Genomic DNA, 57,671 nt, shown 5'->3' on the forward strand with positions numbered 1-57,671 from the left:
CATTCCTCTCATGAAGCGCCTGCGATTTACCCAAAGATGCCTCATTGTTTCCTCCACGCCCCGCGGGAATTTTCCCCGCTCTGGCCATATTAGCGGGAGCAAGGTCAGAATTTCCACATTTTTGGCGTTAGGGAGCCGAAATTCCGCGCTTCATGGGGGCGACGCGAAGGTTTAAAGCCATTCAGGGATTGGGCTGCTACATGCACAAGCGCGCCTAGTAAAAATACACCTGCTCTCCGGCGCGCTCAGACTCGAGCGGAAGGAGAGACTGCCTTTTCCTCGGTCTCATAGGCCGAAAAGGCGGATACGCTCCAGTGTCTTGGCAAAGTGCTCGTCTGGCGGTCAACTCGGCGCGGCCGCTTACACGATGAAGCCGATCGAGTCCCATATTTAGACCGTGGGTGTTCTGCCGGGACGTCGACGGAACGTGCCGCCAGTGTAGACTGCGGGCGCGCCGGAATTGCTGTGCATCGGTACGAGCAAGAGTTCACCGTCACGGTACTCGGCTTGACGCAACGAACGCCAGTCCTGCGCGGCAGCCGCAGTTCCAACCACACGCATAAAGCCGTCTGCCGAGATGCCCATGAGCGATGGAGCTCCTCGACGGAAGGATATGCAGGCTACAATGCTGGCCAGAAGGGGAACGGGACAAGTGCGGATAAATAACCTTGGGCCGAGTAGCTCTTTGCGCCCTCACCAAGCATTGCGCGCGGGGCCTTCAGGCTGCGCCACAGCCGCTGCATGGAGGGCCTCGACGAAGGCAGCCTGGGCCTGGCCATACTCGGGCAGGTTGGGTTCAGGCCACGCAGAGTTGATCGCGATGACGATCTTGTCCTTCGGATAGACAAAGATCGCCTGGCCGGCGTGGCCCAGCGCCGCGTAGGCGTCCTTGTAAATCCACCAGTGATAACCATAACCCGTCGCTCCCGTACTCGTGGGTGAGAAGGTCAAATGAGCGCGGGTTGCCTCCGCCAACCAACCGGGCGACAGCACCTGGATGGCGCCGGCCCTACCACCGTCCAGCATGAATTGCCCGATGCGAGCGTAATCGCGCAGCGTCGTGATGAAACCGCCGCCGCCGTACTCTTGGCCTGCTGGATCTACCACCCAGAATGCGTCCTGTTCCATCCCAAAGGGCCGCCAGAGCTTGTCTGAGAGGTACTCTGACATCGACTTCCCGGCCGCCTTGGAAACTAAGACCCCGGCCAGATGGGAATCGCCGGTCTTGTAGTCGAACTTGGCCCCGGGCCGGTGGATTCTGGGCAGACGGCGCATGTAAGCGACGCCGGGGTTGACGCCGTCTATGAAAGGGGCCGTCATCAGCAGGGCGTCGTCCGAGTTCGGGTCCGTGTAATCCTCACTCCACTTGACCCCCGAAGTCATGGTCAAGAGTTGTCGGACGGTTACGCCGTCGTAGGCGCTGCCTTTTAGCTCATGGATATAGTCGATGAGGGGCGCATCCATGCCGTTGATGTAACCATCCTGGATAGCCGCGCCAATCAGGATAGAAGTTACTGATTTCCCAACGGAGTAGGAGGTCCAACGGTCCTTCGCTGTACGCCCGAGACCATAGCGCTCGAGAAGCACCTGTCGGTTCTTCAGCACAATGACGCCAGAGACGCGCTCCGCCTTAATGTGGCGATCGACATCCAGGTCTTGTCCCCTCCAAGTCCAGCGTGGCGAGATCTGATGGAGGGCTGTAGGCAGGACGTAAACGTGCGGGCCGCGGCTTATCCCACGGACCGGATCGATCTTCTCTCTACTACGGCAGCCGACGATCTGTTGATCTCGGGTCCATCGCAGCATAGCCGCGCCGCCCGGCGGAAGCGACGCGTCCTCGGATGTGCATGCCGCTGTATTCACAGTCTCCATCCCATTCATCGTCACTCCTTGCGGACTTCTCTTGCCTGTTGTTTTCCATCTAAAGTTTCAAGAATTTATCTTACCACAAAGCCGCATTTCCGTAATGTAGCTCCGTTCGCGCCGAAATCCTGCGCTGGATCCGGCGATGTGCTAAGTTTTCCGCGCCTTGGAATTGACGAGCAAGTGACCGAACTTTGGTGATCGAGTGGGCACAACTTGCCAATAATACAGAAGATGGACGGTCGTTCGCGCGCGCTCAGATTGCGCGGGATGATCATGTGCGCCAGTTAGCGTCCTGAGCCAACCAGTGCGCGCCCGAGCCAACGAGCGGCCAGTCGCACGGACTATCAACTCGGGTCTTCGCGCATGTGTGGCGACCCGCGTATCCGATGTCGATCTTGCCCGCTGCGTCGAAATTGAAGGTGACCCTCGAGTTTCCAGGCTTGGTCGGGGTCGCGAACTGCCACCGATTGGCTCTCGCTCCTCCTAAGATCGCGATTGGTAGCGATGCACAGCAGACCGAATTTGATCGCTACCTTAAGGCCAGCCCCTTCCCGACGGCTGTTGAAATAGGAGGAGCGGCGTTGCCCCCGTTGAGCTGTTAGGCTCGGTTCGCCAAAACCAGGAAAGAAAGCATCGCCATGAAGAAGACTATCACGACAAGGGCCGGCGATGCGACCAGGATGGTGGAAGCAGCGTGGCAAAAGGTTGGGAAGCTTAGACCTTTTCTGCCTGACGGCCGGGATCGCGAGACTTACGCAGATGATCGAAGAGGATAGCGAGCGGCTGTGCGGGCCACGCCTTGGGCGATTGGACCAGAGGGCCGGCCAACACTGGGGGCGGAGCACTGGGCGGCAGCGCTTCCACGGCGGGAGGATCGAGGTAGAGCGGCCGCGCGCATCGACGCGTTCGTCGTCCAGCCCCGGCGCGCGCGCAGAGCATGGCTCGGCAAATGAGCGATGAACCTGATGTTGCTGAACGTCTCGACCGCGGGTTCGGCCGCGGTCCGCCTGCCGGAGGGCGACATTCCCGCAAAAAATGGGCGACGGGCGATCCAAGTCGGCCGTCTCGCGCCGGTCGTCGAGTTGTGGGCGGAGCGGATGGCCGCATGGACGTGGTCGGATCGATCTGCTCGCCATCCAGATCGATGGGTTGCATATCCGCGATGAGCTGACGCTGGTCGCCGCCGTTGCTATCGACAGCGAAGGCAACAACCATCCGCTGGCGGTTGTCGAAGACGCCACCGAGAATACTGCGATTGTGTAGGCGGTGGTGGACAACCTGACTGGCCTTGGGCTCGATCCTGGAATCTGCCGCCTCTTCATTATCGATGGTGCGAAGGCGCTGCCGAAGGCGATCCGCCAAACCTTCGGCGGTCACACGGCGATCCAACGGTGTCAGATCCACAAGAGCCGCATCGTCGAGCGCCTGTCGGGACATCTGCATGCGACGATCCGCAAGGCTGCGTGAAGCCTGGGAGATCGACGATGCGGCAAGGTCGGAGGAGCTGATGAAGAATCTGGCGCGCGGCTGGAGCGAGACGCCCGGCGTATCCGATCACTTGCGAAGCAATCGCCCGGCGCCCGAAGATACCTATCCTGGCCGACAACGACACAGCCTGTAGCAACGCGATCGATGTCATGATTGGAATTGGCGAGTACTAAAGGGCCAGCGCCAGCGCCCTTGTCATCGACGACAAGACATTCCCTAAGGTTACGAGCCTTGCTGCGGACGCCGCCAGCAACTGCTGAGCGAAGGAATTCCAGGGCTGGATCGAGGCTGCTCTCGGGATCCAAATTTTCTTGTGATCGCGAGAACCAAAGCGCTCATCGCTGGCTTGGCGAAGCTGAAGCCTTAGCCCCGCCGCAAGCGCATGTGAAAGGCTGGTGCCGACATGATCCTGATCCATTTCAAAGAAGAAGGATCCTGGCGAGATCGAAAGCTATTCCCGAGCAAGAACGTCCCCAAGGATATTGTACCGGGAGAGGAAATCTTCAGACCAGAGAATGGACGAGATTACGGCAGCTGAAACGCGCTTTCTGCACTGATCCACGGCTGAAGGCCAACTCTAACCTGCGTGAACGGCTGTCGCTGTAATCTCGATGCTTTGCGCCGGCTCATTTGATCGGGGCTGCAACTCCATTTCATGGAGGACCATCGGCTCCCTCTCAGTCAACATCTTGCCTTTGGCTTGAGGCAGTTGGCGCAAATTGGGCAGCGGAATCGAACGGCTGCCGTGCCAGCAGAACGGCTGAGCTCCGGATTGCAGCCGTTCAAACAGTCTTTGGCTGGGATAGCGCTGCAGGCCGACGAAGTTGTTCACGGAACGACCGAGCGATAGCATGCGTTCGCCGGTCTCGGGATGAAGACGAACAATCGGATGTGTCGTTTCGTAGATCGTTCCACTGGATACGCCGCACCAAGGCCGCTTGTTGGCTTCGGTGGCCCTCTCTGTCGCAGTGAGATCAGATGCGACGAAGCTCACAGCCCAGAGGTTATCTGCGAGCATCCGCAGGGGATCGGGAACCCATTGTGTTTGTGGGATTCGGTAGGCCGGAGCACAAAACGCTGCTGCTGTGCATCGTCGAGATGTCCCTGATCGCGGAAGAAGATGACCTTATGCTCTAGCAGAAGCCGGTTGAACGCTACGATGATATCGTCAGGCAAATCGTCCGACAGCGCAATGTTCTTGATTTCGGCACCAAGCCGGTCCGTGTGCTTGACGATGTCGGCTCGCGGAATGACATTTTCAACAGCCATTGTTTCACTCATGACGGCGCCTCTTTCTGTGGATGTCTAAACAAGCTCAGTGGTCTCGCGTCTGGCGACAAACCCGGCACAACAATCTTGATGTTACACACCCGAATTGTCTGAGCGTGGATCACCGCGTCGCTCAATTAAGCGGCTGAGTTCCGATACACACACCACCAGCATCTTAGAATCCGATCTCCCTCTACGCATCGACACGGCTAGCGCCGTTCTCATCGAACGACACTCGCATATGAGGCCCCCAGATCGATTTGCAGCCTGATCAGCAGTGCAGATCATAGACGCAATCCATGTCCAGTCTATGAAACGAAAACAGCTTTCTTTTCGAGCTCGCGCAACGTTCTCCTCGTCTCAGAACTCATGCTTGGAAAATCCTCGAACAACGACTGCGTCGTACCTCATTCATTCCACAAGGCCTCATGCGCACGACCTCAAGATGTATACTACGCTATAAACTACTTTAACGGGTCAATTATCATATTTTTGCGACTTTTGGAGTTGTTCTATGCGCGACTTTTTTCATCAGCTGATCACTTCCTGTCTGCCTTGGACGAGCGGGAGAAGCGCAAAATAAGGAGGCTGCAACTTCCGATGCAGCTTAACAACGGACTTAATCCCTCGATTTTCGAAATTTGCACTCGGGACGAATGCAGCGCTCGTGCCTGTGATGCCGTGTCTTTCGTTTCACCCGGAGAGACGTAGATTTTCCTTACGGCGTGCATGCCGCTTGGCTTCGCGGTAGTTGACCACACACAATCGAAACAGAGCGGCCATGGCCGGAATATCGCTCCGAAGGCGTCTTTGCGTTCTCAGACTGCAAGCCTGCCGCGCGGCGAACAGGATGGAAGTGGAGCGTCGACCATGATGAGAGGGCTACGCCGGGCTCGTGACGCAGGGAGGGCGTAGCCCGACCGGAGTTACGAGCCCGGCGTCGGCGCGATCCACAGCGGACCGCGCCGACTGGTGATCGCGGCCGGCTGGTTATGCAAGTGGTTCTTCCGCCAAGAGGAATCACTCGCGTGCCAGGCCGACACATTACCGATCACCAAATGAGGCTCTACATGAAGTACCGTCAGACCGATAGCCCACCCGTGGCCGCCGCCAAGGCTTCGTTCAGCACCTCGACCGCTTACCGGATCGAGAAGGATCGACGCCTTCCGTCGCAGAAGAAGGCTCCCCGCGGCCGTCGCCGGCCAGATCCCTTGGCCCGCGTATTTGAGACAGATATCGCGCCGATGCTGAAGGCCGCCCCCGGTGTGCGGCCGGTCACGATCTTCGAGGAGTTGCTCCGACGCCATCCCGAGCTCGGCGCCGGCATCCGTCGCACGCTGGAGCGCCGGATCCGGGCCTGGCGGGCGATCCACGGCGAGGAGCAGGAGGTCATCTTCCGCCAGACCCACGAACCCGGTCAGCGCGGCCTGTCCGACTTCACCGACATGGGCGAATTGGGTGTCACGATCGCGGGCGTACCGCTCGACCATCGTCTCTATCACTTCCGGCTGGCCTATTCCGGGTTTGAGCACGCCCATGTCGTGCTCGGCGGTGAGAGCTTCGTCGCTCTGGCCGAAGGCCTGCAGAATGCCTTGTGGTCACTCGGTGGGGCGCCACGGGAGCATCGCACCGACAGCCTGTCGGCCGCCTTTTGCAATCTCGACCGCGACGCCAAAGACGATCTGACGCGGCGATACGAAGACCTCTGTGCCCATTACGGCATGCGGCCTTCCCGCAACAATCGTGGCATCGCCCACGAGAACGGGGCGATCGAGAGTTCGCATGGTCATCTCAAGCGAGCGATCGGCGACGCGCTGTTGCTGCGTGGCACCGCCGACTTCGACGATCTAGCTGCCTATCGTGGCTTCATCGATGAGATCGCCAGCCGCCGCAATGCCCGCAACGCCAAGCGGATCGACAGTGAACGTAGCGCACTTCAGGATCTGCCGGACCGCCGCACGTCGGACTATGAAGAGGTGATCGTCCACGTGACGTCGTCCGGCGGCTTCACCTTGCGCAAGGTGTTCTACACGGTGCCGTCGCGCTTGATCGGCCATCGGCTGCGGGTGCGCCTGTATGACGATCACCTCGACGTGTTTGTCGGCGGCACGCATCTCCTCACCTTGCCGCGCGGGCGGCCGCATCCCAATGGCAAGCACGATCAGGTCGTCGATTATCGGCACGTGATCCATTCCTTGCGGCGCAAGCCGATGGCGCTCCTCAACCTGGTCTACCGCGACCAGCTGTTCCCCCGGGAAGCTTACCGCCGAGCCTTCGACGTCTTGCGCAAACGCTTACCGGACAAGAAGGCCTGCCGGATCATGGTCGATCTCCTCGCACTCGCCCATGAGCGCGGTTGCGAGGCCGAACTCGCCAATCAGCTCACGGCTGACCTGAACGACGGCCGGCTGCCCGACCTCAACCGGCTACGTACTCACTTCGCCCCGGATCCCGCCCAGGTGCCGAACGTCGTGGTACGCCTCGCACCGCTCGCCACCTATGAATGCCTCATCGGTACCGCCGAGATCGGAGGCGCCGCATGAGCACAACCAACGTAGTCGACACCGCGCGCCTCAATCTGTTGCTCAACGAGCTGCGGCTGCCCGCCATCAAGGCGCTGTGGCCGCAATTTGCCGAGCAATCCGATAAAGAAGGCTGGCCGGCGGCGCGCTTCCTCGCCACCATTGCCGAGCACGAGATCGCTGAGCGCGGCCGCCGCCGCATCGAGCGCCATCTCGTCGAGGCGCGGCTGCCTACCGGAAAGACCTTTGACAGCTTCGACTTCGAGGCCGTGCCGATGATCTCCAAGGCGCAAATGACCGCACTCGCCGCCGGCGACGGCTGGCTCGGCAAGGGCGCCAATCTGCTGCTGTTTGGTCCGCCCGGTGGAGGCAAGAGCCACTTGGCGGCAGCAATCGGCTTGGCCCTCATCGAGAACGGATGGCGCGTCCTGTTCACCCGCACCACCGATCTCGTGCAGAAGCTCCAGGTGGCTCGCCGCGAGCTCAACCTCGAGGGCGCCATCAACCGCCTCGATCGCTTCGATCTCGTCATCTTGGACGATCTTGCCTATGTCACCAAGGACCAGGCCGAGACCAGTGTGCTGTTCGAGCTCATCAGCGCACGCTACGAGCGACGCTCTTTGCTGATCACCGCCAATCAGCCCTTTGGAGAATGGAACAAGGTCTTTCCGGACCCAGCTATGACCCTCGCGGCGATCGATCGCCTTGTTCACCACGCCACCATCGTCGAGATGAACGTCGAGAGCTATCGCAGGCGGACTGCCCTCGAGCGAAAGCGTGGTCCAGGGCGGCCACCGGAGCACGCGACACAAAAAACGCTCGCTTGATTGACGCTCCGCGACAATCAAAGCAAACAAAACTCTTGCGCGCGACAATCATCGCGGCGATCATCATCGCGCCGCGACACTGACTCGCCATCCTGATCGCCGCGCTCTTCCGACCCAGATCGTCGCGCTATAGCAAGCCGCAAATTCCGGCTGGCTATCTTGCCTCAGTATGAGCAACACGACACCGAAGGGCGGTCGGATTTCAGATCACAAGCCACGGATGTAGCTTCCTCATGATCGCTCTCTCTGATTCCTTAGCTTGAGATCGAGTGCTCGCCAAGACCAGGCGCGACGTCGACCTCGCCGCGCTGCGCCACCCGCGCACATCGTTCGCCAAGAACTGGCCAGCCGACTCCGCTGCAGCAAGTGCGCCGCCGCCCTTCGGCGACCCTGCTACAGCTTGCGCAGCGGTCACGTCACGCTGCTCGAGAAAGGTGAAGATGTGCCTCATCACCGAAACGAGGCGGCGATCAGTGCCTTTAATCCGCGTGGTCAACCGCTAGGCCGGCAATCTCGTACCGATGCCCGGAGTCTTTCCGGACTACAAAGCGCCGATTGTCCGGACCGGCGCCGACGGTCGCGAGCTCGCAACCGCGCGCTGGGTATGCCGTTCTCGCAGCATGCGCAAATGGAGGCGACCAAAAAGCGCGCTGCGAAGCTGGAAGCCAAGGTACGTCGGTCGACTTCAAGGAACTTCTCCAGATAGAGCCGGATGGCGACACGACGAATATCCGTAACTTGAAAAGCAAACATTGGGCGCGTTGGCTGGGTCCGGCACATCGGTGCGTGGTGCCGTTCAACTCGTTCAGCGAGCTGCGCAGCTTTTCTGGGATGCTGTCGCGTGAAATGCCGCTGCGGCTACCGCCTTGATGCAAGCGTACGTAAGTGACTACGAATGCTGTCGTAAGCATCTCAAGTTCGAGGAAAGCCTCCATTTGCAATTCGAATACACGACCTACGCTGGGGCGGTGGGCATCGGAGCTCGATAGACTGCTGGCGGCGAACGCGGCCAAACCGGCGGCACCTGCAGCCGCGCCATCTACGACAACATGAAGACCGCGGTGGAGACGATCTTTGTCGGCAAGGATCGTCGCTGCAATCGCCACTTTCTGCAGATGTGCAGCCACTATCTGTTCGACCCGGTTGCCTGCACGCCGGCGTCGGGCTGGGAGAAGGGCCAGGTCGAGAACCAGGTCGGGCTGGTCCGAGAACGCTTCTTCACGCCGCGGCTGCGGTTCAAAAACCTGCACGAGCTAAACGCCTGGCTGCTGGACAAATGCATCGTCTACGCCAAAGCTCATCGCCATGCGGTGACGGCATCGGTCTCGAAGACCAGCCTGGTGCGCTTCGACAACAACAAGTACTCAGTCGCAGGCAGCGCAGTCGGACGCCCGGTCGAGGTCCAGGCTATACCGATCGCATCGTGATCCGCCAGGATGGAAGGATCCTTGCGGAGCGTCCACGATCCTTCGGACGCGGCGAGAGGATCTCCGATCCCTGGCACTATGTGCCGGTGCTGGCTCGCAAACCCGGCGCTTTGCGCAATGGCGCTCCCTTCAAGGACTGGGAGCTGCCGGCCGTACTTGAGCGGATCCGGCGCAGGCTTGCCGGCACTGACGACGGCAATCGGCAGATGGTCGACATCCTCAACGCCGTGCTGACTGACGGTCTGCCCGCGGGTCCGATCGTCATGCGTCAGGGATGGCTCGAGTTCGAAGCCATGAAGCGCGGCACCAACCTCATGATGCATCACTGAAAGACCGAAGCGATGCGTGAATCGAGTAAACCACAACAGAGAGGGAGCGCAGCGTGCCGTGTGTTAGCGAAGAGCGCTATCGCTACTCGGCAGTTCAGTTCGACTTCGGCGCCGTGGCCGCCGGTTGCGCGGCGGCCTGCGGGGCGCGGCCGACGACGACCGTCAGCAGGCCCTGGCCCCAGAGCCGCTTGGCGGCGACCTTGGCATCATCCAGCGTCACCGCATCGACGAGGGCATTGCGCTTCTCGATATAGTCGATCGGCAGCTTGTCCTGCTGGTACTGCAGCAGCGCCTGGGCGAGCTTGGAGGAGGTGTCGAGCGCCAGCATCTGCGAGCCCTTGAGGTAGGACTTGGCTTCGCCGAGCTCCTTCTGCGTCGGGCCCTCCTCGGCGATGCGGCGCACTTCCTTGTCGATGGCGTCGATGGTGTCGCCGGCCCGGTCGGCGCGGGTGCCGGTGTTGCCGATGAAGACCGCCGAATGCTCCATCCAGAGCAGCGATTCGAACACGGAATAAGCCAGCCCGCGCTTCTCGCGCACCTCGTGATAGAGCCGCGAGGACAACCCGCCGCCGCCCAGGATGTGGTTGACGACATAGGCGGCCATGAAGTTCGGATCGCTGCGCTTCACGCCGGGTCCGCCGAAGGTGATGACGGTCTGCGGCACGTCGAGCGGCACGAAGGCGCGCTGCGGCGGTTTTGCCGCCTCGACGTCGGCGACTGGCGTGAGATTGGCCTTCGCGGGCAGGCTACCAAAAGTGTGGTCGAGCAGCTTGCCAAGCGTCGCCGGATCGACGTCGCCGACCACCGCGATCTTCAGCCCGTCCTTCGCAATCACGCGGCCGACATAATCCTTCATGTCGGCGACCGTGATGGTCGGCACGCTGTCCAGCGTGCCATTGGTCTGCCGGCCATAGGGATGGTCGCCGAACGCGACCTCCAGGAATTTTCGGCTCGCCAGCGAGGACGGATTGGTGGTTTCGCGGCGCAGGCCCGAGATGACCTGTGAGCGGATGCGCTCGACGTCGGCGGTGTCGAAATGCGGCGAGGTCAGCGCGCTCCTGAGCAGGTCGAAGGCCTCGTCCTTGTTGTCGCGCAGCATGCGCAGGCTGCCGCGGAACGTATCGCGGGTGGCGCTGAAGGAGAGCTCGATGGCGCGGCGGTCGAGCCGCTCATGGAAGGTCTTGGAGTCGAGATCGCCGGAGCCTTCGTCGAGGAGGTCGCCGACCAGATTGGCGACGCCGGACTTGTCCTTGGGATCCTGCGCCGAGCCGCCGGCAAAGGAATATTCCATCGCGATCAGCGGCACCGTCGCGTCCTGTACGAACCAGGCTTCGATTCCGCCCGGCGAAGTCAGGTGCTGGATTTTTGCGGCCGCCTGTGACGGCGAGACCGTAGCCAGCGCGAGCGCCGCGCCGGTGGCAAGCGAGAATGCAACGCGTCGAAGGAAGGGATAGGTCACGAACGCTTCTCCTCGCGCTTGGCGGCACTGGTGTCCTTGATCAGATAGCCCGTCACCGAACGCTTCTTCTCGAGCCATTTCTGCGCGACGGCGCGCACCTGTTCGGCGGTGACCGCGCGGATGCGGTCCGGCCAACTCCTGATGTCCTCGATCGACAGGCCTGTGGTCAGGGCGCCGCCATACCAGCTCGCCAGCACGGCCTGATCGTCCTGGGCGTAGATCGCTTCCGCAATGAGCTGGGTCTTCACCCGCTCCAGGTCCTCGGCGCGGATCGGGTTCTGCGCGATGTCTGCGATGACGCCGTCGATCACCTGCTCCACCTCGGCAAAGCTGACGCCGGGCTTCGGCGCGGCCGAGATCGAGAACTGGGTCGGGTCGAGCGAGATGCTCGAATAGCTGGCGCTGGCGGAGACCGCGAGCGGCTTGTCGACCACGAGGGCGCGGTAGAGATAGGAATTGCTGCCGCTGCCCATCAGCTGCGCCAGCACGTCGAGGGCTGCGCTCTCGCCGGCTGCGGCCGTCGTTGCGGAAGGTGCCAGATAGTAGCGGCGCAGGCTCGGCTGCTCCACGAGCGGGTCGGCCAGCGTGACGGTGCGCGGGGCGGCGGGCTCGGGCTCCTGCGGGCGCACGCGGCGCGCCGGTATCGCGGGCTGGGCCGGAATGGCGCCGAAATTGCGCTCGACCAGCGGACGGATGTCGGCGGCTTCCACGTCGCCGGCGATCACCAGGATCGCGTTGTTCGGCGCGTAGAAGCGGCGGTAGAAGGCCAGCGCGTCCTCGCGATCGAGCTTCTCGATCTCTTGCCGCCAACCGATGATCGGCCGTCCATAGGGGTGATTGAGATAGAGCGCTCTCTCGATCTGTTCGTTCAACCGCGCTCCGGGGCTGTTGGCGACCCGCATGTTGTACTCTTCGAGCACGACGTCGCGTTCCGGCAGCACGTCCTCATTCTTGAGGATCAGGCCGGTCATGCGATCGGCCTCGAACTCCATCATGGTCGGCAACTGCTCCTTCGGCACGCGCTGGTAGTAGTTGGTGCCGTCGACCGAGGTCGAGGCGTTATCGTTGCCGCCGACCCGAAACACGTTTTGGGAGAATTCGCCGCGCGGGTGCTTCTCCGTGCCCTTAAACATCAGGTGTTCGAGAAAATGGGCGAGCCCGGATTTGCCCGGCTCCTCATCTGCGGACCCCACTTTGTACCAGATCATCTGCGTCACCACCGGTGTCCGATGGTCAGGGATTACGACCACCTGCAGGCCGTTGCCAAGCGTAAAGCTGGTGAGGGGCATGGACTTCGCAAGAGTCTCGGCTGAGGCGCCATCTATTAAGAAGGCGCGCATCAGCACCAGTGCTAGAACGCAAACGACCGTTCGAGGTGAGGACGTCGGCAGCATTGACAGCAGTCGCTGTCGAATTTTCGAAGCGAAAGACCGGTCGTGCGGCCGATTGGACGCGGCATCATTATCGATATCGTTCGTCAGCTGCGGGATCGGGACGGCTTTTTGCAAGCTACATTGCAGTTGGGTCTGGATGAGGAATGAGGTCATCATCGAAGTCATCTACAGGATGCTCCATGCTTTTGGCTATCAATCGACAGATCGCGCTTGCTCCAGGGGAATACCATCGGCCGGCCCGTCGGCGGCTAACCCAAAAGCATCAGTCGTGCCAAAGAAGAAACTGTTTAAATTACAGCGTGGTCACCCGAAGCACTCTGTCCGTATCTTTACACATCGTCGTACATCAGACACGGTGTGGCTATCTAGGGACCCCTCTTTTGCTAACCCGCTTGGCGTTACTGGTGCCGACCACCATGTGTAGCAGGAGACTCTGGAATGGCATGATCGAGTGCATGGGTGGCCGCGATCAGCGCCAGTCCGAGAGCTTGTGCAAGGTCCCCGTGCAGTGCCACAAGCGCGCGAGTTTTCATGCGCTAGACTAAACATGCGATGGCAATTCCTCGTGACGTCGAGGGGACAGTTTTGCACCGCGCGCGACATCAAGCATTCACGTGTCGAAAATCGTCGCGATGTTTCTTTTTCTGTTAAAAGCGGCGGCATTTGTGAATGCGGTCGGTCAGGCGCCCATGCTCTCGCGTAATTCTGGATTTAATCCCGCTGAGACAATCGATTGGCGCCGGCGCTTCGAGATTCTTGGTGTGCGATCGTTCTTAGTCCGCCTGCCGAAGAGGATGCAGCTGTCCCCACCAGATGTTCGACATGGATTTGAAAACTCACTCGAATGAGCAAAGCGCGTAAGGCTTTCCTCCGGCCGCGGCGGTTCTCTGCCATAGACAAAACCCGCCGACGTTCGACTTCTAGCGCCCCCCTTACCTGTTCTGACCACGTTGGGCGGAAGTCGTTAGGGTCCTCTGCGCCTCGGCAGAAATCAGATGCGAACTTGACTGAAGAACTCCTAGTGCCAGTGAGGCATGCTCATGCGCGACCAGCTCGGGCAGGCGAGTATGTCTGATCTGCAGGCTTGCCTCGACGGCGGTGCGGTCAAGATCGAGCCGCAGCGGCATAATGTTGATGAACAGGCCCATCGTGCGGCGGCACCGGCGCCGCCATGCATGCGGCCGAACAGCACCGTGCGAACACCACCTGCTCACGGCCGCTGCTGCCCGCCACCACCTCCCCCACACCAGGTGGCAGAGGCTAGCCAGGGTTACATCAAGCCGCCGCGCCTGGCCGCGCACCCGCGCATCCTGCGGCAGCGTCCGCCGTCCCTCCGTGGTCCCGCTGCCGTCGCCGTCGGACCTCGCTTAAGCCGAACAGCCTGCCCGGCTCAACCATATCTGCGAGCCACGTCCGGAAGAACTCCTCATGGGCCTTTGCATCAACTGACCTGCCACTGCGTATTTCCTCCAGAAGGAGTTAGAGTCCGGCCCGAAGAAGGACGGACAGATGAAGCGAGCAAGGTTCACGGAAGAGCAGATTATCGCGGTATTGAAGGAGCATGAGGCTGGGGCGAAGACAGCCGACCTGGCTCGCAAGCACGGTGTTTCCGAGGCGACGATCTACAATTGGAAGGCCAAATTCGGCGGCATGGACGTTTCCGAGGCGAAGCGGCTGAGGGCCCTGGAGGAGGAGAACGGGAAGCTGAAGAAGCTTCTGGCCGAGCAGATGCTCGATGCGGCCGCACTTCGCGAGCTCCTTTCAAAAAAATGGTAGGGCCCGCCGCCAAGCGCGCTGCGATCGCGCATCTGCAGGCCGTCATGAGCCTGTCGGAACGGCGGGCCTGCTCGATTGTGGGGGCGGATCGGAAGATGATCCGCTATCGCTCCAGCCGCCCGCCGGAGGCAGTTCTGCGTGGCCGATTGCGCGATCTCGCCAACGAGCGGCGGCGTTTCGGCTATCGCCGGTTGTTCGTCTTGCTGCGGCGGGAGGGCGAGCCATCGGGGATCAACCGGATCTACCGGCTTTACCGCGAGGAAGGGCTCACCGTCCGCAAGCGGCGGGCTCGCCGCAAGGCGGTGGGGACCCGGGCCCCGATCCTGGTCGAGGCGAGGCCGAACGCGCGCTGGTCGCTGGATTTCGTCCACGACCAGTTCGCCAATGGCCGACGCTTCCGCATCCTCAACATCGTCGACGACGTCACCAAGGAATGCCTGGGCGCCATTCCGGAGACGTCGATCTCGGGGCGGCGCGTGGCCCGCGAACTGACGGCAATCGTCCAGCGACGCGGCAAGCCAGGAATGATCGTGTCCGACCATGGCACCGAATTCACCTGCAACGCCATGCTCGCTTGGTGCAAGGACGCAGCCATCGATTGGCACTTCATTGCGCCGGGAAAGCCGATGCAGAACGGCTTCGTCGAGAGCTTCAATGGCCGGATGCGCGATGAGCTACTCAACGAGACCCTGTTCTTCGATCTCGATGACGCCCGCACCAAGATCGCCAACTGGGTCGCCGACTACAATCTCCAGCGTCCCCACTCGTCGCTGAAATACCTGCCCCCCGCGGCCTACGCCGCCCACCTCACCGCAACGGACGATCGGCTGCGCAACCCCGACCAGCTCCGCCGATCGTCCGTTGCTCCATCCGCGCCACTTGGCGTACAAAACCTCAAGACTCTAACTGCCGCTGGATGAAAATGCAGTGGCAGGTCACAACGCTCACGCGCGCCTCCGTCACCACATCGCAAAAGGGATGTGGGATTATCAGGCTATGCTCATGTCCCTCCAGCACGGCCAAATAGCACTAGGCCTACGGAGATGCGGCCAGCGGTGTATTAGGCTCCCCTTCCGCCGAGAGCGGACCGAACTCGATGGCCTGCCGCTCGAACAAACTGCGATAGATGCCACCGGGTTGCACGATGAGTGCCGGATGCGTGCCCTGCTCGACGATCTCGCCGCGATCGAACACCAGGATGCGGTCGAGGCCGCGCACAGTCGACAGGCGGTGCGCGATTACGATCGAGGTGCGGTCCTTCATCAGCCGTTCCATCGCCTCTTGGATCAGCGCTTCCGATTCCGAATCCAGGCTCGACGTCGCCTCGTCCAGGATCAACACTGGCGCATCGGCAAGGAACGCGCGCGCCAGCGCAACGCGCTGCCGCTCGCCGCCCGACAGATTTACGCCGCGCTCACCCACCAGTGTGCCGTAGCCCTTCGGCGATCGTATGATGAAGTCATGCGCATTGGCGAGCCTCGCCGCCTGTTTGATCGCCGCCATGCTGGCGCCGGGTCGGCCATAGGCGATGTTTTCAGCCAGCGAGCGGTGAAACAGGATCGGCTCCTGCTCCACGATCGCGATCTGGCTGCGCAACGATCGTTGCGTGGCCAGCGCGATGTCCTGCCCGTCGATCAGGATCCGGCCGCCGGAGACGTCGTAGAGCCGCTGAAGCAGCTTGACGAACGTGGTCTTGCCGGAGCCGGAGCGGCCGACCAGACCGATCCGCTCGCCGGCGCAGATGTTGATCGACAATCCGTCGTAGAGCGGCACGCGATCGCTGTCATAACGGAAGGTGACGTCCTCGAACGTGATCATCCCACCGTGAATGTCGATCGGCTTGGCGTCGGGGGCATCGACAATTCCGATCGGCTCGCCATAGATGGCAACCAGTTCCTCCATATCGTTCACCGAGCGCTGCAGATTGTTGATGTGCATCCCTACTTCGCGCAAATAGGCGTGGATGATGTAATAGCTTGTCAACACATAGGTGACGTCGCCCGGAGAGGCGCGCCCCGCTATCCACAGCAGGATGGCGCCGCCGATCACCGAAGCACGAAAGCACAAGAGCATCACGAGCTGCACCGTACTCGTGCCGTTGGACCGCAGCCAGGTGCGCTGCACCCTCGCCCGCCAGCGTCTGACGACACCGTCAAGCCGCGCATCCTCACGCGCCTCAGCACCGAAAGATTTCGCCACAGTATTGCAAGTGAGCGCGTCCGCTAGCGTGCCGCTGAGTTTGCTGTCCCAGGCGTTGGAGACCCGCGCCGCCGGCGCGATGTAGCCGATCGTCAATGCCGTCGTGATGGCAACATAGATCGCTGCGCCGAGGCCGATCACGGCGCCGAGCTCGGGCCAATGCAGGCCGAGCAGGATCGTCGAGCCCACGAGCACCGCGAGCGACGGCAACAACGCCATCAGGATCGAATTGTTAAGCAGGTCGAGCGCCCACATGCCGCGGGTGATCTTGCGCACGGTCGAGCCGGCGAACGAGTTAGCGTGCCAGTCGGTTGAGAAGCGCTGCACGCGCATGAAGGCCCCACGGGCCACATCCGACATTGTCTTCAGCGTGAACGGCACGATCGCCTGCAAGCCCGTAAACCGCAACATAATCGAGAGCAGACCAAGGGCGAGGATACCAGCGAACGCAATCAGTGCCGCATGTCGCGCCGCTTGGTCGGAGGGGCCCGACGTCAATGCATCCACCAGACGGCCGGAATAGACCGGCATGAACAGGTCAGCGACCGTCGCCCCTAAGAAGCCAACGAGGATGATCGCGGCACGGACTGGCTGCTTCAGCCAGTGCTCCAACGCAAACGGGAGAACCAAGCCGATTGCGGCGGGTCGTTTGTCATCTTGACTGGTCATGGCGCTAGGGGTTTGTGGCGCACGCGGTGTAAAAAACGGTCGATCCAGACCCGATGTGCCCAATGCTTGGCGCGCCGTACGCGGGATGCGATAAATGCCCGGAGTCTGGGGGCTGCGGCCGAAAGCTTCTACCCATTTCACCCACTCTTCGCGTGAGCGCTTAGCCGAAGCGCCTCACGCTTTGCGAGCTCCTCGGGATGAGAGCATCGATCTGAGACATCGGCCAGCCTTGTGCGATCCGAGCTCGTGTGAGCCACGTAGGCGGGGTCGGCGTCACGCTTTGCCCATCTGCAGAAGCGTGGGGATGTCCAGCTAGCTCCGGCCTCGGCCATGGCTGTACGCAAAGGTGCATTTTGATGAAGGAAGTGTTCAGCATAACTTCACCTGGAAGATCACCTCCGCGTCGATCCGGATGGAGGTCATAGCAATCCGAACCTCCAACGCGCCACAAACGATCCACCGCCCTGCTCGCTGATCGTTAATTGCCGATGGCCCACCGGATAAATGGACGAATTAACCAGTGAGCAGCTCAGATCGTCACCCTTTTTCATCTTCTCTCCTCGGGCGCTTGCGCTTTGGTACTTTGCGAGACTCCGGGTTGCGGAGTCGCACAAACAGACCCATAGCAAGCCTTCTGACCCTTGTAGTTGGCGAGCGTTTGGACCGATTCCGACATAACCTCCTGTTTCAGGTTGTCCGGGATAGGTGCGGGGCCGTCCAGCGACTTCAGCGTCACCTCGATCAACTCGCTCGCGCGATCCTTGTTGCCGCTCTCGTAATAGTACTGAGCGACCGCCGGATAGGACAGGAACTTAGGGGCGTCGCCGCGTTGCGGAGCATTTATTGCCAGAATGTGTCCGGATAACTCATTGCCCATCGCAAAGCGCTCGGCCTGCGGCAAATGAGAGTTGTCATTCGCCGGATCAAAGAGTTGGCGCCTCGCCCCGGCCATCCACAGCGCGGATTTTTTGTTGATCGCGTCACGAACCAATTGGCGCATCACCGGCAGGCCGGCCTGCAAGTCGCGCATTTTGTGAAGCAACAGATCCGCCTGGAGCACGCGGAAGTTCACGTCATCCGGCAGAACAGCGACGGCTTCTTCGACCACCGAAAGCGCCTTCGCCCAATCCTGCGCCTTCATCGCCGGCGTCAGTTTGACGAAGATCGGCATTGTGCGTTCGCCCTTGGCGATCCGCTCAGCATCGGCGGCTTTCGCTTCATCGCTGATGCGCCAGCTGCCAGTCAGAATCTTCGGCAAAACCTCTTCGAGTTGCGTCGGGGAACCGATAAAGGCGATGTGGCCATCACGGTCGACGACGAACGAAGTGGGAATCCCGATAGAAAAGCTGGAATCCATCCAAAGCTCGTCCATTTCGCGTGTGTAGTCGAGCCCGACCCGATAGTTGAGATTCGGCAACTTTTCGGTCAACCATGCGTCCAACTTGCTTCGGGCCTTTTCCGCTGTTTGAGCGCGCTCACCAGCTGCTATTCCGAGGACCTCAACTCCGCTATCTCTGTATTTCTCTTGCAGCTGTACCAGATCGGACAGCGCCGCCACACACGGTGCGCACCAAGTTGCCCAAAATTCGACGATGTACACTTTCCCGGGCTGGAAGCTCGTGAGGGGTTGACCACGCAGCCAGTTCTCCACCTTGATCGGGGGAGCTGGGGATTCTAAGCCCAGCGTCATGTTACGCTCCAAAGTTATTGTCAGGGACTGCGCGACGTTTTGTGCTCGCTGATCTCCGATCGCGACCGCGACCGAGAAGTGGGGTGCCGTGGTGTAGACGGGCTGCCGAACGAGAGCCGTAGCGAATGTCGGTGTCGCAGCGCTAAGCACGCCGACACACAAAGTTACAAGGAACAAGCTCGTCCTCTCACGAGCAGGCCACGTCGATTCAAGGAAGGAGAGCATCGCTCGACTCGCATCTGGGTGGGCTCAGCACTTTCAGTACTGCTGCACCCTTAGTAGCAACGTCCGTGCCAGCATCGTCTGCGCGCATTAAGCGCCTAATTGCGCATGAACAGCTCAACGGCAGTTCACGGCGACCAGTGTTTTGAACCCGACGGGCTTTGTGCCGGTGTCGGAATTTGGACAAGAATTGCGCACTTCGCGCCGCCAGATAACTGATTTGATGTTGTGAGCCGCCGAACGGAAACTTGGTAATCCCTGTCCCCTAGCAAACAGGATTAGAGGCGAGCGACGATTTAGATTCGACTCGAACGAGCCGAAGCCCGTTGACCGGGACACGTGTTCTGGGCGATGACGATGGAACCATTCGCCTGAACCTGCGGACGGTGCCGCGGATCAGGGAGGCTCTGAAACTGTGAGTGCTCGCCATCGCTCCAAGCGGTTCCTGCACCAAAAACTGGTACTTCGATTAGTTTGCTGTCCAGCCGCGTGTACCAGGCGTCCATGATGCCCCCTTCAATTCGAAAACCGTTTCCCTCGTATCGAAACAGACGCCGCCGATCGCCTCGATGGAGCTAAGGCTTATACAGGCGTTCACCTCCAGGTTGCTGACCGGGAGGCCGGCTGGCACCACCCGCTGGCGGCACGCATCACTTCCTTGCCGGCTTGAAAATCTTTGGCAAGCTGCGGGCCTTCAAGACCCATCGTGTCACAGCCGGATGACAGGTATCGAAATAAGTAGACGGAAAACCCTGCACTATGCGATGTGGCCGACATCGACACAGGCTATGGCAATGCGATCAATGTCATCCATGCCATTGGCGAGTATGAAAGGACCGGCGCCAGCTCCGTTGTCATCGAGGACAAGACATTTCCCAAGGTTACGAGCCTTGCTGCGGAACGTCCAGATGATGAGTTATGGCAATTTCGGATCCGGGCCTCAAGCACAGCCTTGAGGGACACCTTCCGCCGTATCATCGCTGATGGCGGCGTCCAGAACGTCCACAAGGATATTGTAACGATAGAGGAACTCTTCAGACTGCAGAGAATGGACGAGATTGAGGCAGCTGAAACGCGATTCCTGCGCTGATGCAGTGCTGCAGGCCGACTCTAATCTCGCCTGAACGGCTGTCGCTGCAATCTCGACGGGTTGGGGCGGCACGTTCGTCGGGCTACGACTCCATTTCGTTGAATGGAAGACTATCGTGCCCTGTCAGTCAGCATCTTTTGCGTTTGGCTCGAGGCTGTTAGCGCAAATGGGCAGCGGAATCGAACGGCTGTCGAGCCAGCGGAACGACGGCGCTCGGGTCAGCGCCGGCAAAACCCGCGCAGTTTTGTGATGTTTTTATGTCGGTTATAGCCAGTGGTTTGATGACCATCGAAATGGCTGCCTTCGCGCATGAAAGCTCGTGCGCTTGTGGCATACAATGTGCGCCGGATCCGCGTCGAGCGCGGTATTCCGCAAGAGCAATTGGCCTACGATGCAGGTATTGATCGCTCCTATATGAGCGGACTTGAGCGCCAACAGGCAAACCCCACAATTGATCTTCTCGATCGCCTTGCCAGGACGCTCGGCGTTGCTGTCTCCGAGCTGTTTGTTCGGCCATCCAAGGGGGCGCTGCCACCTGCTACCTTACGTAAAGGTCGCAAGCCGAAGCCGGCACGCCGCAAAAGGACCTAGCCCCCCTGACAACACCGAGCCATTGACGCCGATCTTGTGCGGTGGCCAAGCATCAATGCGCTCGGAGGCGGATTTTGTGCGCGGCCGCCCCCTGATTCGCGGCAATCCCGCGATGGACATCGAATAATGTGATGAAACGTTCAATCTGGCGCCGGAGCGGGCAAATGGCGGCTCAAGACGACGAAGTTCCTTTAAATGCCATCCGCGCTTTTGTGACCGTCGCACGCGAAGGCAGCGTCACGCGCGCCGCCAGCAGCTTGGGAACGACGCAGAGCTCGGTCAGCCGCTATTTATCCGTCCTGCGGGACTATCTCGGTGCGGACCTCATCGCGCGGCGCGGCCGGCGCAGTGATTTGACTGAGTTCGGAAGACTATTTGCTAACGCAGTCTCTGAGCCGCTCGAGACAGTGGGCTTCACCGCCAAGAGAATGCGGCGGCGGACGGCCGCCGGCACCAATCGGATCGTCGTCCGCACATCACTATCGACTTTTGCTTCCTCGCTTCTGATTCCAAATCTGCAAGCGTTCTCTGCTGAAGCTGGCGGCGTTATCGTGGACGTCATCAGCTCGCTATCGCTGCCTTCATCTTCGGATGACTTCGACATATTGATTACACGTGACCTTTCCGTCATCGAACCCGCTGACAGTTGGGAGATCTACAATGAGGAGCTGGTATGCGTCGGACCGCCAAACCTGGTCGCGGGCAGAGAGCTCTCGATCGTTCGCTCAATCCCGATACTGAACATCACATCACGACCCGACATCCTGCCAACATGGCTGAGGGCCATGAACCTGTCCTCAAACGACATACGAGCGGGCGCGCGGTACGATCATAATTATCTTGCTCTGCCGGCAGTCATGACAGGAAAATGCCTTCTTGTCGCACCGGAAATCATCGTCAGTGATCTAGTGCGAGGGGGCGCCTTGCAAATCATCCCCGGCTCACGCGCTCCAAGTGGCATGCAATATCGCGCCTTTGCGGTGGATCGCAGCGAGCACCCCGAAATCGCTCGTTCTTTTTGCCGGTGGGTCGCTCGTCTTTGCAAGAGGGCGACGCTAGCGCAGGCTACCTGAAATGCCTCTCGCGGTCTCTTCAATGACTCTGCGGGAGATCGATGTACCGCCCCATTCACGTCCAGGGCACTCAACTTCAGAGACAATCCGAACAAGATCGCCGGTGTCTTCGTCCGACGAAGATTACGTTTCTTTTGCAGCAGTCCTGAAAACAAAGGACGGCGCGAGAGATCGGAACGCAAAGACCTCATCTTATCGCCGATCGAGCGACGCCAGCAAATGAATTGGTTGCACGGAATCGAGGCCATGCCATTTAACGCCCGAGAGCTCATGAATTGTCATCCTTGCCTTTGTCGAGCAATGCGCGGCAGCGAAGGCGCATCAGACGCCGCCCCAGCTTAACAAGCCGAATGGTTCGGCTGCGCAAGTCGTCTGTTTTCCAGCCCCGCTCGTCAATACGATGGCTTCCAAACAGACCTTGCGCGATTTGGTGATAGCTATTTCCTTGCTGCCATCCATCCAGTGCGCGCAGCGCGAGGATAAGCCGACGCCGCTTCAAAGCTGGCAAAGCAAGAGGAGGCGTTCCGAGCGGCCGATGCTCAAGGGCGAGCCAAAATCGACGTGCGGCCTGCAAGCGAAGCTCGAAATTAGCGTCGAGCGGCAGGTCGAGCACGACAGTAGACCCGCTCGCCGGAAGGCTCTTCAGCCAAAGGCGATGCTTCGCGCCTCCGAGCGGCACGATGGCATGCCAGCCATCCGGCGCGCGACGAACCTCGCTGCCAGGCAGATTGGTGAAATCGAGCTGGTAGCTTTTGGGCGCCACGCAATTGGCCGCCCGCATAGGCAGTACGGTCGACAGCACTTCGGGTGCCCAGAAGACTGCTTGCTTGTCGAATGTCTTTTGCGGATCAGCTGGAAAACGAAAGCCCCCACTTCCGTCGCAAGTGGCTCGTTGTTGCGCTGGATCGTTGGCGGCGAGACAACCGCCTATAATCCTCTTGGTAATCGGGATCCCGGCGCAGCCACTCCCAGGCCACGTCGGCAGCTTCTGCCTTCTTCAGGTCGCTGTATGCTTCCTCAGATCTCCAGTCAGTACCCGGCATCGCACCATTTTCCCGCGGGATTTCACACGCGGCGCAATGCAGCTGAAGATTGTGGCTCTTTCCGGTTACGTGCGTTCCGCGTGAGAGCCCCGCGCGCACTTAATCGATGGAATAATCATCTTTTGCGATTGCTAGGAATTCCGCGGATCCTGACATCCGCCGCGTTCATTGCTTTGGCCAACCGCCCCGCAGCAGATCACGATAGCCGCGGCCCGCTAGCCACTTGGCCCGCGTCAGATGACTTTCGAACGTGCGTCGCGCACGATCGGGTTCAACTGTCGGGTCAAGCCCAAGCACAACGCGTGCGATTTCGCGCCAATCTGCCTTGTCAGCGTCGGCATCGAGAAGTCGCATGTAGGTGACGGCGTGCTCCTTGTCATATGACGTGACCTCGTGCGCGCTGGGCGCCAATTCTGCGATTTTCGGGTCGGCCGGCACTGACTGAACTCCTACCGAACTGAAAATTCTATCGAAATCCGAGCAACGATAACTAACTTGGGGGCGCTGTGGTACCGCCCGAATCGTCGCAGCGCCAAACTCATTTTCGCACCAAGACCGCGATCGCATATCCGCTCACAATGACCTGGTGGCTCCATCCTGCGCATTTCCTCTTTCATCGCGGTACATACCGGAACTGACCGCAGATTTCCCATGTGGCTAGGCTGTTCTTGCTCTTCCCTGCCTAAGAAGAGGGTTGCCCGTGGTGACCGGCCCGCGCGCACTGGTGAAAGGCCGCCGTGGCCGGAGCCCAGCCCCTAGAGAGAATTCTTTTCTCTTTTCGAGCTCCACTTGAACGGTTGTCCTATCTGGTCGCGGTGCCCGGAAAAGCCGCAGTACCTCTGAGCGGCCATTACTGCTCTCCGGCGAGTAGCGGGCTATCGCACCGCGAGAACACTTGCGATGATCGACGACATTCGCAGACGACAATCATTACGGCGTCTACATCTCACCGTGACCTTCTTCCTTGAAGCAATTGGACGAGGACAGCCAACGGCGTAGGTGTGAGCTTATCGTAATACTCTGGCTATAACCAGTGGTTTCATAATCGTCGGAATGGCTGCCTTTGCGCATGAACGCTCGTGCGCTTGTGGCCTGGAATGTGCGCCGTATCCGCGTAGAGCGCGGCATTCCGCAAGAGCAATTGGCCTATGATGCCGGGATCGACCGCTCGTATATGGGGCGCATTGAGCAGAAGAAAGAGAACCCGACCATTGATCTCCTGGATCGTATCGCCGCGACCCTGGGTATTCACTTGTCCGAATTGTTCGCTGAGCCGGCGAAGGGTGCGGTGCCACCCAAGCCAATGTCCAGAGGACGCAAGCCGGCACGCCCGTGTCGGAACAGGACGTAATTATGGAGAGAGCCATGTTTGCAGCTAACCACGGGAGCGAAACGCGCCGGAGCGGCGCCCGTGCTCCCTTCGAATCTGTGGCGGCCGAATCCGATCTCCTGCTCCATCGGATGTTGCGCCAGCACGATTCGGCTTAACGAACGCCCAGAGCGGCCCCGTTAAAAAAGACGAGCACCTTCGGTGATCCTCACAGGCCAGAAGAACGAACAGGCCGTCTGCCTCATCGGAGGCGCAGGCGCGCGCCTACTATTCCTGCCGCCTACAGCCCGATCTCAAGCCGATCGAGATGAATTCGCCAAGCCAAAGAACTGTTGCGGCGAGCCCCCGAACCGTCGACGCCTCTCGGATCTCATGGGACGCACACTGAACATGTTCACCCCTGAAGAATGTGCCAACTACGTCAGTCATCGTGGATAGAAACCGCTTTGATCGCGACCGGCTCCAGCGAACCGCCCAGCATGCCCAAGGTATGCGACAAGCGCGTCCACGCCTTTCTGTCCGAACAAACACGCGACCCCGCCTCCTCACAAGCGAGCGTGAGCGCCATCCCCAATTGCGAAGGACACTCTTGAAAGGCCTTCATCGATGATCAGGACCCTGACGTGCCTGGGCCCACATTCATGATTTATTTCTGCAGTGAGCATGCCCGCTTTTTAGGCTGGATAGCGCTTCGCCGAGCTCGATCCGCTCCAGCTTTTCAATGCCCGGCCCCGATAGCCAAGAGCCGGCTCGCATTCTACCCGGCTCTCACCCGAGAATGACACCGCCTGCTCGCGCTTCTCAGCAATTCTTATGGACAAGAAAAGATGCAGGTTGCCGGCGCCGGTTAGCCGGTCCTGGAGGGATAAGCTCGAAGGCCCGGCTCCGCTCGACATCGCAGAGCCACAACTTAGCCTTGAACCGCCAGCGTCTTACGAAAACCCGACGTGCCGACACTGCTAGGCAGCCTCAGCGGCCCGTGATTTCAGCCTCCTCATGTGCGGTACGCCGGCGTCATCGCACGCTGGTCCATGGCCAAATGAGGACTGCCAATTTTGTTCATGGGGTACGCCTCAGTCGCGCGATTGTCCCAGATTGCGACGTCGCCTGATTTCCAGTTCCAGCACAGGGTGTTCTGCGGCGCGGTGAGATAGGATTGCAGCAGTCCGAACAGTTTTTGGCTGGGATAGCGCTGCAGGCCGACAAAGTTCTGCACAGAACGGCCAAGCGAGAGCATCCGTTCGCCAGTCTCGGGATGAACACGAACGATCGGATGTGTCGTTTCGTAGATCGTTCCAGTGGATACGTCGTCCAATGCTCTCTTGTCGGCTTCCGTGGCCCCCTCCGTCGCAATGTGATCGAATGCGGCGCAGCGCACAGCCCAGAGGTTATCGGCGAGCATGCGCAGGGGATCGGGAAGATCAAGATAAGCGGCCGCCGTGTTCGACCAAGCGATGTCCGCGCCAAAACGCGGGAGCGCCGCCTCCCGCAGCAGTGAAATTGTTGGGCGGCGGGCACTGAAGACGTCATCATCGTTCATCTGGTCGACATGGCCGCAGGCGCGATCAGGGAGCGTCTTCCGGTTTGTTAGGTCCCCCCTTGCGTCCAGCATTGTGGGATTCGGTATCAGCGAGCCGAGCCGGAGCACCAAACGCTGTTGCTGGGCATCATCGAGATGTCCCTGATCACGGAAGAGGATGACCTTACGCTCTAGCAGCAGCCGGTTAATGGCTATGATGACCTCGTCAGACAAATCGTCCGACAGCGTAATGTTCTTGATTTCGGCACCAAGCCGGTCCGCATGTTCGACGATGTCTGCTCGTGGGATGACGTTATCAATGGTCATTGTGCCATTCATGACGGTGCCTCTCTCTGTGAATGTCTAAACAAAGCTCCGCGATTGGTGGTGACGCGTGGCAACGAACGCGACAAGGCCGTCTTGATGACACGCATCCGAATTGTCTGAGGGGTTTCCCACATCGCACAATTCGCCGGCTGATTTACCACCATCATCTTAGGATCTGCCCCCCTACGGTGCGGACACAGCCAGTGCGGTTTGAATCAACTCGCGTACAACGCGAACAGATCGATTTGCAGCCTGATCATCATTACAAATTATAGAGCCCGTCTATGTCCAGTCCATGAAACGAAACCAGCTTTCTTTTCGATCTCGAGTAACGTTCCCCTCGTCTGCGAACTCGTTCTTGGAAAATCCTCGAACAACGATTGCATCGTCACCGCATGCGACTGGCGTGGCCTCATCCGCACGACAAGAAACGAACTCGTTAGCGGCCTGCGCTCGCGAAGCGGATGTGACAGGACGCCTCGCTTCGGTAAGCTTACTCTATCTTAAGATGTATATTATATCTAGAGCTACCTGCACGATTTGCAATCACTTCCTCGCGACTTGGAGTTGTCCAATGCGGGTCGTGTCGTCGGCTGGTTTATTGTGTTGTTCTTCTTGCCGAGCAGGAAAGCCGCGCAAAATTTGGACGCTGCAACTCGCATTGCAGCTAAACAACGGACTCAATCCCTCGATTTGCGAATCTGCGCTCGTCGCCGAATGCAGGTCTTCAGGGCTGTGACCTACGTTCTTGGCTCTGTCCGGAGGCGTAGATTTTCCTTACGGAGCTCGGCTTGTTTTTTGCGCAGTTGACCGCAAAAATAGAGACAGAGCGCAGCCCCGCAGGAATACCGTGTGACCCCGAGGCAATGCACCGACTTCGCGCTCTTGCTAGCCGAAAATTCTGGCAGGTTATTTTCGCCTCCTATTGGCAGCACGAGGCTGAAGGCAGCGTCCGATCTAAGATCATGAGCCAGGATCCATCTTCCTGAGATCGCCCTGTTCCTTGCCTAATAACCTTAAGGCGCGTGAACATGATCACACACGCACCAAAAGTGCGGGATTTCAGAGAAGACGATGAAAGAATGCACCAGCTGCGCAACAACGCGCCCACGCGACCGAGCCATCATGTAAGATGCGCATCGCCGCAACAAAGATCCCTTTCAAAAACCTGAGATAGCGGGCGGCCCGCAACAAATTGACGAGAGATCCCCTATCGGGTACCGCGTTGAAAATTGAGAACGTAACCTACCTCCATCCGCAACCTTGCGCACTTTTTCTTCACTCATTCGCTTAGAGCGCAATAAAGCCGTGCCCGCAGCTCGCTTTGCGACTCACGCCGGTCGAGCTCGCCGATCTGCAACCTGCTTATCCAGCCACTGGCGACATGTGATCTCGGCTCGTCTCGTTCGTGGCGGCGCCATCAGCACACCAGCAGTGCCAGATGTCGGATATGTCTCGGCAACTGCGCGACTGAACGTTCGAGACTGTTCTTGACGTGCCGGTCGTAGGCTGCCGAGTCGTCGATCCAGCTCTCCTGCGAAACGAGATTGCGGCCGGACGAAGTCGGCTGGCCTCAGCGCACGATAGTGTCGATTCGCCCGATGCCGGGGACCACATCGCCCCGTGCTGCCATTCGGAATCCCACCGGGCCCTTCGAGCACAGCCGTTCCGCCGCGAACTTCGAGGACTGCCCCACCCAGACTAGTCGTCAGCCCTGTTTCGGGGACCGACAGGAGCTGCCCCGCAGGCTGGACCGAGCCCGTCTCACAAAGATGTCCGCCTCGACAGCCGAAGAAGCGTTCGAAGCTTCAGCCGAATGCACCCCACTCGACGCTTTGGCTGGAGGCTTCGGAGCGAGGCTCGCGCTGACTGTGAAGGGTTGACCTAAAGCAGGCGGGATTTGCGAGCCTGATGCTGATGCTATCTTTCGCGCCTTACCCCTAACTTTGTGTCCGGCATGCGGCACGAAGCCGTGTCTACCTGAGCAATTGGGCTCAGGGACTGAACGGTTAGATCTGTGAGTCCAAGAATTGGCAGCAGGCAGGCGATCGGATCAACGTCCTTGAACACCGGCCTTTTTCGCTCTTAGGCACCGGCTAATTGCGCCATGTCTGCTTCGTAAGCCTATCGAACTATAGCGCGACGATCTGGGTCGGAAGAGCGCGGCGATCAGGATGGCGAGTCAGTGTCGCGGCGCGATGATGATCGCCGCGATGATTGTCGCGCGCAAGAGTTTTGTTTGCTTTGATTGTCGCGGAGCGTCAATCAAGCGAGCGTTTTTTGTGTCGCGTGCTCCGGTGGCCGCCCTGGACCACGCTTTCGCTCGAGGGCAGTCCGCCTGCGATAGCTCTCGACGTTCATCTCGACGATGGTGGCGTGGTGAACAAGGCGATCGATCGCCGCGAGGGTCATAGCTGGGTCCGGAAAGACCTTGTTCCATTCTCCAAAGGGCTGATTGGCGGTGATCAGCAAAGAGCGTCGCTCGTAGCGTGCGCTGATGAGCTCGAACAGCACACTGGTCTCGGCCTGGTCCTTGGTGACATAGGCAAGATCGTCCAAGATGACGAGATCGAAGCGATCGAGGCGGTTGATGGCGCCCTCGAGGTTGAGCTCGCGGCGAGCCACCTGGAGCTTCTGCACGAGATCGGTGGTGCGGGTGAACAGGACGCGCCATCCGTTCTCGATGAGGGCCAAGCCGATTGCTGCCGCCAAGTGGCTCTTGCCTCCACCGGGCGGACCAAACAGCAGCAGATTGGCGCCCTTGCCGAGCCAGCCGTCGCCGGCGGCGAGTGCGGTCATTTGCGCCTTGGAGATCATCGGCACGGCCTCGAAGTCGAAGCTGTCAAAGGTCTTTCCGGTAGGCAGCCGCGCCTCGACGAGATGGCGCTCGATGCGGCGGCGGCCGCGCTCAGCGATCTCGTGCTCGGCAATGGTGGCGAGGAAGCGCGCCGCCGGCCAGCCTTCTTTATCGGATTGCTCGGCAAATTGCGGCCACAGCGCCTTGATGGCGGGCAGCCGCAGCTCGTTGAGCAACAGATTGAGGCGCGCGGTGTCGACTACGTTGGTTGTGCTCATGCGGCGCCTCCGATCTCGGCGGTACCGATGAGGCATTCATAGGTGGCGAGCGGTGCGAGGCGTACCACGACGTTCGGCACCTGGGCGGGATCCGGGGCGAAGTGAGTACGTAGCCGGTTGAGGTCGGGCAGCCGGCCGTCGTTCAGGTCAGCCGTGAGCTGATTGGCGAGTTCGGCCTCGCAACCGCGCTCATGGGCGAGTGCGAGGAGATCGACCATGATCCGGCAGGCCTTCTTGTCCGGTAAGCGTTTGCGCAAGACGTCGAAGGCTCGGCGGTAAGCTTCCCGGGGGAACAGCTGGTCGCGGTAGACCAGGTTGAGGAGCGCCATCGGCTTGCGCCGCAAGGAATGGATCACGTGCCGATAATCGACGACCTGATCGTGCTTGCCATTGGGATGCGGCCGCCCGCGCGGCAAGGTGAGGAGATGCGTGCCGCCGACAAACACGTCGAGGTGATCGTCATACAGGCGCACCCGCAGCCGATGGCCGATCAAGCGCGACGGCACCGTGTAGAACACCTTGCGCAAGGTGAAGCCGCCGGACGACGTCACGTGGACGATCACCTCTTCATAGTCCGACGTGCGGCGGTCCGGCAGATCCTGAAGTGCGCTACGTTCACTGTCGATCCGCTTGGCGTTGCGGGCATTGCGGCGGCTGGCGATCTCATCGATGAAGCCACGATAGGCAGCTAGATCGTCGAAGTCGGCGGTGCCACGCAGCAACAGCGCGTCGCCGATCGCTCGCTTGAGATGACCATGCGAACTCTCGATCGCCCCGTTCTCGTGGGCGATGCCACGATTGTTGCGGGAAGGCCGCATGCCGTAATGGGCACAGAGGTCTTCGTATCGCCGCGTCAGATCGTCTTTGGCGTCGCGGTCGAGATTGCAAAAGGCGGCCGACAGGCTGTCGGTGCGATGCTCCCGTGGCGCCCCACCGAGTGACCACAAGGCATTCTGCAGGCCTTCGGCCAGAGCGACGAAGCTCTCACCGCCGAGCACGACATGGGCGTGCTCAAACCCGGAATAGGCCAGCCGGAAGTGATAGAGACGATGGTCGAGCGGTACGCCCGCGATCGTGACACCCAATTCGCCCATGTCGGTGAAGTCGGACAGGCCGCGCTGACCGGGTTCGTGGGTCTGGCGGAAGATGACCTCCTGCTCCTCGCCGTGGATCGCCCGCCAGGCCCGGATCCGGCGCTCCAGCGTGCGACGGATGCCGGCGCCGAGCTCGGGATGGCGTCGGAGCAACTCCTCGAAGATCGTGACCGGCCGCACACCGGGGGCGGCCTTCAGCATCGGCGCGATATCTGTCTCAAATACGCGGGCCAAGGGATCTGGCCGGCGACGGCCGCGGGGAGCCTTCTTCTGCGACGGAAGGCGTCGATCCTTCTCGATCCGGTAAGCGGTCGAGGTGCTGAACGAAGCCTTGGCGGCGGCCACGGGTGGGCTATCGGTCTGACGGTACTTCATGTAGAGCCTCATTTGGTGATCGGTAATGTGTCGGCCTGGCACGCGAGTGATTCCTCTTGGCGGAAGAACCACTTGCATAACCAGCCGGCCGCGATCACCAGTCGGCGCGGTCCGCTGTGGATCGCGCCGACGCCGGGCTCGTAACTCCGGTCGGGCTACGCCCTCCCTGCGTCACGAGCCCGGCGTAGCCCTCTCATCATGGTCGACGCTCCACTTCCATCCTGTTCGCCGCGCGGCAATCGAACCACATCTCTGCGACATAGCGAGCGTTCGGTACGGCCCGAAATTTCGTATACTGATGGTAGTTGTCTTGGAGCCAAGTCCAGAACGTGCCGAAGCTGTAGTGATGCAGGCCATCGGGCGGCCACGGCTCCTTTGCCTGCTCCACCCACTTATCAACCAAGTGCGAAATGGCCGCTTCCGCTTCACCCTTCTTCACGATTACCTTCCTAAGGTCTGGTTGGTTTCTCACTCCACGCCCGCGCCCTGTCCACTTCCTTCAGCGTCGGCATGCTTTCCGGTCGATCGCGATGTGACAACTCCTCACCCCGGCCCACCGGCCCTGAAAGGCGATCCCACACCATCAGGCGCCGAGCAGTTGCTCAAATTCGTGGACACATCACAAACCATCATGCAGGATCTTCTCGCCCGTCCAATCGAGAGAATACCGTTAAGCTCGCACAGTCCGTTGATGAGCGCCAGTGCGCCTCGGATAGCCGACGAGCTTCGGGCGCGACGCGCCGAGCTTTCCATGATGAAGCCAGCGGAGGCTACCTCGCTGGTGACCGAAATCGAGGACGCCCTCGCCTCCCCATTGCCCAGCAAGGGACAAGAACTCGTCAAGCGCGCAGACCTGCTCATCGAGGAAGAATTCAAGGCGATGGCGGCCGAGGAGCGCAGGCGTGCGGTGCTCGAAGGTCTTGCGGGCCTGGGATACGAGGTATCGAAGGGAATGGCGATTGCCTGGGTCCAGAACGGCCAGATCGTCATTCGTAAGGCGGCCAATCCTGGCTACGGAGTAGAGCTCTTGGGCGGACCCAGATCGGATCTCCTTCAGGTGCGTGCCGTAGGTATCGGCAGCTCGGCCGAAGCTCGCGATGCAAGTCGTGACCACGACATGGAAACGATCTGGTGCGGCGAGTTCGATCGCCTAAAGGCGTTGGTCGCAGAAGCAGGCGGGAATGTTACTATGGAATTCGCAAGGCCGGTCGGTCGCTTCCCTTTGAAGATCGTCTCAGATCCGGGTGCAAGCCAAGAAGCAGAGATTGTTGAAAGATCACGTCGAGCACGACCAATCAGCCCCCCTCATTAGCAATTTGCAGGTACCCAGCCATTAACGGGGAAGGTGATCACGCGGATGCTGGCGAAGATCACAAAAGCTCGTAGCATCTCTTGTGCGCGGCCGAGAGCTTTTGCGGGGGTCGTTTGCTTCACATCGAACAGCGCCGCTCGGGCGACTTCATCATCCAAACTCCTATAGGCCGCGGGCGGCGCCCCTCAGGAGGATACTTCCAAAGATGGGCGGCGATCACTCATAAGCAAAATAGTAGGACACGGCGCGCCATTTTCCCGAATTTGTGAGGAGGCCGCATTTTTTCCGCACCCTTCCCTGGCAGCACGCCGAAATCCGGCGAACATTGCGACGCCGCTGCAGCTAGCTCGGCGAAAGTTCGGCGTACCTGGGAAATAATCTTCTCGGCCTCAGAGGGAAGAAAGTGGCCGATGGGCCGCCGTGCAGCTGTGTCACCGCATTAGGGATGTCTGGATTGCAGAGAATGTAACCCATCGGCAGTGGGGTTGGTCTGCATTTTCGGCACGTGGAGCCATCCGGTACGCGGCGACCACTCCTGTCCAGGTGAGATCGGATGATGGGCTGTGCGGCGGTCTTCCTAACCCTAGAGAGTTGCGCCAATTTTCGAAAGACGATTGCGTCGTTCCAGTTGATTGAACCAATCAACACACGTAAGCTCTCAAGCTGCAAATAGTCATCGCCAATAGTTTTCAATACTCATAGCCGAGGTGGCGCCTTCAATCGGCGATCCCCTGCCCAATTTCCCGTCGAGACCTTTCATGACTTCACCAGAAGCCCTAGACGTACTGATTCTAATCGCGCTGACGGAAGAAGCAGAGACGTTTCACGATTTGCCGTTTCATAAGCTGAAGGAGGCGCCTCGACTGGGCATTTTTCAGTATCACTCCTTTGAATACGAAGACGCGAACGGCACCTCCCGGCGGGGCGCGTTGGTGAGCGTGGGCGAAATCGGCCTGCGAATCCGGGATGCGGCGCTTCGCTTTTCGGAGAAATTCTCACCCAAGCTGGTGTTGAACGTCGGCATTTCGGGCCGAATAAAGGACGCTCGGGTTGGTGACGTCGTCGTCCCCACTCACATCAATGTCATTGATTACCGAGCGGCTGCGCAGGACGACGAAAAGAATGGGTATGAAATACTTCCCGGCGGCAAACCGGCTCCCGTGAGCATCAGTGCCGGATACGTCGTAAATTCTGTCCCATTCAAGAAGAAGAACAAGCTTCCCAGCATTGACAATTTCGCCAAACGAATGGGTTACACCCTCACCCCAAATGAGCGACGGAAGCTGAAAGAATGGGAGGGTGTCAAGGACCTCGCCAAGACGCCGACCGTGGTGAGCGGGCCTTTTGCAGTCAGCAATCTGCTGATCAAATCAGCGCGCTTCAAAGAACACGTATTGAAGAACGCGGATCGCAACTATGTTGCCGCCGATATGGAAAGCGGGCTTATTGCGGATGGGCTACTTACATTGACACCGGCGCCGCCATTTTATGCAGTCAGAGCTATCAGTGACCCGGCCACAACACAGAAGCCGGAATACGATGCGATCGGCAACGGACTTATCCGCCGCTGGGCGATGTCGAATGCACTGGATACGGTCAAATTACTCATCGCTGAGCCTAGTCTCTTTGGAGACGAGCGAAAGCTGAGCGGAGTTAGTGGCGTCCCGGAAGACTACAGTCCAGAGTATCCAGGACAGCGAATACTAGGCGCCCCCTCCACTTCAGATTTCGACGATCGTTTTTCGAATATGCGCATTACCGTCTCGAAAAGAGATCATGGTGAGACCGTTCTTCCAATTCGGTTTTCGAAGCTCTTGAGCGAAATATTGGAAAAGCCCAGAGCCGGGTCGTTCCTGGTCCAGGGGCGCGGCGGCGGCGGAAAGACGGCACTCCTGCGAGCCCTCCAGCTTTCAGTTAATGATGCGCACGAAGCACCCAAAACAGTGTTCCTCGACGCCCGCAAAATAATCAAGGAAGCCGGATCGGCCGATGCCGTTTCGGTTCTTCGAAGACGTGTCGATCGGGATGCTCCCGGCCTGATCGACACGAAGGACAACGTTATCGTTTTTCTGGATGGGTTGATCGGAACGGACAGCGAGCGCCCGATCATCGAGGCGCTTTCCCAGCTGCTCGCGCGCAACGAGCCAACGCTGGTGATCGCGTTCGGAATTGATCATTATGAACTCCAAGCGGACTCAAATGATTACCCTCCGACGCCTTACCTTCACAACAGAAAGCACGACCGTACGGTCGACTTGAAAGCGATCTCAGTAAACGATGACGCTTTAGCAACGGCGGTTATTGGCGGTATCGTCCGAACGAGCGGAACGAGCACGAGCGAGTCACCCGAGGCGATCATTGCTGCGCTTCGAACGCTCGGGTTTCTTTATCTCAATCATTTCGTGGTATCCATATATCTACACAATGCCGGGAAGATGGCGTTCGAAGGCAAGAACAGCTCGGCCTTTGTGATCCAATCGATGCAAAACCTCTACGGCGACCTCTACGGCCGCTTCACGAGCCGGCAGTTCAATCTGCTTTGCGTAGCAGCTCTGCGGTCTTACTGCCGGATCCTGGTGAAAAGTGCCGGATCTCCAGAGCTTGCGACCGCGCATGACCGATACGAGAGCGACTTCGCGCTTTTTCCACGCATTGTCCAAACCGCACTGATCGCCAAGGCTGTCGTCTATATCCTCGGTGAATTCAACAATCCCAAGAGTAGCAGCGCGATCTTCAAGTCTACGGGTATTAACGAGGAGCTTTTTCTATCATTGGTGTTTGGCAACGACGTCAACAGCGCTGTCAAGGATCTCATGGCCGACCAGCGCGTCGAGGACGCAGTGCTCTCCGCAGCGCACAAGATCTCGGACACCCTTGAGCCCGCTTCACTTTCCTATGCTTTGTATCTTTTCGGACGTGCGCGCTCCGAACGGGGCAGGCTTCGGGCCGAAAAAGCTTTCGACACAGCCGCTCAAGTGTTGCTGGATCCAGGCACAATATCGCCGAGCGAACAGACCAAATTCTGGCGGCTCGCAAGACGCTCGCTCTATATCAGCCGCTCGCTAAATGGCGACAAGAAAGCAACCGACTCTTACATCGCCGCCGTCATCAGCGATCCCTATGAAGATCGCTTGAACCGGAGCTTTCATCTCGAATACTACCGTGATCACAATGCCACAGGCGTCACAGTGGCGCTCGACCATGAAGACAGAGGAGGTAATTGGCGTCGTACTCGCCAGTTGCTTGGACGACGGATAGAGGCCGCGATAAGCAGCGGAACGACGGGCGAATACGATCGAATCTGCATTCTGACGTATTTTTCGCTGGTTCGGTATCGTCATGAACTCGCGAAATTATCAACAGAACAACGTGAACAAGAGGCGGGTCTCATAAAGAGGCTCATGGCCAGCAACGTGACGTTGGGCCCAGAGCTTTCAGCCTTTCTAATCATGGTTGAACACGCACTTTCGCGAGAACTCTACTCAAGCCTTGATGCGGTGGTTGAGCTATTTGCCACGAAAGCAATACCGCGGATCGGGTGGGTTGATCGCCAGATGACGGCCGAAAAGCAGGTTGTGGAAAGTGTCGCTTCGCATGCCTATGGTGCGATGCTTCTCGTCGACCTTCTGAGCGAACGACTGACGCCGAAACTCGATCCAAAAGAAACAACCCAGATCATCCGAATCCTTTTGTATCACGATATCGCAGAGGCCTACATCGGCGACTACCGCCCTACCGACGGCGAGACGAAGTCAAAGGAGATACCAACGATGCATCGCATCGCCGCGCTAGCTACCTATCAGCATTTACCTGGCCTAGCCGCCTCGTTCAGTCACTTTCAAAGGTTTGAGACAGGGGCCGATCGGTGCGCGAGCTTGGCTCGCGATTTTGACAAGTTGGACGCCGTTTTCCAGGCGCTAGTCTATGCCAACCATTTTCCAACGCTCGATAATCGACGACAGTTCGTCACTGGCAATAAGGAGCGGATCTCAGATCCAGTCCTTCGCGAGATCGCGGATGAGATCTGGCGCCGCATTGAAAAAATGCCATTGAAGTCCACAACCGCCGCCTCCTGATGAACCTTGCATGATCCAACGGCATCGCTGTGCCCTTCGAACCCAGGAAGAGGGACTAGCGGCGGCCGGCCAACAACTCTCGCGGATCCGACACCTGATCGCTCCGCCTCCCTTTTTCAGTCCGATTGGCTGCAGAACGCGTGAACTCGTTCGATACCGCCCGCGACGTCATCCATGCCAAGCAAGCTCTTTACCTAATTCAACTCAACGTCTAGCTGAAGTATTGGGGGCTGATACATGCATTGCGATAAAGTCTTTTCGCTATTGCTAGCATTTTCACTTGCGGCCTGCGGAACTCAACTGCCTGACTTGACCGGCCAGCAGGCACTTCCTCGGGACCGATTGATCGGCGCAATACACTGCGAACTCGCCGACGCCATCCGGGAACAGCTTCTTCACAGGACCGATCGCCGTTTCCTGATCGACTGGCAAGCTGCTTACACAATTACACTCAAAGGCAACGAGACCGGCACACTCGCAGCAGATGCCAACAAAATTCCGATTCCCTTCGATAGGGTCGATTCAGCCTGAACGTCTCCGACATCGATTTTCGTGCTGCCCCTTGCGCCGAGACTTATGCAACTGCAACTCATCCTTTTCTGCGCGGCAACATCGGCTTTGGTCAATGGCTGAACGAGGCGCTCGGTACGAGCATCTCGGATGGCTTGATCGCAAACCATCCGGACCGCCTCACCAGTGTCGGAAATACGTTCCAATTTGTCGTGCTCGCGACGGCAGCAATTTTCGCGATCGTGACGTCGAGGCCAGGCTCGACCACTGCTGGCTTGCCAGGATAAGGCGAAGGCGTCCGTCCTGGACATGGAAGCAATTGACCGACGAATCCCTGAAACAGAAGCAGCTGAAGCTGAGGGTCAGCTATCGCAAGGCGTACGAGCGCTACCTCAGGCTTGATGAATTCGGACCGATCAACAACAAGATGGTGCGCGACATCGAACTCCGCGACCTGGAAAAGGTCCGGAACCAAAACCGCGCCCGGCGAAGGTCAGGCCGAACCTGTTCGAGCGCTTTGGAATTCGTCCCTGGAGCCCGCACGATTGCAGGACAACGATGACGACGTTCCTGGATGACCGCAGACTGGGCGGCGCCGCCAGCGCGATACTTGCCCACAAGCAACCGAACTCGGATTCCAGCCGGGAGGCGCGCGAGAGGCTCGCTCCAGTCATCGAGCAGCACTACAATCTTTCGCAACGCATTCGATTGAAGGCTGATGGCCTGGCTCTTTGGGTCAAGGCCGTCCTGAGTGCCACAATCGGGAGCAGAGGCGTTTCCAGGCCGCCTCGCAACGTCGCGCGGCCGCGTGACCGGGAGGACCTACGTAAAAAGCGCGGAGGAGATCGAGGCATACGCGAGAGTTTCTTCGTGCGTCCGCGCTTTGTCAGCCGGCATTTTTTGTCCGCCATCGAAAGCCTAAGCGGCGCATTGGCCATTCGGATCGCTCTGCCCGGTGCCCGCTTAGGGCCGCATGCGTGAAGCGAAACGGTGCAGCTCCACCCGGTCCTGATCGTTGAGATAGAAGCCTCGGGCCGGATATTCGTTCGTGCCGCCCTTTAGGACGCGTCGCTCCTCAATCTGCGAAATGAGATAGGCGAAAGCCGGATTGAAGCGCCGGAGCGGCCAGCCCGTTTCCTTGTGCAGTTCCTCAACGCCGACGGTTCCCTTCTTGGCCAGAACCGTATCGACGAGAGTCACGACGTCGACGGCAGGATCGCCCCCCAAGGCGTAGGGATCGAACGTGATGTAGAGGCTGGCATTGCTGGTCATGCGCGGCAGCCGTTTGGCGACGAACGAGGTTGTATTGATAAAGTCATCCGTCGACAATTCAGCGACGGCGAAAGCCAGCTCATCAAGCGAGGCATCAGGAAACGCGGCAATCAACTCGTCCTCTGGTATGAAATCGCTATAGCCGTGGGTCGATTCCTTGGCGATCCACAGACCGATCTTGACCGCGAGCGGTCCTAGCTCGCCAATTTTCACTGCAGCAGTCTCCCTTGTAGGCGGCGCGACGATGGCTTTCGTCGTCGAATTTTCCACCGGTGGCGGCGAGCCATTGGCCAGCCAGGCGTCCAGACCATTGACGACCATCTGACCAATTTCAGCGAATTGCAGGATTTCGTCGCCGACGAGCGGCACGGTCTCGCCGAGCCGGGAATCAGCGGCGTGCTCGGCGAAAGCTGCATCCGCAACGCCAAGGTTGTGCCCGATGACATGGCGCTTTTGAATATTCAGTGTCAAAACCGCAAGCGCGGCCGGCGAGAGCACGGCATAGGGATCGAAATCGAACTCCGCGAAGCGTTGTTGCCCGCGGCCAATATTCTGAAACGCGTTGCCGACCGTTTTTGCGTCCGGCGAACCAGCTGGTCGAATTGCCACTTTGTGAAGATAGACCGTCTTGAGCGTCGCTTCGAAGGCGGTCAGCACGTCCTCGTGGGCGTTGCCCAGGAGCCGATAGGCCAACTCGCTCTGGTCCTCGCCAAGGCCGTGGGCCAGTTTGACCTGATCCCGCACCAGCATCACTTCGCGGGCGAAATGGAGATGGATGTTCGGGGCGCCGCAATCGGGACAGAACAGCGAAATGGCGAAAACGCCGTAGTCACGGCCGCACTCGTCGCAGATCAATTCACGTAGCAAATCGCTGCGCACGAAGCGGGGCACCGGCTTGTGTACGGGCCGGGGACCAGCCTTGATCTTGATCGATTTGCTTCCCGAAAACTTCCGCCCGAGATCTTCAAACATCCCGTGGATCGCTTCCTGCATGTCTGCGCGCGCCGCATGTTCCACGATCTTTCTCGCGGCAGCGAGATCGTCAGGATGCGTGAAGTCGTTGTCGGGCGCGACGACGCCGCTGTAGGGGCAAACCGTTTCGGGAACGCCCGGTTGATGCGACATGCGGGGTGTCATCGCCTCCGGCAACGAGAAGCCCTCGACTCGACTGCCCATGACGAAATGGCGCGGGTGCGCGTGTTCGTTGGGCGAGTATCGATACACCCGGCCGTCCGGCGTTTGCGGCAAGGGAATTCCGAGCTGCATGGTGCTACCCGATTTGCCCCGCTGGTACTTTTCAAGATTCCGAAATCTCACAGTCAGGCATCCCTCGAGATATTAGGGTTACGGCGAATCTGTTCTCGATATCCAGCCTACCAGGCTCGTTGGCCGTTTTGGCTATCCGAATTACGGTGTGGATATCGCGATCAGGCGGTTGCGGAGCCGGTAGTTCAGCACGCGATTGGCAGCGGTTTTTTAACCGGCTGGCGTGATGCCGATGATCGGCATGGGCATGATCATCCAGCAGGTGCTGCTGGCGATCAAGGTGATCACGGTAATCACGGGAACGGCAATGCTCACGCTGCTGGTGCTGCTGGTGCTGCTAGTGTCGATGACGATGATCGGCGTCATTAGCAGCACCATGGTCGACCCAGCTAGGTCTCCCTAGCCCCGTCCTTCAGGGTGCGAGCTTCCTCTGCGCGCGACATCAGAAACTCCGCGAGCGTCTTTGCCACATCCTTCAGCGGGCCGGGTCGACCGCGACCTGCTTAGTGAACGCCGCCCACTGATCCTTTTTGCCGGCGTCCTCGGTGAAGGCCGCGGTGAACGCGTCCGGCAATGCGGTCGGAATCTCGGTCTTGCGGCAAGTGAACGTCGCCTTGATGGCGCGGGCTAGGGCGTCGTCGTCGAACTTGTAGGAGCGGATCAACACCCAGACGTCGTAGAAGTCCTTTAGTCGGCTATTCGCGAGGCCAAGCGCGACCATCGCCTGGAACTTCTCGGCAATGACGGTCTCGCGCGGATAGGAACGCAGCTTCGGCGCCGGGAAATCCAGCAGGACCGGCAGGTCGGTCTCCTGCACGCCGGGCTCGATGGCGTCGCCGAACGCGATGTCGATCACGACGCGAACGCGGGCGTTATCGACCGCTGCATTGCTCTTGATCCGGACGCCGCCGTATTCGTTTTCGTCGCGGATGCGGTCGACGGTGAAGCTGGCCGGTCGAAGATGACGCCGTCGGCTGTGTCGACGGCGGCGATCTCCTTGAAGATTGCCAACAGCGCGTCGGGGTCGGGATTGCCCGAGCCGAGAAGATCGAGGTCGGGCGTTGGCCGGAACTGGTTGTCGACCCAGGTCGCAAGCAGCATCGCGCCCTTAAGGACGAAGCGGTTACGGTAATCCGTCGAGCCAAGGCGATATAGCAGCCGTTCAAGCACATAGCGGGTAAGGAGAAGGTCGAACGGCTGGTTACGCTCCTTGGAAAGCGTGAGCAGCCGCGCACGAACCGAGGCCGCGACATGCTTGGGTGGGTTAGCCATTGGCGATCATCGCGTCCATATAAGGCTGCATGGCCTTCCAGACCCCGGCCTTGCGCGCGAAATCCGCTATCTCCGAAGGCTTCGCCTTGGGGGTTCGCAGGGCCTCACGCATGCCTTCAAGCGCGAGGTTGAGGCCGGTACTATGACGATAGCGTGTCCCGGCGCTGCGTCGGTAGCGAAAAAGATCGACGACGGTCTTGGCGGGGCTGAAGATCTTCACCGGGCAACCTTCGATCGTATGGGTCTCGACACCCTCCTGAAGGCGTTCCGAGCTGAAGCGAACGAACTGCATGGGCGGATTGGTTGGACGGGGCTGGCGGTCTTTGGGACCGATGGCGAGCCAGACCATCGAAGGAATGGTGTCGGTCAGCTCATGGAAGGCGAGGGCCGAGGTTAGCGCGACGACCCCTTTGGGCACGCGCTTGGCGGCTTCTGCGAGGGAATGATGCGTGTCGATGGGCGCATCGGGCAGTTGGTAGAGGCCGCGTCCGAGCTGGACAACGAGGCCCTTTTCCTTCATGCGCGCGATAGTCGCGGCGGTGACGCCAGCCGTGGCAAGCTCGGAGGGGCGCGCGATGCCGCGCGCCTTGAGGAGTTCGATGGCACGGGCCTGTTGTGTCGAAATTGACTTGGCCACGGCTTTGATCTTATTTGTCGGATATACTTACTATATATCATACATTCCATATCATTCCCGCCCCTCGCTAGCAACAGGTAAACAACCCAGTTCCCAGGTATGTATTCAATTCGACCTCGCATCCCAACAACTGCGGCATCGAGGAAATCATCGTCGGTCCCGCCCTCGGGCCACAGCAGGTTTGGGCGGTGGAGGCAATTTTGGCGACCCATCTAGATGCGCCTTGCCATTAAACGATCGGCGATACCGTATGTCGCGGACTGAATGCCCCGCGCGCCTGATATGCTTCACCAACTTAGAGCCCGAAGGCGGGCAGAGTCTGCGACCGGAACGCAACAATCGTTACAATTTATGATTGTCTCAGCTCTAAAGCTTGCGCCTGCGATCGGCCCGGTCGAGGCACGGCTGAGTCGGTAACCTGCCGAGCATGCTCCACATCTTTCCCAACTAACCGGCGGCGATCCGATAGGGCACCGATCGTGGCGTCGTCTCGTCGGAGACTATTCGGCAGGCGCATTTGATTGACATCGATCACATTCGCACTCGGCGGAGCCAATTAGGTGATCTGCACGATAACTGATCGAGCTCAGCGCATGAACTCCGACCATCTCTAGATTTTCAAGGCTGGTCTGTTCGCGCGGCTTTCGATGTCCGCACACCGTTGCATTAGCGTATCAAAGATCTCTGGCTCATCCAGCAAGAGGCCGTCGTCGACCATGTGTTGATAGTCCTGTTCCAAAACGGCTCGCGCTTCCCCTTCAGGGACGAGCTTCAATGCACCATTGACTACCTTGTGATAGTCAATCATCGCACCGGCAAGGTCCTTTTCAGAGAAGAACCATGTTTTATGCTCTGCCACCGTGTTAGCCAGTTCTCGGTCTTTTAATGCGGCGTCCGCGATCCCCGCGTCATCCAGCCTCACCAGATCGTACCAGTGGCGAGCAAAACGCTCGCCTCGCAGTTTGCCCTGGACACAAAAAACATGGATGGCGGTCGCCTTCTCCCAGAAGGTGCGCTCCGCTTTCATGGTTTTCGGCCGGGCAGTGGGAAACTCGAGAGTTTCAAGATACTGGGCCGCGTCGCAAACCACGTCGTGAAGCTCGCTCGGCTCGCCGGTGGATCTTGCGCCGAATTCAAGCATGACGGCGGGGCTCACATAGCCATTGCCCGTCTCCAAGGGAGCGTATCGGACGAAGATTTTGTCATCATCGGCTTCCGCCTTTGCACTCAGCTTGTCGTTTTCCAGACACTGATTGATAACGGGAAGCGCCTTTTCTTTCACCCAAATTGGAAGTCGCTCTCGGACCTGGTCGCTCCATTTTTTGCCCTGGCTTCGGGTCTGAGGGACAGGATTGCTCTCGCTTGTTTTCACGAGATCAGGGGCTATTGCCCGAATATCGTAGGTAAGGTCGACGTCCTCTGAGAAGCGGCGGATCGCGCCGTACGCCTTGGAAAGGGACGTTCCGCCCTTGAAAACGAGGTGCTCTCCCAGTGGAGAGGAAAAGAGTGCGTTCAAGCACCAAACAACCCAGACATCTTTCTCAAGGAGATGTGCCGGACGTCCTGAATTGGAAGCAGCAACGCCGAGCGCCTCTCGGCGCTCGGCGTCAGACAGGTTTAGGAACCTGTCAGACATGCAGTTCGCTTACCGGCCTGGCAAGCCAAGTCGGCAATGAAGACGCCGCGGACTTAAGTTCCCTCACTTCGGTCGGTGTCAGTTTCTGACTGACCGACCGCAATGCTCGTTCTGCCGTCTTGGGACCAAGCCAGGCAAGCGCACGCACCACCTCACCAGCACGACGGTTCGCCAGCGTAAGCTGCCAAAGCGGCGCATGCTTGAGCTGGACAACTTGCTTGCCAAGGTGGAGCTCGCGGGAAGGACCAGAGGTAAGGTAAACCTGACGGACAGGTACCTGCGTTGTCAAACCAAGATGGTTGGCCGCCGCCGCGCCGCTAGAAACAATGGTCTCACCGCTGCGAGCCTTGGTTTCCTCAACGACTTTTTCGACCGACGGAGCTCTAACCCCGAAACGGCTTTCGACCGGACGCAGATACACCCCTCGCCTCGCGCGCAGGAGCTTTCCTCGCTCGGCAAGACGCGAAAGGGCCTGATCGACAGCAGCACGCTTTCCAAGGTGCAAAAGCGCCTTGGCAGCAATCGGTGCGCCTTCGGGCAGTTCTTTGGTGACTTCCAAAATCCGGGTGCTAAGGGCGATCATGGCTCTCACTCCAGTGTCAGAAACATAGGAGAACTTCTGACACCCCGCAAGAGCTAGATTTCAAAAAGGTTTCGACGTCAAATCAAGGATTTACCCTAATTGAGACCGATTCGGACCTTTTTTTGGAGGCAAAAAGGCGGTTCCTGCCCTCCCCGTCCAACGTGCTGGGGCCGGGACCATTCAGAACGGCCTGGTTATCGGCGGAGCAACCGCAATCGCTTCCCTATGATAGGAACTGCCGACCTTCAACGAGGATTGCCCGCCTCCCACCCACGAAGATCTCCAGATCCCGGGAAAACAGGCAGACGAGATCGACACCGCGGCTCAGCGACAACGAAATTGCGCTGTTGTAAGCCGCGCCCCTGTTTGCCTCTGCCGCACCAGATGCTGTTGTCGCGACAATGCGGTAAGACCAGCCCGCGCACTTATAGGAGCTGGACTTCCTCGATCGGCCGAACGCAACCGCTCCATCGTGGGCGCTCTCGTTATCCGCCATCGCTTGCCGAACCCGGCTGCCAAAGTCCTCGCCAAAGACAAAGCCTCCACTCAGCATCGGAACGCGAAGCATCGAAACACAATCCGGCGGCTCTTCGCTTCCGGTGAAGAACACGACCAGCAAAGGGTAGCGAGGAAGACCTTCAGAATGTACTTTCCGAAGCAGCGCTTCGATATCCATTTCCTCAGACATTTGCTTCGGACATGCCTTCAGGCTTTTCGATCTCAGTGATCATCATCGTTGCGGCCGCGGTCTGGGCAATTTCACTCCTGTACTTCGGAGTAGACCTATCCTGGGATTACGCCAAGCCATTTTCGGTCACGGTCGCGGTCGTTACCGGCCTCTTGACGGCCTTCGACCGGGTACTGTGGCGGCACTGGCCGTTCCGGCTTTTTCACAAGACACCCGACCTCTCCGGCGAGTGGGGCGCTGAATTATTGTCCTCCTACGCCGAACAGGGTGGCCGAGAGAACAAGACGATCACCGGCACCGCCACGATTACGCAAACCTACACATCGTTATCGGTTCGATTGGTGACAGGCGAAGAGCCCAACACAAACAGATCCTTTCAGCTTGCTGGACGGCTGATCCGTCACAATGACGGTGTCTATGAAGTGATTGGCGTTTACCAGAGCGACCCCGACATTCTCGCTCGCGGCACGCAGACCGAAATCCACTATGGCGCATTCCGCTACCGCGTCATCGGTACGCCGCCGAAGAAGATGAGCGGTCATTACTGGACCGATCGCAATACCAAGGGATCGATCCAACTCAAGAAACGCCTATGAGAACTTGGTCTTCCGGGTACCGACTTTAGAGCGCTCGCCGTTCAATCTAAGCCGAGGTCACGCCGGGAAAGTCGGGCGGATCGGGCTTGTGAGTCAGAAATTTTTGAAGTGCATTATCAGCAGAAACCTTCTGGAAGCTACCTTCCGCCAGGCCAAGCAACGTGCCTTGAGCGTTCGCGCCGAGCAACATCCAGGGCCAAATCTGCCTGCTGCTCTTCCGATTGGGTGGCATCGATTCGCAGATAGCGTTCGCCCAGTTGTGGCGCAGCATGTAATCGACGAGCTGCTGCTGTGAGGAAACGATCGTTCTCAAGAGCCGGCCTCGCATCATCCATTTCGCGCTGCCGAGATCGCGACCGAGGGATCGCTTGAGGGAAAATCCGGTCGAAGTGGTGCCGATGCTGAGGATCGAGATCTGACACACATCTTGCTCAGAAAGTGCGTTGCCTCGTGCAGGGCACATTGGTCAGGGGCATTGGCGACGAGACCGCCGTCGGCATAGTGCGCAGCGCCAACCTCCGCCAGTGGGAAGTGGGGATTATGTACTTCGCACACCCATTTTGGTGGATACACGCGGTTTGACTGAGGAACCCGGGCAGGAATCGGGTAAGTTGCATTCGGGGGTTTGAGTGCAACTGGAGATTCGTGGTGAATCAGTCTCGTTCTATCGTGATCAGGGGCAGCAAGATTTTCGAGGACGAATACGGGCTTATTTGTCTCGATGATCTCTGGCGAGCCGCCAAAGCTCCCGACAGTAAGGTTCCGGCCAAATGGCGGCGTGGCCGCATGGCCAGCGCTCTGATCATTGAGCTTGAGAAAAAGATCAGAATTTCTTCTTTGAAAGAAAATAAGACAATAATTCCAGCTATTTACTCCAAGCGTGGGAGAGGCAGTACCGGCACCTACGCCCATCCGATCATTGCCGCCGCATACGCTGGCTACCTGAGCCCAAAGCTGGAACTTGAGGTTCGGGAAGTTTGGCTTCGCTACCGTGCTGGCGATGCCACGCTTGCTGACGAGATTCTGGAACGGGCGACGGCGGAGGAAAACCGTTGGGCTGGTGCGCGGGCGCTATCCCGCTCCCAGCGGGTAACCTACACGGACACCCTCAAGGCCCATTACGTGACCGGGCGCGGTTATATGGACTGTACGGAAGCGGTCTACCTCAAGCTTCTGGGCGGCAAGTCCTACCAGCTCCGCGAGTTACGCGGCCTTGCTCCGAAGGTGAACGTGCGGGACAACCTTTCGGTCGCCGAGCTTTCGTTCGTCATGGCCGCCGAAGCCCTCGCTGCCGAGCGCATCGAAGAGGAGCTTAGGCTTGGAAACGATGAATGCGTCGAGGCGAGCGGCCGAAGCGCCTCAGCGATCCGCGAAGCCATTGAAGCCGACCGGAAGGCGCGAAAGGCTCCCCGACTCACAAATACCTAGTCGCCGTTCTTATCGGTCGGCTTAGGGCGCTCGGCGGGCTTCTGCCGAGCGATTTTGCCGAGTCGCTCGTCGAACCGCTTTTCATCATCGTCCGTCTCTAACTCGCGGGCGGCTTGCTTGAACTTTTCCAGTTGCTTCTTGGTCACGAGATCCACCGATGCCTAAGGTAATGTGCCTATATATGGATGATTCCGGAACGCGGAATCCTGACAAGAAGATTGCCGACGATCTTACGTACAAAGACTGGTTCGCATTGGGCGGCATTCTCATGAAGGAAGAGGATGACGGCCAAATTGTCACCCAGCACGCAAAGTTCTGCGAAACCTGGGGCATTACATACCCGCTCAGATCATACGACATTCGGCTGTGGGACAAGCGGTTCTCCTGGCTTCGGACGCTTTCCGCCGAGGAGCGCGGGAAGTTCATGCGCGGGTTGGGCGACTTGCTAACTGGCATTCCTGTTATCGGGTATGCCGCTGTGATCGATCGGCCCGGGTATAATGCACGGTATCGAGAGAAGTACGGAAGGCAGACATGGCAGCTTTGCCAGACTGCCTTTAGCGTTATCTGCGAGAGAGCCGCGAAACGGGCCCGCTCCGAGGGCTGTAAATTGCGCGTCTTTGTCGAGGAGGGCGATAAGACTGCCGACGGCCACGTTCGGCAGTACTATTCCGACCTCAGAACCAAAGGGATGCCATTCGACACCGGCAACATGAAGAAGTACGCGCCGATGACACAGGAAGAGTTGGCCGACACCCTCTACGATTTGAGATTCCGGACGAAAAAGTCACCGCTGATGCAGATCGCCGACGTGTATCTCTATCCCATGGCTCGGGGCGGGTACGACCCGAACTACACGCCCTACCAAATGCTCAGAACAAGCAAGAAGCTCATCGATGACTTGTTGTCCGAAGAAGAAACCCCACACCTCGGCATTAAATACAGCTGCTTTGAAATGGTCGAAAAAGCGCGCGAGAGGGCAAAAAGCAAAAAAGCCAGTCGCAAGACTGGCTCTTAAGCAGCCGCCGTAACGGCGACCTCCCGGGCTATGCCCCACAAACCATATAAGGCTATCTCATTGATTCGTCAAGAAGATTTTTACGAATCATTTGATTCGCAACTTCAAATACTTACGACCCAATACCGGCTTCACTAGGCCACCTATAGGTGAGGCGTTTACCGGCTGCACCTTTGATTGCCAGTTCCGCTCGCTCCTAATCGTCCACACCCAGCGCGACACGATTGCTGTAGCGGAAGTCAAATTCAGCGAGATAGCGGTGCAATTGCTTCTCTGAGCAGTGCTGATAGACGCACTTCATGCCCCGTTTGAAGATGCTGTAGTAGCCCTCGACGGTGTTGGTGGTGATCGTGTCACCGGCGCTGTAGCGCACGTATTCCTCTCGGCTGTGGTTCACAGCGTCATGGCTCATGAAGTGGGCGCCAATCTGATTGTACCAACGGCCTTCATCGGTGTTGATGACGGTTTCGCGGTTGACATTCTCGCGAACGATCTTGGTCACTTCGTTGAGAGCGGTGGCATCGATATGGAAGCTGCGGGCCGAGCCGCCACGCTCCACAAGCGTCATGACGATGTTCTTATGCGCGCCGCCGCCGCGAGGCTTCGCAACGCCCTGCAAACGGCCGATGTAGGTCTCATCGACTTCCACGGTCTTGCCATTGCCGCCCATGGGCGAAAGCTTCCCGTCACGCATCGCCTCGCGGATGCGGTGAGCCAAAAACCACGCCGACTTGTAGGTGATCTCCAGAGTGCGGTGGAGCTGATGGGCCGAAATGCCCTTCTTGCTGGACGCCATCAGGTGAACCGCCTGTAGCCACTTGTGCAGCGGGATATGGGCGGACTCGAAGACCGTACCGACCCGCACGGTGAACTGCTTACGGCACTCGTAGCACTTCCACAGACCGAGCCGGACCTTGCCGTTTTTGCCCTTTACACCCTTAAGGCGACCAGCCTTATCGACCACGCCACAGTGCGGGCAAACCACCCCGTTGATCCACAACAGCTTTTCGAGATGAGCGAAGGCCGCTTTCTCGTGGTGGAAGTAAGGGTTGCTGAGCACAGACATGGGAAAATCAAATAACTTCAACCTTTCAGTTGAAGGTATCAGGTTTCATGGGTTTGTAAAGTACATAATCCCCACCATCTTGGGCGGCCTTTTCGAGCGTGTGACCACCGTCATGGGCCGACTTCTCGACCGTCTTGCCCGTGTCGTCCACCGCCTTGACAGTGGTGGCGGCGGCATCCTGCACGACCTTCGCCGTCTGTTTCGCGACGTTGTCTGACTGAGGCCGCCATGGGCGGTGTTGCAGGCTGCATCAAAGATTCCTCCGCAGGCGAACGCCGAAGGGCTGTTGAGCACCAACCCAAAGATCGCTGCCGAGGTTAGATAGAGCTATGCAATGCGCTTGTTCATAGTTTCATCCCGTTGCTTGCTGAGGCCCACGACATGGTCGGGACATCAGGTCCTCCGGTTCGGACGGAGCCGCGGAGTATTCGGGAACATTTCTGAACGGCGAGCGCTTCAGTCGTTCAGACTCCATTCATTGCAAAGACAAAATTGTGGTTGCCAACGAAGACACGACCGATTTATGAGCAACTTCAACGATCGGTGGCCGGCGGCCTGCCGCCGTCATTACGAAGAATTCATCGAGTCCTTCTCCCTGATCCGACTCCGCTAGGCTCAATTGGCGTCGCAGATGCTGTGAACAGGGTGTACCGCGAGGGCCGAAACAAGCTTGCTCACGGCGAGATGGCGGGCCTTTTCGAGAATCTTTCCGAGATTCGGATGATAGGCGATGCGCTTCTCGCCAACTTGTTCGATGCCGTCACATTCGAGCTCGCGGCAATCATCGATCAGCGGCCCGCAATCTTGACCGTGCCGGAAGATCACGCTTATCGCGCCCTCAAAGAGAGGTCGAAAAAACGGGTCGTCAACCCTTCGAGTTCTTAGAGGCTGGTTTGGGTTGAAAAAGGATCCTGTTGTTCTCTCGCTTGATATCGAGGAAGTCGAAGGGAGATGCGGAGCTTTCGTTCAGTATCCGCTCTGGATAGCCGTCGACGGCGAGCTTCATGACGTACGAAACGGTATTATCCGGAAGCACGACAAGTTCGTCTGCATTCCACGACAAATCGCGCGTGACCGGACTGGCTTCGTCCTGGCGTTCGATCGTCCTAATGAGCGGCACGGCGTTGAGATTGCAGTACTGATCGGCGTCCCACTCGTGAAACATGTCCTTGTTGCGTCCAAGCTGAATATTGAATGTGAACTCGGTGTCCTTGATCGTGTTGCGGTCGACACCCGTGCAACTGCTACCCCCCTCGCCCCTGTCTTGTGTCCACCAATCGCGATTGGCCACCAGTTTCTCGACATCGATCTTCCATCCCTGTTTGGCCAGGTCGGGAGCGATGGCGAAGTGCGCGGGATAAGTCGAATTCTGACCCTTGCCGCTCACCTGAACGCGGGGGTGGGTCGAGGTCTCCTGGGACTTCGCCAGGATTTTTGGGGTGATAGTGACCGTTCCGAGGTGCTGCAATTTGGGGCTGGGTGACGGCGACGGCCCCGAACCTCCGCCCTTACCGGAAATGAACTCCCTGATCGCGGTGGCAATCTCCGGGTTGGAATAGGCGCCGTAGGTAACAGTGCTCAATGCGATCAGGAAGAAGAACGGCGCTGCACTGACGGTCAGACGCCGAATATGTGTGAAACGTTGCTTTTCGAGCTCGGTAACGCTGATCTGGCTCTTGATCTTGCTGTAAACCCGCGACGCGCCGTCGGCCGAGTGCTTCTGGACTTTGGCGAGTTCTTTGAGCGCAGCGAGCCTTGCGCTATCGCTACCGAACGTCTGGAGGATCTCGATCACCTGGTCGGCGTTGAAGATGCCGTCGCCTTCCACGACCTGTCGGACAGACCTGAATTCCGACCCCTCTAGCGCACGCACCTTCTGATAAAGATAAAAATACGCAACGAGCGCGAGCACTCCCAACACAGACGTCGCGCCGGCAATGACCGTAACCACTTCGACTGTCAATTGCATTATTCCCCTCCGACATCTGCACTCTGGCAAATTGCCGGATTGTTGTCACCGTCACATTTGGCGACGCGACTCCTTGAGGGCCAGGCCACGCGACGGCCTGACGCCATCTGCGGGACGCCCAGACCAGAATGCGCAGCGCAGGTCGGTTTCGTCAAAAACGCCGTACTGCTCTCTATCCCGGTTAGATCAATCTCGCGACTTGATGAGCCGAGCAACGAGTGGCAGGACGGCACCGAGGGCGATCAAGCTGAAGATCGGCCGCAACGTTATCGCGTTCGCGTATTGCAACGCAACGATGCCGGGAGGATGAGTACTGCGAGAAGCGCCTCATAGGCCCCGAGCGCGCCCGCCATTTCACTAATGCGCTCCAAGATACCCTTGACCAGCTGAGCCAATGGTCCAGTTGGGAAATGTTGCGCGGGGCCAGCGTGGCGATGGAGGGCTCGATGGAGGCAAGCCACTGTCGGCGCCGTTTTGCAGAAGGGCGCGAAGAACCTTTATCCGCCTTCTTGGGTCTCGTTTTTGCAGACATGTCTTCAGCTACGGCGAGCCACCAGAGTTCTGCGTTGAGAGGAGTGTCCAGCTGTCAACGGCGAAATCGGCGACTAACCGCGGGGGTTAATCTTGGCTTTGATGGTCCGCGCCGGCGTTGGACTACCGGGTAGAGACCAAAAAAGCCCGATCCGCCCAGCCAGGATTGGCGCGCGGAGCGCCGCGTCACGCCCCCCATATACCGGCGCGCCAAGGATTCGACTGCGTCGGATCGCCATCGACGCGGCAAGGACTCGATTACAGTAATCGGCCGATTTGGGCTCGGTTGTACGGTGGTTGTATGAAAATCGAGAGCGAGCAACAAAATCCGCCCAAAAAGCGTATGCAACAGCCTGCTTTCATTGAATTGCTTTAGAGCGTATGAACGGAATCGAACCCTCGTATTCAGCTTGGAAGGCTGATGCTGCCTCGAACTCAAGCAATATCGGTCCCGGTCACAGCTGAATCCTGAGGTGGTCCATATGACGATCGGGTGGCCTTCTGCAGCGCGATAAGGGCATTGTCTTAACAAGCGACAACGCGAAGATTGTTTGTCGCGCCTCTAAGTCCAAACGGCACTCCCGAGACAATCAAAGCCAAGTCGCCCAATCGAATATAGCCTTCGTGGTGCACGGCCGCCGAGGCGATCCGCGTCATCTCCTCATAACCAGAAGGACCGCTAGACACGGCACTGTGCCCCCCCATAACAAGCACATGCGCCGAGCCGCTTTCTCGTCCGGGGTAAGGGCAAGGTTCGGCACCGGCGGCCGGCTGCGTGAGATCCGAGCAGCCGTCGTCCCGCCTGCCGTGAACCCGATGATGACCTTGGCGCCAATTTTAGCGGCAAGATCTGCCCCCGCGGCCGCGACGGCATGCGAAGGGGAACTCTCCACGTCATCTCGAGAAGCCTCAATCAGCGACCGATACATCGATCTAGTCATAAAGACCAAAGCCGCCCCTTACGGACTGCGGTCGACGGTAGTTGAGCCAGCCAATGTCCTCTCGCCAGTCGCTCAACACCATGCGATGGAGGCTATTGGCAAAGTAAATCCTGCTTTGAACCGATCCATGACAACCATTGTTTCAATGCGCTTTATGTCTGAACTTTCGTCTGTAAGGCGCCGGGCAAACCGCTCGTAATCTTCCATATCGTTTACGGTAACGAGCAAGACGAGGTCAGCCAGACCTGTAACGCAGAATGCGCTCATCACTTCAGGCATGTTGCGAATTTGCCTCTTTAGACGATCAACGGTATCGGCACGCGCGCGCTCCAAGGAAATGAGAACCACTGCGGTCACATTACGGCCAATTGCTTTTGGAGAAATGATGGAAACGTCGGCCTCTATGACACCCGTCGATCGAAGGCGTTTCAGCCGACGTTGAACTCCGGATGCGGATAGGCCGACCTTCCCTCCAAGTTGTTCACTACAGAGGCGATTGTCTCGTTGGACAAGATCAAGAAGACGAAAATCGATCTTGTCGAGTTGCATCACTGCCTCGCGGCCAGCGGATTGCGATCGCGTCGGGGAAGCAGACGCCTGCGCTGCTTGTCCTGACATTTTCGACTTCTCACTACGCCGCCTAGCTGTTGAACGATCGATTTCTCGCGCTGTCATATGTCTTGGAACACCTGTTGGGAGCCCAGCTCTTTGCGATACATCGTAGACAGTTGGTGCGGCGATCTCCCCCTCCGCCGGGGCTCACCAAACTCGAACCCGGCCGTCCCTCGAGGATGTCGCGGGTCGGGGCCGACGTTTCTATCGATGCGCGCCCCGGACCGAGCACATATTCCCCGCCACAAGACGAGTGTGGTAGATCGTCAAGCTCTGGAGGCGACGGTTTTTTGCTCCTGATCAGCGGAAAGCACTATTGCGTTGACGGTGCGATATGCGAATACGATGGCGGGACCGATTGTTATGCCAGCCCCGGGATAAATCCCGCGCATCGGCGACGTCATGTCGTTGCCGCAAGCATAAAGACCCTGGATTGCATTGCCTTGTGCATCCAGGACGTTTCCGTAACTGTCCGTCGCCAATCCAGTCGCCGTGCCAAGCGTTGCCGGAACGATCGGCAGCGCGACAAATGGTCCGTTCTTGATTGGTCCAAGATTTGGATTTTTTCCGACGGTCGGATCGCCGAGCGTGCGATTGAAAGCCGATTCCCCACGCTTAAAGAGGGGATCCCGTCCTTGGGCAGCGTGCGCGTTGTGTTCCTCGATCGTCTTTTGAAGCACAGCGGGATCTAGTCCCAGCTGCTTTGCGAGCTCAGAAATCGTATCACCTGCCTTGACGTAGCCAAGGCGGACATATTTACCGATACTCAACGTCCAGGGCCATGGCAGTAGGTGCCCCATGCCCCTCAATCGAACGAACTGGTGATCGCAGATGAAGTAGAATCGCTTATCTGCTGGATAGCCGTTTTCAAACATTGCCAGGCAAATATCGTGATACGAATTCGATTCGTTGACGAAGCGTCTGGCGTTTGGACCGACAGCAATGACCCCAGGACGGCCCCGGTCGAGCCAGCCGTATGGCACAACCTGCGAGCCGCTGCCGCGTTTCAGGATTGAAACCGGCGTCCAGAAGCCTGCCGATGCGACATCTTTGTCGATGGCGGCCCCGAGCGTAGTTGCAAGCCCAATGCCATCACCGTTAACATCGGCGTGGGCCAACGTAACATCATGCTGGTGTGCACCACTGACGTCCGTTCTCAACTGCGCGTTCCGGGCAAAGCCGCCAGATGCGAGAACAACACCACGTGAGGCGCGCACGCGGATGCCAACATCGATCCGCTTGATAATGGCACCCGTGACGCGCCCGCCTTCCTGCGTGAGCTCGACCGCTGGAGAAGATGGCCAAATTTCTACGCCGTACTCGTGCAGGCTCACCAGCAGCCGCGCGATCAAGGCATTCCCACCGCTGAGCTCAGTACCACGCCTGAAGCTGAGCCGGTCCCGCGCATAGCGACTCAGGCGAGTTACGACGTGTTTGAGCGACGCAACGCTTCTCACCTCGCTCGATGAGATCATCATGCCCCCGAGCACAACTCGAATGGGATCACCAATCAAATCGAAGTCCTTGCCGAGAAGCCGCCCATCATAGGGGGCCGGGCTCAGTGCCCGTCCCTTATCAGCGCCGCCAAGTTGGCTCGAGTGATAATCGGGCGTAGTGGCCAGAGTAAACTTGACACTCGTGCCGTTCTCGAGCGCGGTTAGCGCCGCCGGGCCGTCTTCAAGATAAGCATCAATGAATTGCGCACGATAATGAACGCCGAGTTCGTGCTGCAGGTATGTCCTCGCATTGGCGATGGTGTCATCGATGTTAGCCGCGCGCGCCTGAGCAGAACAAGGAACCCAGATCATGCCATTCGAAAGGGCCGTCGTTCCGCCAAGTCGCGGAGATCTCTCGCATACAATGACGCGCAGTCCGGCCTTTGCCGCATAGAGCGCCGCCGACAGCCCGGCCGCACCGCTTCCGATCACGAGGACATCTGTCTCCCAGTCCTGATCCGCTCTCGTCCCTCCTTTTGAGGCGAAAGCGATCGTGTCCGGCTTAGCTCGGTCATTTGGTGCGTTCATGCGGCCTCGCTGCACGTTGCAGTGAACATCAATGAGTTTGCGGAAGCGGGACAGCTTTGAATTACGCCGCCGCTGTTTTCACTGCCCGCTCAATTGGAATTCTTTCGATCGAGGATGCGCCAACAAAGCCAACACACTCGGTCGTCCGATAGACCTCGATCGTATCTTCAGGCTCGGCAATTGCCCCACCATGGCAAAGCGAGAGCACGTCCGACCGGATGCTTCGCGCCGCCGCGTTGATCTCATTGATGCGCCGGATCGCCTCCTTAAGGGATTGCCCCTCCTCATGACCGACAAGGCCACCGCGCGTTGCGCCGACATGTGGGACGATGCAGTCGGCCCCTGCACTTGCCATCGCTTTGGCGTCTTGAGGGCTTGCGACATAGGCGAGCGAAAAGATATTCTTCTTTCGCGCGAGAGCGATCAGTTCGACCTCACGTTCAAAGCCAAGGCCGACGCGGCCGCGGCGGTCACGCCAGTTGTCGCCCATGGTTGAGATCGTCGGATAGTTGATGACGCCGGAGAGCCCAGCAGCCCAGAACTTGTCCAAGAGAGCATCGAGGTCGAGCCGGAGAGGATCCCAAGCCTCGATACCGCCAACTACCGGCACGGAACACACCACGTTACGAATTTCCGCCGCAAGCTCCAGCGTGCGTGCGTTGGAATCGCCAATCCGGCTCGTGGGAAGCCCCATCAGACGCGACAGGCCGGTCGAGTAGACCACCAGCATGTCGGCACCTCCAAGAACGGCACATTTCGCGACCAGGCCGCAGCTACTTCCTGCCGCGAGAATTGCTTTTCGCTCCGTCACCTGTCCTTCGATCCTGGAAATAATTTCGGTTCGGTCAAACATCCGCATGGGATGCACCTTCTTGCGTGAGTTGTTCCAGGATCCATGCCGTGGCAGCCTCGGCGAACTCGCCATCGTTAATGTGACAGTTCAGGTCGCGGACCATGACGTGCGCGGAGAGATGTCCCTTGACCGCATCCAGCCAAGCCTTGTCGACGTCGGGATCGTAGAAGATGCCTCCTTGGCGGTCGTAATCGGATACGCCTTTCGCCGGCCAAAGGACCATCGTGGGTCCTTTGGCACGCGATAGCCGTTCTGCCGTAAGCCGGCCAATGCTCGCGTTCTCAGACGCAGTTGTGCGCATGAGCGTCGTGTAAGGCGTATGGGCGTAGAACTGGCGACCCCGAAACTGATCAGGAACGCTCGATGGCAGGCCAAAATTGACCATATCGATCGCACCAGGCGCGATCACTTGCGGAATCTGTTGCCGCGACGCTGCCTTGAGCCGATCCGGACCGGCGCTTGCGGTGCCTCCAACGATTTCGTCTCCGAGCTCCGTTATGATCAAATCAATGACGGCGTCGAATTCACCAGCCGCGATCAGCTGCTCCATTTTATGGCCGCCCGCCCCGTTAGCCGGAAAGACGATCGCGTCTACAACGGCGTCGGCAAGCCGCGCTACGCATTGATTCGCGGCCGGCGTGGTCACGCCGAAGGCCGTTATCGCAACGATCTTCTTGTCTCGCCCAAGCTTGACGGGAGCATAGTGCGTGGCCGCAATGGCCCGCCCCGCGTTCTTGAGCACCCTACTGGTAAAGACATTGATGCCGAACAGATCGACCAGCGTCGGATAGAGGATGATGTCGCTGTGAGTGGCCAATTCGGCGAGTAGCGCAGGCCTTGCGCTGCTCACCAGAAATTTCGGAAAGCCATAAGGCAGCTCAGACACAACTTCGCCGAAAACCGCGCTTGCCCTACCCCCCGCAACCCCGACAATCGCGCTGATCGTTCCTGCCCCCAGGAGGTCACCAACCTTACTGCGCGTCCTTTCAGCAATCTGCTTCAAGAGTTCCGTGGGGGTCTTCGCATCGGCTGGTTTGTCGCCGCCATCCCTCCCAGTGCCGACGTCGATCAGGATGGTCTTGCGGCCGCACGCCTCGATAATGTCCGCAAGGTAAGACGCCTCGCGGCCCTTGGTATCCAGCGTGGCCACGATCGCGACCGCATCCGTAGTCGCGGATCCAGTCGCTAGTTCGGACAGGTTACCATCACGGGCCGACCTCTGGTCGTCCGTACAATGGTGAGACACGATCTTCCTCCCAGATCATACCTAACTATAGGTGGTCTAGACCCGGCTCTACCCGGGTATAAGATTGGTGAGGCGGCCAAATGGGTAATATTGGGTAGAAACGTTGAGAGCGAGAGTTCGCGGCAAACTTGCTACACAGATGTCGGACATAGCTAAAGGCGCACAATTGCAAGTCTACGCGCCCTCCTTGCGCAGCCTTCCAAAAGGCTTCCTGCTGGTCATGGCGACCCTGCCAATCCTGGACTGGAACGACTGTCTTTTGCGAGACTTGCTAACCCTCGACCAGGCAACGACGGCTCTCTATGCGGCGATAATCATGATCGACCCGTTCGCCTGCTGGGAGGATAGGGCCGAATCGTTGAAGGATGCCGGCATCACCGGCGTCGCCAATTTCCGCGCGCATCTATGATCGAGCGGTCGGCGGCGGGCGTACCTGTTGATGCCGGACAGGAGCTCGAACTTCGGCGGAAGGAATGGTTCATAAGCCTTGGCTTCAAGGCGTTGTTTGCCGTCGCGAGCGATTCTGAAATTACTGCAGCGGAGAAGCGATTTGGCTCCCATCTGGACGGACTCATCCATCTACCAGCAGAGGCTCTTACACGGACGATGAGCGAGGAGATGGAGCTGGTAAGTCTTGGCCAGCACGGATCGTCATTTCCAATGGCCGCGCTTTTGGATGGGACGACTTCGAAGCGGCCAACTTGAGCAAAGTGACGCGCGGGACTGTCTGTGATCCGCAGCTTCCCGAGCATGGGTTTGTCTTGACGACCCCAGAAGACTGGCCGCCTTTCCGCGATGAAGTCTGTGCGGGTTCAAGCCTTCGGTGAATCGTTGTCGCTCGAGAGAATGCATTTTTCCGTTTGGCTGGTGAGGACGCGCTCAACAGCGGTCTCAGGACGACCTGATATGCGTATCTGGGAGCGTCAACAGCAGGTTCACGATCTAGGGGGAATTCAGCGCAGTTTGTGCATTTCCTGCTCGGGACTGGCAATGCTGGGCTGCCTCGCGAGGTGATCTCGTCGATATCGCCGGAATCAATCGCAGCTGGCGTTGCAATAGGCATTAGCTAAAAGTTGGATGCGGCCCCGTCGCTAATTGCTATTCTATGGAGGCGATCGTGGTGACGCCGCTGAAGAACCCCACGGGATTACAGATTTCCGAGCGATTTGCAGCGGGGGTGCACGGCATCGGGAGGCCGCGACAGCGCGCGCTTCCAGCTCGATGAACTCGCCGTTCGGGCCTCGGATGAGCCTGAACCACTTATCACATCGTTTCCGGTGCTGCTCCGTCCCATGATCTACTTCGTAGCCCGTCTTTTTCGTTACATGAGACGGCGCAACGGGCGGGATGTGTCAGGCACGACTATCGTTACGCTATCCGTCCATCGGACCGGCTGCAATCACCTCGATATCTCGACTGCCAAGTGGGTATGATGACGCCCCAAAAAAGACCGCCGCCGGATTTCTCCGGCAGCGGCTCAA

General features: G+C 58.9%; 52 protein-coding genes and 4 pseudogenes (1 of these 56 only partly in view). 22 read left to right on the plus strand and 34 right to left on the minus strand.

What is annotated here, in order from left to right; all coding sequences use genetic code 11:
• Positions 1-3: the 5' portion of an ABC transporter substrate-binding protein gene (locus CIT37_RS33705; protein ID WP_231088525.1), read on the minus strand. 1,065 nt of this gene lie to the left of the window's left edge; 3 of the gene's 1,068 nt are visible here — the first part of the coding sequence; the start codon lies at positions 1-3; the stop codon falls past the left edge of the window.
• Between the two features lie 690 nt (positions 4-693).
• The gene (locus CIT37_RS33710) at positions 694-1,881 is read right to left on the minus strand and encodes a serine hydrolase domain-containing protein (RefSeq protein ID WP_095424417.1); all 1,188 of its coding nucleotides are present in this window, start codon (positions 1,879-1,881) and stop codon (positions 694-696) included.
• A 1,254-nt stretch (positions 1,882-3,135) separates the two neighbouring features.
• On the opposite strand from CIT37_RS33710, the gene CIT37_RS33715 reads away from it, so the two are divergent.
• On the plus strand, positions 3,136-3,333 hold the full coding sequence (locus tag CIT37_RS33715; protein WP_095424415.1) for a transposase: 198 nt from the start codon (positions 3,136-3,138) through the stop codon (positions 3,331-3,333).
• Between the two features lie 190 nt (positions 3,334-3,523).
• Here the strand turns inward: CIT37_RS33715 and CIT37_RS33720 are convergent, their stop codons facing one another.
• The 3 genes from CIT37_RS33720 to CIT37_RS33730 form a co-directional block, all read right to left on the minus strand.
• Entirely contained in the window at positions 3,524-3,772 is a 249-nt protein-coding gene (locus CIT37_RS33720; RefSeq protein ID WP_095424414.1) for a hypothetical protein, read from the minus strand.
• A gap of 159 nt (positions 3,773-3,931) precedes the next feature.
• Positions 3,932-4,372, minus strand: coding sequence for a TauD/TfdA dioxygenase family protein (locus CIT37_RS33725; RefSeq protein WP_231088527.1), 441 nt, complete (start codon positions 4,370-4,372; stop codon positions 3,932-3,934).
• On the minus strand, positions 4,345-4,635 hold the full coding sequence (locus CIT37_RS33730) for a TauD/TfdA dioxygenase family protein (protein ID WP_231088528.1): 291 nt from the start codon (positions 4,633-4,635) through the stop codon (positions 4,345-4,347). The genes CIT37_RS33725 and CIT37_RS33730 overlap by 28 nt, the downstream gene beginning before the upstream one ends.
• 1,016 nt (positions 4,636-5,651) lie before the next feature.
• Here CIT37_RS33730 and istA (CIT37_RS33735) point away from each other — a divergent pair.
• From istA (CIT37_RS33735) to CIT37_RS33750, 4 genes and pseudogenes are all read left to right on the plus strand, one after another.
• Complete coding sequence (gene istA / locus CIT37_RS33735; protein WP_039228609.1) at positions 5,652-7,166, plus strand: IS21-like element ISBj11 family transposase; 1,515 nt, start codon at positions 5,652-5,654, stop codon at positions 7,164-7,166.
• On the plus strand, positions 7,163-7,972 hold the full coding sequence (gene istB, locus CIT37_RS33740) for an IS21-like element ISBj11 family helper ATPase IstB (RefSeq protein WP_018270204.1): 810 nt from the start codon (positions 7,163-7,165) through the stop codon (positions 7,970-7,972). The genes istA (CIT37_RS33735) and istB (CIT37_RS33740) overlap by 4 nt, the downstream gene beginning before the upstream one ends.
• Positions 7,973-8,441: 469 nt before the next feature.
• Positions 8,442-8,803 (plus strand): annotated as a pseudogene (locus CIT37_RS33745) (SOS response-associated peptidase family protein); the annotation flags it as partial.
• 188 nt (positions 8,804-8,991) lie between these two features.
• Positions 8,992-9,650: pseudogene (locus CIT37_RS33750) on the plus strand (Mu transposase domain-containing protein); the annotation flags it as partial.
• Between the two features lie 172 nt (positions 9,651-9,822).
• Here the strand turns inward: CIT37_RS33750 and CIT37_RS33755 are convergent.
• Together CIT37_RS33755 and CIT37_RS33760 are read right to left on the minus strand one after the other, a co-directional pair.
• Positions 9,823-11,187 carry a M16 family metallopeptidase gene (locus CIT37_RS33755; RefSeq protein WP_161966255.1) on the minus strand — a complete coding sequence of 455 codons (1,365 nt, stop codon included), beginning with the start codon at positions 11,185-11,187 and terminating at the stop codon, positions 9,823-9,825.
• Positions 11,184-12,527 (minus strand): M16 family metallopeptidase, encoded by a 1,344-nt coding sequence (locus tag CIT37_RS33760; protein WP_231088529.1) that lies wholly within the window; start codon positions 12,525-12,527, stop codon positions 11,184-11,186. Before CIT37_RS33760 ends, CIT37_RS33755 begins: the two co-directional genes overlap by 4 nt.
• Before the next feature lie 668 nt (positions 12,528-13,195).
• On the opposite strand from CIT37_RS33760, the gene CIT37_RS33765 reads away from it, so the two are divergent.
• Together CIT37_RS33765 and CIT37_RS33770 are read left to right on the plus strand one after the other, a co-directional pair.
• Positions 13,196-13,429 carry a hypothetical protein gene (locus CIT37_RS33765; RefSeq protein WP_145643197.1) on the plus strand — a complete coding sequence of 78 codons (234 nt, stop codon included), beginning with the start codon at positions 13,196-13,198 and terminating at the stop codon, positions 13,427-13,429.
• Between the two features lie 661 nt (positions 13,430-14,090).
• Positions 14,091-15,277, plus strand: a protein-coding gene (locus CIT37_RS33770; RefSeq protein ID WP_095424349.1) for an IS3 family transposase whose coding sequence is annotated in 2 segments (ribosomal slippage) — positions 14,091-14,343 and positions 14,343-15,277 — 1,188 coding nt in all. Because the reading frame shifts where the segments join, the coding sequence is not laid out codon by codon here.
• 115 nt (positions 15,278-15,392) lie between these two features.
• Here the strand turns inward: CIT37_RS33770 and CIT37_RS33775 are convergent.
• Together CIT37_RS33775 and CIT37_RS33780 are read right to left on the minus strand one after the other, a co-directional pair.
• Positions 15,393-17,225 (minus strand): ABC transporter ATP-binding protein, encoded by a 1,833-nt coding sequence (locus CIT37_RS33775; protein WP_095424348.1) that lies wholly within the window; start codon positions 17,223-17,225, stop codon positions 15,393-15,395.
• A gap of 547 nt (positions 17,226-17,772) precedes the next feature.
• The gene (locus CIT37_RS33780) at positions 17,773-18,915 is read right to left on the minus strand and encodes a TlpA disulfide reductase family protein (RefSeq protein ID WP_095424352.1); all 1,143 of its coding nucleotides are present in this window, start codon (positions 18,913-18,915) and stop codon (positions 17,773-17,775) included.
• Between the two features lie 988 nt (positions 18,916-19,903).
• On the opposite strand from CIT37_RS33780, the gene CIT37_RS33785 reads away from it, so the two are divergent.
• From CIT37_RS33785 to CIT37_RS33795, 3 genes are all read left to right on the plus strand, one after another.
• Complete coding sequence (locus CIT37_RS33785) at positions 19,904-20,227, plus strand: hypothetical protein (protein WP_014497904.1); 324 nt, start codon at positions 19,904-19,906, stop codon at positions 20,225-20,227.
• Positions 20,228-20,536: 309 nt separating this feature from the next.
• Positions 20,537-20,818, plus strand: coding sequence for a helix-turn-helix domain-containing protein (locus CIT37_RS33790; RefSeq protein WP_080588731.1), 282 nt, complete (start codon positions 20,537-20,539; stop codon positions 20,816-20,818).
• 164 nt (positions 20,819-20,982) lie between these two features.
• The gene (locus CIT37_RS33795; protein ID WP_028143510.1) at positions 20,983-21,891 is read left to right on the plus strand and encodes a LysR family transcriptional regulator; all 909 of its coding nucleotides are present in this window, start codon (positions 20,983-20,985) and stop codon (positions 21,889-21,891) included.
• Between the two features lie 268 nt (positions 21,892-22,159).
• Here the strand turns inward: CIT37_RS33795 and CIT37_RS33800 are convergent, their stop codons facing one another.
• The 3 genes from CIT37_RS33800 to CIT37_RS33810 form a co-directional block, all read right to left on the minus strand.
• Positions 22,160-22,693 carry a DUF2285 domain-containing protein gene (locus CIT37_RS33800; RefSeq protein ID WP_095424347.1) on the minus strand — a complete coding sequence of 178 codons (534 nt, stop codon included), beginning with the start codon at positions 22,691-22,693 and terminating at the stop codon, positions 22,160-22,162.
• Between the two features lie 46 nt (positions 22,694-22,739).
• Positions 22,740-22,934, minus strand: a complete 195-nt coding sequence (locus tag CIT37_RS33805) for a transcriptional regulator domain-containing protein (protein ID WP_071916574.1) — start codon at positions 22,932-22,934, stop codon at positions 22,740-22,742.
• Between the two features lie 165 nt (positions 22,935-23,099).
• A complete protein-coding gene (locus CIT37_RS33810; protein WP_035711371.1) occupies positions 23,100-23,372 on the minus strand; it encodes a DNA -binding domain-containing protein in 273 nt (90 codons plus the stop codon).
• 631 nt (positions 23,373-24,003) lie between these two features.
• On the opposite strand from CIT37_RS33810, the gene CIT37_RS33815 reads away from it, so the two are divergent.
• Complete coding sequence (locus CIT37_RS33815) at positions 24,004-24,285, plus strand: helix-turn-helix domain-containing protein (RefSeq protein WP_035711373.1); 282 nt, start codon at positions 24,004-24,006, stop codon at positions 24,283-24,285.
• 973 nt (positions 24,286-25,258) lie between these two features.
• On the opposite strand, the gene CIT37_RS33820 is transcribed toward CIT37_RS33815, so the two are convergent.
• The 4 genes from CIT37_RS33820 to CIT37_RS33835 all read right to left on the minus strand — a co-directional run bounded on the left by CIT37_RS33820 (position 25,259) and on the right by CIT37_RS33835 (position 31,093).
• Complete coding sequence (locus tag CIT37_RS33820) at positions 25,259-26,110, minus strand: TauD/TfdA dioxygenase family protein (protein WP_244611321.1); 852 nt, start codon at positions 26,108-26,110, stop codon at positions 25,259-25,261.
• A 2,265-nt stretch (positions 26,111-28,375) separates the two neighbouring features.
• Positions 28,376-29,185: an IS21-like element ISBj11 family helper ATPase IstB gene (gene istB / locus CIT37_RS33825; protein ID WP_018270204.1), complete on the minus strand. Its 810-nt coding sequence runs from the start codon at positions 29,183-29,185 to the stop codon at positions 28,376-28,378.
• Positions 29,182-30,696 (minus strand): IS21-like element ISBj11 family transposase, encoded by a 1,515-nt coding sequence (istA, locus tag CIT37_RS33830; RefSeq protein WP_039228609.1) that lies wholly within the window; start codon positions 30,694-30,696, stop codon positions 29,182-29,184. The genes istB (CIT37_RS33825) and istA (CIT37_RS33830) overlap by 4 nt, the downstream gene beginning before the upstream one ends.
• A 154-nt stretch (positions 30,697-30,850) precedes the next feature.
• Positions 30,851-31,093 carry a hypothetical protein gene (locus CIT37_RS33835; RefSeq protein ID WP_152036293.1) on the minus strand — a complete coding sequence of 81 codons (243 nt, stop codon included), beginning with the start codon at positions 31,091-31,093 and terminating at the stop codon, positions 30,851-30,853.
• A 159-nt stretch (positions 31,094-31,252) separates the two neighbouring features.
• Here CIT37_RS33835 and CIT37_RS33840 point away from each other — a divergent pair, with 159 nt between their 5' ends.
• The 5 genes from CIT37_RS33840 (at position 31,253) to CIT37_RS33860 (ending at position 37,533) form a co-directional block, all read left to right on the plus strand.
• Complete coding sequence (locus tag CIT37_RS33840; RefSeq protein ID WP_244611322.1) at positions 31,253-31,966, plus strand: hypothetical protein; 714 nt, start codon at positions 31,253-31,255, stop codon at positions 31,964-31,966.
• A gap of 758 nt (positions 31,967-32,724) precedes the next feature.
• Positions 32,725-36,042 carry an HD domain-containing protein gene (locus CIT37_RS33845; protein WP_028143518.1) on the plus strand — a complete coding sequence of 1,106 codons (3,318 nt, stop codon included), beginning with the start codon at positions 32,725-32,727 and terminating at the stop codon, positions 36,040-36,042.
• A 237-nt stretch (positions 36,043-36,279) separates the two neighbouring features.
• Positions 36,280-36,573, plus strand: coding sequence for a hypothetical protein (locus tag CIT37_RS33850; RefSeq protein ID WP_161966256.1), 294 nt, complete (start codon positions 36,280-36,282; stop codon positions 36,571-36,573).
• 298 nt (positions 36,574-36,871) lie between these two features.
• On the plus strand, positions 36,872-37,114 hold the full coding sequence (locus CIT37_RS33855) for a hypothetical protein (protein ID WP_028143520.1): 243 nt from the start codon (positions 36,872-36,874) through the stop codon (positions 37,112-37,114).
• Positions 37,111-37,533: a hypothetical protein gene (locus CIT37_RS33860; RefSeq protein ID WP_028143521.1), complete on the plus strand. Its 423-nt coding sequence runs from the start codon at positions 37,111-37,113 to the stop codon at positions 37,531-37,533. Before CIT37_RS33855 ends, CIT37_RS33860 begins: the two co-directional genes overlap by 4 nt.
• Here the strand turns inward: CIT37_RS33860 and CIT37_RS33865 are convergent.
• Complete coding sequence (locus tag CIT37_RS33865; RefSeq protein WP_095424412.1) at positions 37,516-39,090, minus strand: glycosyltransferase family protein; 1,575 nt, start codon at positions 39,088-39,090, stop codon at positions 37,516-37,518. The genes CIT37_RS33860 and CIT37_RS33865 overlap by 18 nt on opposite strands.
• A gap of 226 nt (positions 39,091-39,316) precedes the next feature.
• Between CIT37_RS33865 and CIT37_RS33870 the strand changes: the two genes are divergently transcribed.
• Positions 39,317-39,493: a hypothetical protein gene (locus tag CIT37_RS33870; protein WP_154694112.1), complete on the plus strand. Its 177-nt coding sequence runs from the start codon at positions 39,317-39,319 to the stop codon at positions 39,491-39,493.
• Between the two features lie 72 nt (positions 39,494-39,565).
• On the opposite strand, the gene CIT37_RS33875 is transcribed toward CIT37_RS33870, so the two are convergent.
• The 6 genes from CIT37_RS33875 to CIT37_RS33900 all read right to left on the minus strand — a co-directional run bounded on the left by CIT37_RS33875 (position 39,566) and on the right by CIT37_RS33900 (position 43,906).
• Positions 39,566-39,946, minus strand: coding sequence for a nucleotidyl transferase AbiEii/AbiGii toxin family protein (locus CIT37_RS33875; protein WP_369427631.1), 381 nt, complete (start codon positions 39,944-39,946; stop codon positions 39,566-39,568).
• Entirely contained in the window at positions 39,943-40,362 is a 420-nt protein-coding gene (locus CIT37_RS33880; protein ID WP_310473377.1) for a nucleotidyl transferase AbiEii/AbiGii toxin family protein, read from the minus strand. The genes CIT37_RS33875 and CIT37_RS33880 overlap by 4 nt, the downstream gene beginning before the upstream one ends.
• Positions 40,355-40,999 (minus strand): type IV toxin-antitoxin system AbiEi family antitoxin domain-containing protein, encoded by a 645-nt coding sequence (locus CIT37_RS33885; RefSeq protein ID WP_095424411.1) that lies wholly within the window; start codon positions 40,997-40,999, stop codon positions 40,355-40,357. Before CIT37_RS33885 ends, CIT37_RS33880 begins: the two co-directional genes overlap by 8 nt.
• Positions 41,000-41,609: 610 nt before the next feature.
• Positions 41,610-42,635 carry a nucleotidyl transferase AbiEii/AbiGii toxin family protein gene (locus tag CIT37_RS33890; RefSeq protein ID WP_028143524.1) on the minus strand — a complete coding sequence of 342 codons (1,026 nt, stop codon included), beginning with the start codon at positions 42,633-42,635 and terminating at the stop codon, positions 41,610-41,612.
• A complete protein-coding gene (locus CIT37_RS33895; RefSeq protein ID WP_080669724.1) occupies positions 42,628-43,218 on the minus strand; it encodes a DUF6088 family protein in 591 nt (196 codons plus the stop codon). The genes CIT37_RS33890 and CIT37_RS33895 overlap by 8 nt, the downstream gene beginning before the upstream one ends.
• Positions 43,219-43,441: 223 nt before the next feature.
• The gene (locus tag CIT37_RS33900) at positions 43,442-43,906 is read right to left on the minus strand and encodes a hypothetical protein (RefSeq protein ID WP_028143526.1); all 465 of its coding nucleotides are present in this window, start codon (positions 43,904-43,906) and stop codon (positions 43,442-43,444) included.
• A gap of 35 nt (positions 43,907-43,941) precedes the next feature.
• Between CIT37_RS33900 and CIT37_RS33905 the strand changes: the two genes are divergently transcribed.
• Complete coding sequence (locus tag CIT37_RS33905; protein ID WP_131233132.1) at positions 43,942-44,502, plus strand: Cap15 family cyclic dinucleotide receptor domain-containing protein; 561 nt, start codon at positions 43,942-43,944, stop codon at positions 44,500-44,502.
• Positions 44,503-44,548: 46 nt separating this feature from the next.
• Here the strand turns inward: CIT37_RS33905 and CIT37_RS33910 are convergent, their stop codons facing one another.
• A complete protein-coding gene (locus CIT37_RS33910) occupies positions 44,549-44,926 on the minus strand; it encodes a hypothetical protein (protein WP_028143528.1) in 378 nt (125 codons plus the stop codon).
• A 224-nt stretch (positions 44,927-45,150) separates the two neighbouring features.
• Between CIT37_RS33910 and CIT37_RS33915 the strand changes: the two genes are divergently transcribed.
• A complete protein-coding gene (locus CIT37_RS33915) occupies positions 45,151-45,930 on the plus strand; it encodes a KilA-N domain-containing protein (RefSeq protein WP_038974990.1) in 780 nt (259 codons plus the stop codon).
• Here the strand turns inward: CIT37_RS33915 and CIT37_RS33920 are convergent.
• Positions 45,927-46,076: a hypothetical protein gene (locus CIT37_RS33920; RefSeq protein WP_162130977.1), complete on the minus strand. Its 150-nt coding sequence runs from the start codon at positions 46,074-46,076 to the stop codon at positions 45,927-45,929. The two genes, CIT37_RS33915 and CIT37_RS33920, sit on opposite strands and share 4 nt — an antisense overlap.
• An 11-nt stretch (positions 46,077-46,087) precedes the next feature.
• Here CIT37_RS33920 and CIT37_RS33925 point away from each other — a divergent pair, with 11 nt between their 5' ends.
• A complete protein-coding gene (locus tag CIT37_RS33925) occupies positions 46,088-46,948 on the plus strand; it encodes a DUF3800 domain-containing protein (RefSeq protein WP_049802019.1) in 861 nt (286 codons plus the stop codon).
• A gap of 199 nt (positions 46,949-47,147) precedes the next feature.
• Here CIT37_RS33925 and CIT37_RS33930 read toward each other — a convergent pair.
• The 9 genes and pseudogenes from CIT37_RS33930 to CIT37_RS33975 form a co-directional block, all read right to left on the minus strand.
• Positions 47,148-48,014: pseudogene (locus CIT37_RS33930) on the minus strand (IS1595 family transposase); the annotation flags it as partial.
• 25 nt (positions 48,015-48,039) lie between these two features.
• The gene (locus tag CIT37_RS33935) at positions 48,040-48,198 is read right to left on the minus strand and encodes a hypothetical protein (RefSeq protein WP_154694113.1); all 159 of its coding nucleotides are present in this window, start codon (positions 48,196-48,198) and stop codon (positions 48,040-48,042) included.
• A 431-nt stretch (positions 48,199-48,629) separates the two neighbouring features.
• On the minus strand, positions 48,630-48,839 hold the full coding sequence (locus CIT37_RS33940) for a hypothetical protein (RefSeq protein WP_028143530.1): 210 nt from the start codon (positions 48,837-48,839) through the stop codon (positions 48,630-48,632).
• A 40-nt stretch (positions 48,840-48,879) separates the two neighbouring features.
• Positions 48,880-49,983: a hypothetical protein gene (locus tag CIT37_RS33945; protein ID WP_028143531.1), complete on the minus strand. Its 1,104-nt coding sequence runs from the start codon at positions 49,981-49,983 to the stop codon at positions 48,880-48,882.
• Positions 49,984-51,039: 1,056 nt separating this feature from the next.
• A pseudogene (locus CIT37_RS33955) lies at positions 51,040-51,455 on the minus strand (pyruvate kinase alpha/beta domain-containing protein).
• A 72-nt stretch (positions 51,456-51,527) separates the two neighbouring features.
• Entirely contained in the window at positions 51,528-52,004 is a 477-nt protein-coding gene (locus CIT37_RS33960) for an Lrp/AsnC family transcriptional regulator (RefSeq protein WP_038950841.1), read from the minus strand.
• Positions 52,005-52,333: 329 nt separating this feature from the next.
• Complete coding sequence (locus tag CIT37_RS33965) at positions 52,334-54,091, minus strand: FAD-dependent oxidoreductase (protein WP_038974992.1); 1,758 nt, start codon at positions 54,089-54,091, stop codon at positions 52,334-52,336.
• Positions 54,092-54,152: 61 nt separating this feature from the next.
• Positions 54,153-54,950 carry a phosphoenolpyruvate hydrolase family protein gene (locus CIT37_RS33970; protein ID WP_028160572.1) on the minus strand — a complete coding sequence of 266 codons (798 nt, stop codon included), beginning with the start codon at positions 54,948-54,950 and terminating at the stop codon, positions 54,153-54,155.
• The gene (locus tag CIT37_RS33975; protein WP_244611323.1) at positions 54,937-56,094 is read right to left on the minus strand and encodes a Tm-1-like ATP-binding domain-containing protein; all 1,158 of its coding nucleotides are present in this window, start codon (positions 56,092-56,094) and stop codon (positions 54,937-54,939) included. Before CIT37_RS33975 ends, CIT37_RS33970 begins: the two co-directional genes overlap by 14 nt.
• A 235-nt stretch (positions 56,095-56,329) precedes the next feature.
• Between CIT37_RS33975 and CIT37_RS33980 the strand changes: the two genes are divergently transcribed.
• Positions 56,330-56,599 (plus strand): hypothetical protein, encoded by a 270-nt coding sequence (locus CIT37_RS33980; RefSeq protein ID WP_223153738.1) that lies wholly within the window; start codon positions 56,330-56,332, stop codon positions 56,597-56,599.
• Positions 56,596-56,895, plus strand: coding sequence for a hypothetical protein (locus tag CIT37_RS33985; RefSeq protein ID WP_223153739.1), 300 nt, complete (start codon positions 56,596-56,598; stop codon positions 56,893-56,895). The genes CIT37_RS33980 and CIT37_RS33985 overlap by 4 nt, the downstream gene beginning before the upstream one ends.
• The last annotated feature ends 776 nt before the right edge of the window (positions 56,896-57,671 follow it).

Origin of the sequence: Bradyrhizobium ottawaense (assembly GCF_002278135.3) — a bacterium.
Taxonomy (GTDB): domain Bacteria; phylum Pseudomonadota; class Alphaproteobacteria; order Rhizobiales; family Xanthobacteraceae; genus Bradyrhizobium; species Bradyrhizobium ottawaense.

Coding starts and splice junctions, on each gene's coding strand:
- CIT37_RS33850 (WP_161966256.1), top strand. CDS start 36,280: ATGCATTGCGATAAAGTCTTTTCGCTATTGCTAGCATTTTCACTTGCG.
- CIT37_RS33960 (WP_038950841.1), bottom strand. CDS start 52,004: ATGCAACTCGACAAGATCGATTTTCGTCTTCTTGATCTTGTCCAACGA.
- CIT37_RS33760 (WP_231088529.1), bottom strand. CDS start 12,527: ATGCGCGCCTTCTTAATAGATGGCGCCTCAGCCGAGACTCTTGCGAAG.
- CIT37_RS33895 (WP_080669724.1), bottom strand. CDS start 43,218: ATGATCGCCCTTAGCACCCGGATTTTGGAAGTCACCAAAGAACTGCCC.
- CIT37_RS33970 (WP_028160572.1), bottom strand. CDS start 54,950: ATGCGGATGTTTGACCGAACCGAAATTATTTCCAGGATCGAAGGACAG.
- CIT37_RS33880 (WP_310473377.1), bottom strand. CDS start 40,362: ATGGCTAACCCACCCAAGCATGTCGCGGCCTCGGTTCGTGCGCGGCTG.
- CIT37_RS33710 (WP_095424417.1), bottom strand. CDS start 1,881: ATGAATGGGATGGAGACTGTGAATACAGCGGCATGCACATCCGAGGAC.
- CIT37_RS33795 (WP_028143510.1), top strand. CDS start 20,983: ATGGCGGCTCAAGACGACGAAGTTCCTTTAAATGCCATCCGCGCTTTT.
- CIT37_RS33945 (WP_028143531.1), bottom strand. CDS start 49,983: ATGCAATTGACAGTCGAAGTGGTTACGGTCATTGCCGGCGCGACGTCT.
- CIT37_RS33790 (WP_080588731.1), top strand. CDS start 20,537: ATGAAAGCTCGTGCGCTTGTGGCATACAATGTGCGCCGGATCCGCGTC.
- istB (WP_018270204.1), bottom strand. CDS start 29,185: ATGAGCACAACCAACGTAGTCGACACCGCGCGCCTCAATCTGTTGCTC.
- CIT37_RS33925 (WP_049802019.1), top strand. CDS start 46,088: ATGCCTAAGGTAATGTGCCTATATATGGATGATTCCGGAACGCGGAAT.
- CIT37_RS33860 (WP_028143521.1), top strand. CDS start 37,111: ATGACGACGTTCCTGGATGACCGCAGACTGGGCGGCGCCGCCAGCGCG.
- CIT37_RS33865 (WP_095424412.1), bottom strand. CDS start 39,090: ATGCAGCTCGGAATTCCCTTGCCGCAAACGCCGGACGGCCGGGTGTAT.
- CIT37_RS33845 (WP_028143518.1), top strand. CDS start 32,725: ATGACTTCACCAGAAGCCCTAGACGTACTGATTCTAATCGCGCTGACG.
- CIT37_RS33730 (WP_231088528.1), bottom strand. CDS start 4,635: ATGAGTGAAACAATGGCTGTTGAAAATGTCATTCCGCGAGCCGACATC.
- CIT37_RS33815 (WP_035711373.1), top strand. CDS start 24,004: ATGAACGCTCGTGCGCTTGTGGCCTGGAATGTGCGCCGTATCCGCGTA.
- CIT37_RS33870 (WP_154694112.1), top strand. CDS start 39,317: ATGCCGATGATCGGCATGGGCATGATCATCCAGCAGGTGCTGCTGGCG.
- CIT37_RS33985 (WP_223153739.1), top strand. CDS start 56,596: ATGATCGAGCGGTCGGCGGCGGGCGTACCTGTTGATGCCGGACAGGAG.
- CIT37_RS33780 (WP_095424352.1), bottom strand. CDS start 18,915: ATGACGCTGGGCTTAGAATCCCCAGCTCCCCCGATCAAGGTGGAGAAC.
- CIT37_RS33820 (WP_244611321.1), bottom strand. CDS start 26,110: ATGACCATTGATAACGTCATCCCACGAGCAGACATCGTCGAACATGCG.
- CIT37_RS33980 (WP_223153738.1), top strand. CDS start 56,330: ATGTCGGACATAGCTAAAGGCGCACAATTGCAAGTCTACGCGCCCTCC.
- CIT37_RS33900 (WP_028143526.1), bottom strand. CDS start 43,906: ATGTCTGAGGAAATGGATATCGAAGCGCTGCTTCGGAAAGTACATTCT.
- CIT37_RS33775 (WP_095424348.1), bottom strand. CDS start 17,225: ATGACCAGTCAAGATGACAAACGACCCGCCGCAATCGGCTTGGTTCTC.
- CIT37_RS33890 (WP_028143524.1), bottom strand. CDS start 42,635: ATGTCTGACAGGTTCCTAAACCTGTCTGACGCCGAGCGCCGAGAGGCG.
- CIT37_RS33805 (WP_071916574.1), bottom strand. CDS start 22,934: ATGCCGGGTACTGACTGGAGATCTGAGGAAGCATACAGCGACCTGAAG.
- CIT37_RS33725 (WP_231088527.1), bottom strand. CDS start 4,372: ATGCTCGCAGATAACCTCTGGGCTGTGAGCTTCGTCGCATCTGATCTC.
- CIT37_RS33720 (WP_095424414.1), bottom strand. CDS start 3,772: ATGGATCAGGATCATGTCGGCACCAGCCTTTCACATGCGCTTGCGGCG.
- CIT37_RS33965 (WP_038974992.1), bottom strand. CDS start 54,091: ATGAACGCACCAAATGACCGAGCTAAGCCGGACACGATCGCTTTCGCC.
- istB (WP_018270204.1), top strand. CDS start 7,163: ATGAGCACAACCAACGTAGTCGACACCGCGCGCCTCAATCTGTTGCTC.